Source organism: Bacteroides sp. B1-V-101 (assembly GCF_023656585.1).
In the GTDB taxonomy this organism is placed as follows: domain Bacteria; phylum Bacteroidota; class Bacteroidia; order Bacteroidales; family Bacteroidaceae; genus Bacteroides; species Bacteroides thetaiotaomicron.
The window spans coordinates 1-57,671 of record NZ_JAMOKH010000031.1 but is presented as its reverse complement, the minus strand read 5'-3'; the positions used below and the strand labels follow the sequence as shown (position 1 = coordinate 57,671).

The following is a 57,671-nucleotide window of genomic DNA, read 5'->3' as shown; positions in this document are numbered from 1 at the left end:
AGCTCTTCCCGGTTATGTTCGATCCGGCTATCCTGGCAAAGCGTGTAAATCAGGCGGACGGTGAAGACTTGGTGCTGACTTCTGCCTGCAATTATTACGACGGAGTCACTCAGCAGGAAGCGGAAAGCTTCTACGGAGCAATGAAAGACCCGAAAGATGAAACTCCGGTTTCTTACGGACTCAACAGCCGATTGGTGAAAGAAGATGGAAAAATACAGGAAAAAGTCTGGAAGGTAGGCGGACTTTATACTCAGGCGATTGAAAAGATTGTGTACTGGTTGAAGAAAGCGGAAACGGTTGCCGAAAATGATGCACAGAAAGCTGTGATCAGCAAACTGATTCAATTCTACGAAACAGGCAGCCTGAAAGACTTCGATGAATATGCTATCCTTTGGGTGAAAGACCTTGATTCAAGAATTGACTTTGTGAATGGCTTTACAGAAAGCTACGGCGACCCGCTGGGAGTGAAAGCCAGCTGGGAATCACTGGTCAACTTCAAAGACTTGGATGCTACACACCGTACAGAGATTATCAGCAGCAATGCGCAATGGTTCGAAGATCATTCGCCGGTTGATAAATCTTTCAAAAAGGAAAAGGTAAAAGGGGTATCTGCCAAGGTGATCACTGCCGCTATTCTTGCCGGTGACTTGTATCCTGCAACTGCCATCGGTATCAATCTTCCGAACGCTAACTGGATTCGTGCCCATCACGGCTCCAAGTCAGTTACTATCGGCAATATCACAGATGCTTATAATAAAGCTGCCCACGGTAACGGGTTCAATGAAGAGTTTGTCTGCAATAACGAAGAGAGACAGCGGATCGACCAATATGGCGACTTGACAGGTGAACTTCATACAGACTTGCACGAATGTCTGGGACATGGTTCTGGTAAATTGCTTCCGGGAGTAGACCCTGACGCTTTGAAAGCGTATGGTTCTACTATTGAAGAAGCACGTGCCGACTTGTTCGGATTGTACTACGTGGCTGACCCGAAACTGGTAGAACTGAAACTTGTTCCGGATGCAGAGGCTTATAAAGCTGAATATTATACTTTCCTGATGAATGGTCTGATGACACAACTTGTACGTATCGAACCGGGAAATAATATCGAAGAAGCTCATATGCGCAACCGTCAGTTGATTGCCCGCTGGGTATTTGAAAAAGGAGCTCCCGACAAAGTGGTCGAAATGGTGAAGAAGGACGGAAAGACCTATGTCGTAGTCAATGATTATGAGAAAGTCCGTCAGTTGTTCGGTGAACTGCTGGCTGAAATTCAGCGAATCAAATCGACCGGTGATTTTGAAGGTGCCCGTACATTGGTTGAAAATTATGCCGTGAAGGTTGATCCTGCTTTGCATGCCGAAGTGTTGGCACGCTATAAGAAGCTGAATCTGGCTCCTTACAAAGGTTTTGTAAATCCGGTCTATGAACTGGTGACTGACAAGGATGGAAATATCACGGATGTTACCGTGTCTTATGACGAAGACTATGTAGAACAAATGTTGCGTTACAGCAAAGATTATTCTCCGTTGCCTTCCGTAAATAATTAATATTGAAAATGGATATAAAAGAACAACTGAAAGATATCAAAACACAGCTCCGTCTCTCTATGAACGGGGCTGTGTCCCAAAGTATGCGTGAGAAGGGATTGGTATACAAACTCAATTTCGGAGTCGAAATCCCCCGCATAAAGATGATTGTCGAAGGGTATGAAAAGAACCATGACCTGGCGCAGGCATTGTGGAAAGAAGACATTCGCGAATGCAAAATCATGGCAGCCATGTTGCAGCCTGTAGATACCTTTTATCCCGAGATAGCTGATATCTGGGTAGAAAGTATCCGTAACATAGAGATTGCGGAACTGACCTGTATGAATCTTTTCCAGCATTTGCCATATGCTCCTGCTAAATCTTTTCATTGGATGGCTGATGAACAGGAATATGTGCAGACATGCGGTTTCCTGACGGCTGCCCGTCTTTTGATGAAAAAGGGAGATATGACAGAAAGAGCCTCCGGCGAATTGCTCGACCAGGCACTTTGCGCTGTTCATTCAGAAAGCTATCATGTGCGGAATGCAGCTCTTCTGGCTATCCGTAAGTATATGCAGCATAACGAAGAACATGCTTTCCGTGTATGCCGGATGGTTGAAGGAATGGCAGATTCCACAGTGGAAGCGGAGCAGATGCTCTATAATATGGTAAAAGAAGAAGCTAGTGATAAGTATTAAGTAATAAGTATTAAGTATTACCATGCGGATATCCGCCGCATGGAATCTAAGTAGCTACGGTTAATACCTAATACTTATTACTTAATACTTATTACTTATTCTCAGAAATTCTTTTGCTTTCCACAAAAAAGGCTTAACTTTGTTCGCGCTAATTTTGTGCTGATGATGGAAACTCAAAATGTGAAAGATACAGTAAGGCAGATATTCACAGAATATCTCACGGCGAACGGGCATCGTAAGACTCCCGAACGTTACGCCATACTCGAAACTATCTATTCCATCGACGGACATTTCGATATCGATATGCTCTATTCCAGAATGATGGATCAGGAGAATTTCCGGGTGAGCCGGGCAACTCTTTATAATACTATTATTCTGCTTATCAATGCGCGGCTGATCATCAAGCATCAGTTCGGCACTTCCTCCCAATACGAAAAATCATACAATCGCGAGACACATCATCATCAGATATGTACTCAATGCGGCAAAGTGACCGAGTTTCAGAACGAGGAATTGCAGCATGCCATCGAAAATACAAAATTAAGCCGCTTTCAACTTTCGCATTACTCCTTATATATATATGGATTGTGCAGCAAGTGCGACAGAGCTAATAAACGGAAAAAAGTCAGTAACAACAATAAAAAAGAAAAATGAAAGTAGATGTTCTATTAGGATTACAATGGGGCGACGAAGGTAAAGGTAAAGTAGTCGACGTATTAACACCTAAGTACGATGTGGTCGCTCGTTTCCAGGGCGGTCCGAATGCCGGTCATACACTTGAGTTCGAAGGACAGAAGTATGTACTTCGTTCTATTCCTTCCGGTATTTTTCAGGGAGATAAGGTAAATATTATCGGTAACGGTGTAGTGCTCGATCCGGCATTGTTCAAAGCGGAAGCCGAGGCACTCGAAGCATCGGGACACCCATTGAAAGAGCGTTTGCATATTTCTAAGAAAGCTCATCTCATCCTTCCGACACACCGCATACTGGACGCCGCTTACGAAGCAGCCAAGGGAGATGCGAAAGTAGGAACAACCGGTAAAGGCATTGGCCCTACTTATACGGATAAAGTTAGCCGTAACGGTGTTCGTGTAGGTGATATCCTTCATAACTTCGAACAGAAATACGGTGCGGCGAAAGCTCGTCACGAACAAATCCTGAAAAGTCTGAACTACGAATATGACCTCACAGAACTGGAAAAAGCATGGATGGAAGGTATCGAATATCTGAAACAGTTCCATTTTGTAGACAGTGAGCATGAGGTTAACAACTATCTGAAAGACGGCAAGAGCGTTCTTTGCGAAGGTGCTCAGGGAACGATGCTTGATATCGATTTCGGTTCGTATCCGTTTGTTACATCTTCCAATACGGTTTGTGCAGGTGCCTGCACCGGTCTGGGAGTAGCTCCGAACCGTATCGGCGAGGTGTTCGGTATCTTCAAGGCATACTGTACTCGTGTAGGTGCCGGTCCGTTCCCGACAGAACTGTTCGACGAGACTGGTGACAAGATGTGCACACTGGGACATGAATTCGGTTCTGTAACAGGACGTAAACGTCGTTGCGGATGGATTGACCTGGTAGCTCTGAAATATTCCGTTATGATAAACGGTGTTACCAAACTGATCATGATGAAGAGCGACGTGCTCGATACATTCGATACCATCAAGGCTTGTGTTGCTTATAAGGTAGATGGCGAGGAAATTGATTATTTCCCATATGACATCACTGAAGGTGTGGAACCTGTATATGCAGAACTGCCGGGCTGGAAGACAGATATGACAAAGATGCAGAGCGAAGATGAATTCCCGGAAGAATTCAATGCTTATCTGACTTTCCTGGAAGAACAACTTGGTGTGGAAATTAAGATTGTATCTGTCGGACCGGACAGAGCGCAGACAATCGAACGTTATACTGAAGAATAAGAAATGGGGCTGACTAAAAAGTCCGGTAGTATCTTAAGTCTCCTCCTGGAAGGAGGGGAATTGATGATACTATTGCTTTTGGTCTCCTTTGTTCTATAACTTAATGAGAGGCGGAGAAATGGAAATTACTCCGCCTTTTTGTTTTTTCTTTACCCCCAATATTAACTATAACGCATTATGAAAACACATTTCATTACTTTCCTATTTTTAATAGGTATGAGTCTGGGAATCTCCTCCCGGCTCCACGCACAGTCTTCTTACCAGCCTGGTGAAGAAAACCTCAAAGCCCGTGAAGAATTTCAGGATAATAAATTCGGTATTTTCCTTCATTGGGGACTGTATGCCATGCTTGCCACCGGTGAGTGGACTATGACAAATAATAATCTGAATTATAAAGAGTATGCCAAACTGGCAGGCGGCTTCTATCCCTCCAAGTTTGATGCGGATAAGTGGGTGGCTGCCATCAAAGCGTCGGGAGCTAAATATATCTGCCTGACTTCCCGCCATCATGACGGCTTCTCCATGTTCGATACCCAATATTCGGACTTCAATATCGTGAAGGCAACTCCCTTTAAGCGGGATATCATCAAGGAGCTGGCAGCAGCCTGCAGCAAACAGGGAATCAAACTCCATTTCTACTACTCTCATCTTGACTGGACGCGGGAAGATTATCCTTGGGGTCGTACAGGACGGGGTACAGGACGTCCGAATCCGAAAGGAGACTGGAAAAGCTATTATCAGTTCATGAACAATCAGCTGACGGAACTGCTGACTAATTATGGTCCGGTAGGAGCCATTTGGTTCGACGGATGGTGGGATCAGGATGGAAATCCCGGCTTTAACTGGGAGTTGCCGGAACAATATGCCATGATCCATAAACTACAGCCGGGCTGCCTGATAGGAAATAATCATCATCAGACTCCTTTTGCCGGTGAAGATATTCAGATATTCGAACGTGACCTGCCCGGAGAAAATACCGCAGGACTTTCCGGACAAAGTGTAAGTCACCTGCCTTTGGAAACCTGCGAAACGATGAATGGTATGTGGGGATATAAGATTACGGATCAAAATTATAAATCAACGAAGACGCTGATTCATTATCTGGTAAAGGCAGCCGGAAAGAATGCAAACCTGTTGATGAATATCGGCCCTCAGCCCGACGGAGAGCTTCCGGAAGTAGCCGTACAGCGGTTGAAAGAAATGGGAGAGTGGATGAATCAATATGGTGAAACGATTTATGGAACCCGTGGCGGTGCGGTTGCTCCGCATGACTGGGGAGTGACGACGCAGAAAGGAAACAAGCTGTATGTGCACATTCTGAATTTGCAGGATAAAGCCCTGTTCCTGCCTTTGGCAGATAAGAAGGTGAAGAAAGCAGTACTGTTTAAGAACGGCACACCTGTCCGCTTCAATAAAAATAAAGAAGGCGTGTTGCTGGAGCTTGCAGAGATACCAAAAGATATTGATTACGTTGTAGAACTTACAATTGACTAATTTTTAGCTAATTCTTCATAAAAGCATAGGGAAACTATCGTTACATACGTAGTTTCCCTTTATTTTTGGCAAACAATTTGTTTATAGAAATATAGAGTAATAATTAAAATGAAAAGTATATGATGTCTTATTGGGTATTATTTATTGGTATTGCCGTAGCAAGTTGGTTGGTACAGATGAATTTGCAGAACAAATTCAAGAAGTATTCCAAAATTCCGACAGGAAACGGTATGACAGGACGCGACGTAGCTCTGAAGATGCTGCACGACAATGGAATTTACGATGTACAAGTAACTCATACACCCGGTCAGCTGACCGACCACTACAATCCTGCTAACAAAACAGTGAATCTGAGTGAAGGTGTATATGAAAGTAATAGTATCATGGCGGCTGCCGTAGCGGCACACGAATGTGGACACGCTGTTCAGCACGCACGTATGTATGCTCCGTTGAAAATGCGCAGCGCCTTGGTGCCGGTAGTGAATTTTTCGTCCTCTATCATGACTTGGGTATTGCTGGGCGGTATTCTGCTGTTCAACTCATTCCCGCAATTGTTGTGGATTGGTATCATTCTGTTTGCTACCACCACTTTGTTCAGCTTTATCACCTTGCCGGTGGAAATCAATGCAAGTAAGCGTGCGCTTGTGTGGCTGAGTTCATCCGGCATTACTAATTCATACAATCATACGCAAGCCGAAGACGCTCTTCGCTCTGCTGCATACACCTATGTAGTTGCTGCACTGGGTTCATTGGCTACGCTGATCTATTACATTATGATTGCTATGGGCAGAAGAGACTAAGAGAAAAGATTAATCGTTTTGACGCCTCCATCGTTTTCAAAGACTATGGAGGCGTTCTTTTTTTATTGATGTTTTTTTTAGATATATGCAAGCGTTGCTCGGAAATTTGCAGTAAATTTGCGCAATTAAAATACTAAACAGTAATTATATCATGGCAGCAAAACCAAGTATTCCTAAAGGAACTCGTGACTTTTCGCCGGTAGAAATGGCGAAGCGTAATTATATATTCAATACGATTCGTGACGTATATCATCTGTATGGTTTCCAGCAGATAGAAACTCCGTCGATGGAGATGCTTTCTACACTGATGGGGAAATATGGCGATGAGGGTGACAAACTTCTATTTAAGATTCAGAACTCCGGAGATTATTTTTCCGGCATCACGGATGAAGAGTTATTGAATCGTAATGCTGTTAAGCTGGCAAGCAAATTCTGTGAGAAAGGTTTGCGCTATGACTTGACAGTGCCTTTTGCCCGTTACGTGGTGATGCACCGCGATGAAATAACTTTTCCGTTCAAGCGTTATCAGATACAGCCGGTATGGCGTGCAGACCGTCCGCAGAAAGGACGTTACCGTGAGTTCTATCAATGCGACGCTGATGTTGTCGGCAGCGATTCACTGCTGAATGAAGTAGAACTGATGCAGATTGTCGATACAGTATTCAGCCGTTTCAACATCCGTGTGTGCATTAAGATCAATAACCGCAAGATTCTTTCCGGTATCGCTGAGATTATCGGTGAAGCGGATAAGATTGTAGATATCACAGTGGCTATTGATAAGCTGGATAAGATTGGTCTGGAGAACGTCAATGCGGAACTGAAAGAGAAAGGGATCAGTGATGAGGCGATTGCCAAATTGCAGCCGATCATTCTGCTGAGCGGAACCAATACTGAAAAGCTGGCTACACTAAAGAGCGTGCTGGCAGCCAGTGAAACAGGCATGAAAGGAGTGGAAGAAAGCGAATTTATTCTGGGCACACTGGAAACAATGGGCTTGAAAAATGAGATCGAACTTGACTTGACGCTGGCTCGCGGATTGAATTATTATACCGGTGCTATCTTCGAAGTGAAAGCGCTGGACGTGCAGATCGGCAGTATCACCGGTGGTGGTCGCTATGACAACCTGACAGGAGTATTCGGTATGGCCGGTGTGTCGGGAGTCGGCATTTCTTTTGGTGCAGACCGTATCTTCGATGTATTGAATCAACTGGAACTTTATCCGAAGGAAGCAGTGAACGGTACGGAATTGATGTTCGTAAACTTTGGTGATAAAGAAGCTGCTTTCTCTATGAGTATGCTGGCAAAAGTTCGTGCGGCAGGTATCCGTGCGGAAATCTTCCCGGATGCGGCAAAGATGAAGAAGCAGATGAGCTATGCCAATGCCAAGAGTATTCCGTTCGTAGCTATCGTAGGAGAGAACGAAATGAATGAAGGCAAAGCAATGCTGAAGAATATGGAAACCGGCGAACAGAATCTTGTTTCGGTGGAAGAACTGATAGCTGCTTTGCGCAACTAAAAGCGGGGTATAGAGTAAGAATATCCGCTTTTCCGGTGAAGTACTTGACAAATGATTTTTTATGTTGTATCTTTGGGAAAAGAAAAGGCATAAATAAAATGAATATAATAAGAAAAATAGATACATAGATATCACCTTTATACTGTTACTTATAAGTATCAGAAGAATTTGGAATGGGGCAATGATCAGATGATTATTGCCCCATTTTGTCGTTAATTATGCCTGCTACATTTCGTCTCGTACTTAAAAAGGGACGAATATCGTTTTTAATAAACTTGGATACCGTTTATAATAAACGTGCAATAAGTTTATTATAAACAGAATCCGTGTTTAATAAAGGCTGTTTTAATTTTTGTAAAGATAAAAAAAATGTGGCTTCGAATGAAAATAGACTATCGGAAAATATATAGAATGAAATGGTAATTTCATATAACAATTGCTTCTTGGACTCATATTTTCGGAAGGCTTAATTCCATTTCTTAATTAAAAACTTTAGATCTTTGTTTTATATTAGACTGAAAAAATAAGGAGAGCCGGACAGTAATTTCTATCTTTGTGCATACATTGAATTGATAGCAAATATATGAAAAACAACAACCCCCAAAGTAATATGAAAACAATAAGAAACACACTTTTTCTAGGCATAATCTGTGCTGCCAGTATTGCTTCCTCGACTGCTCATGAACTCGAAACCAATGAGAACTCCCTGAAGAAGTCGGTGAAGGCACAGACAAGAAAAGAGATTGTTACGTTCTTTTCTGAATCTCTTTCCGGTAAGACAACCTCTTTTGACGCAGGAAAACCGTTGAAACTGTCAGAGGTAGAACACTATCGTGATGTCGTATGGCAGTTGTGGAAAGAGGTAAATGATGGTTTTAAAGAAGAAAAATTAATAGCTTTGGATACACTCTCATCCGCTTCTTCCGGCTACTGGAAACTTCCTGATAGTTTGGAACCAAATGCAGTGATGCCCTATTACTGGGGAATGAAAGGGACAGATGGAACAGGAAATGAACTTCCATTATTTCTCTATCTGCATGGCTCGGGACCCAAAGAGCGGGAATGGAGTACCGGGTTGAAAATTTGCCGGAATTTTGATGATGCTCCTTCTGTTTACTTTATTCCACAGATTCCGAACGAAGGAGAGTACTATCGTTGGTGGCAGAAAGCTAAACAGTTTGCCTGGGAGAAATTGCTCCGACAGTCCTTGCTCTTGGGAAAGATTGATCCCAACAGAGTGTATGTTTTCGGAATCTCGGAAGGCGGATATGGCAGTCAGCGTCTGGCCTCATTTTATGCTGATTATTGGGCTGCTGCGGGACCGATGGCAGGAGGTGAACCTTTAAAGAATGCTCCTGCGGAGAATTGTAGTAATATTGCTTTTTCTTTGCGGACAGGAGATAAGGATACCGGATTTTACCGGAATACACTGACCGGATATGTACGGGAAGCATTCGATAGTTTGGCGCATCAGCATCCCGGCTATTTCACTCACAAGATAGAACTGATTCCCGGAATGGGGCATAGTATTGATTATCGTCCGACGACTCCCTGGCTGAAGCAATATGTCCGTAATCCTTATCCCAAATATGTAAGCTGGGAGAATTTTGAAATGGACGGACTCTACCGGAAAGGATTTTATAATCTGTATGTGAAGGAAAGATCCAGTGAAGAGGGGAAGTCGCGTACTTATTATGAAATGAGTATTTCGGGAAATCATATTTCATTGAAGGTCGATGATGTTGTTTATGAAGCCACGGAGAAGGATCAACGATGGGGAATAGAGATGAAGTTTGCGAAGAAATATGCGCAGGCGCATAAAGGGAAAGTGGTCATTTATCTCTGCGACGAGCTGGTCGATTTAACTGAAAAGGTGACTCTGACGGTGAATGGCAAAAAGGTTTTCGAAGGAAAAGTAAAAGCTGATTTGAAGAATATGGTTAATAGTTGTGCGGTGTTCTTCGATCCGCAACGGCTTTATCCGGCAGCTATCGAGGTAGAATTAAAATAGATGAGATTGCAAAGTAGAAGTATCCCCGGTCGTATATTCAAGAATTACTCTTGTGTACGACCGGGGATACGTATTTATCATGAATTATAAATGGCGTTCCGGATACATTTCCTTCCACCATTCCGGCTGATCCTGTAGCCAACGGGCAAACCATGCCATGATGGAATTATGCCATTTGATTCGCTTGTCATAATCGGAGATGAAATGGTTTTCTCCGTCTACGGTCACGAACTCTACAGTCTTGCCAAGTATCTTCAACGCGTTGAAAAGCTGGATACTTTCACCGATAGGCACATTGGTATCTACCGTACCGTGTAGCAGCAATAACGGAGTGTTTATCTTGTCGGCGTTGAACAGGGAGCCTTGTTTGGTGAACAAGTCCGGGTCCTTCCACGGGTAACTGTCGGCTGCGGCGATGGCATTGTAGGAATATCCCCAGTAACCTTCCCCCCAGTAGCTGGTCACGTCACTGATTCCGGCGTGCGACACGGCAGCGGCGAAAATATCCGTCTGCGTCTGTAAATACTGCGTCATGAATCCGCCATAAGAAGCACCGAGGCAACCGATTTTCTTTTCATCCACAAACGGATGCTCTTTGCAGAACTGCTTCGTACCTTCGATGATGTCATCTGCCGTACGTTTGCCCCACGCATTGACGTGGCGGGCGGAGAATTCCTGTCCGAAGCCAATCGTTCCGCTAGGCTGGATGACGTAGACCACATAGTCACGTGAAGCGAATAATTGTGCGCAATACGGATTACTGATTCCGCGGGTAGTCGGAGTCGTACCGCCATAGTAATATACGATCATCGGATATTTCTTGTTCGGATCGAAATTCGGAGGCAGGCACATCTTGCCAGTGATGACAGTTCCGTCGGAAGCGGTAAAGTTCCACGGCTCTGTTTTGCCTAATTCTATTTTCTCCAGAATCGGTTTCATCGGATCGGCAAGCAGGCTGGAAGTTTTTTTCTTCATGTCATAGAGATAGGCTACTCCGGCATTGTAGTCCGATTGACCGATGTAAGCTGCGATGCCCGGATTGTATTCGGACAGAGCGAAAGCGCTGGTAACATCCGTTTCAAGGTTCAGCTTCTCAAATTTTCCATCCTTCGGAGAATAACGATAGATGTTTTTGCAATCGCCATCGTCCGTATTGAAATAGATGCACCCATCGCCATGATTCCATTGCAGAGGGCTGACTGTCGGATTAAAGTCTTTGGTAATCGGTTGTATCTTGCGGGTACTCAGATCCATAATAAAGGCCTGAGTATCGAAATCATTGGCAATAGGGTGATTGCCACAATTCTTTCCGATGCCACCGAACGCTTCGGGGCTGCCGGTCAGCAATAGCTGCTTGCCGTCAGGAGAGTAGCCCGCACCTCCGATAAAGCGGTCTTCATAGAAAAGGGTATCCACTTTCAACGTTTCCAAATTTACCTGATAAAGTGAGGACAGAGAGAACGGACGTTGAGTGATGTTTTCTTTGGATGTACTGTATAACATGTATTTTCCGTCCGGAGAAATATCTTGCAGATATGTGCTGTGGTTGCCATAAGTCAGGCGCTCGGAGACACCGTCGGCTAGGTTGTATTTCGCAAGGAAACTCCGTCCGCGGGAATTGGGAATACGGTCTGCAGGACTTACGATGCGGCGGAGAGGACCATTTTCTTTGACTCCTTCTTCGCGGGGATAGTAAATCAGAAAATCTTCGTTGGGCGACCATCTGAAACTCTGTTCGGGAATACTTTGCAAAATCGTTTCTTCGCGGAGTGTGGCAGGGTCGAGGGTGATTACATCATTTCCTGTCAGGGCGGTTACCGTGTAGTATAACTTATCACTTTTGGGCATCCAGCTCATGCCGTCTCTGAGATTGGTCAGGAGTACTTTTCCGCTCTTTAGTTCCGTCAGTTCGCAATAAGTGCGTGAGCGTTTGGCGGCGTGGTTATCCCAATAACGGGTCAGCAGATACTTTCCGCTGGGAGAGATGGAAACAGCGATGGCACGGTTGCCATAAACTGTATTGTCTAGAGAAAAACGCTTCTTTGCTTCCGGATCTAGATTGCAGGCGGTATCCTTGAATTTCTCGTCTTTGATCAGTTCGCATTTCAGTGTTGGTGCCGCTTTGTCGTCGGAAGCAGAAAGCAGTTTGATGATTATCTCGTAATCCCGCTCCGGTTCAAGGCTGAGAGCGATGTCACGTGATGAGCCGGAGGTGATGCTGTCTTCTGCCGCATCCTTTACTTGCTTGGAGGCTCCGTCAATGAAGACTTCCCAGCGGACGGGGGAGGTGATTTTCAACTTCCCTTTCAGGAAACGTTCTGCACGAATCTGAGTCTTAACCAGATAAAGTTTATTGTCTTTATCTGCTTTCTCGAAGCTGAGATACCCCGCTGTGTCCGCAGTGAGCGACTGCATCGGTGCATCCGGCAAATGTAGTACGACCGGGGTTTGGAGTAACATCTTTTTGGTGTGTTTTTCTCCTTTAGGATTGATGCTGTCGTTCATAATGGGGGTACGAACGCTGATGGCATTCCGGACTTTGTACTGTGTCAGTCGGTCTTGTGCTTGCATAGTAACACCGGTTGCCAGAAAGATGGCCAAAGCCATAGTTCTCTTTTTCATTTGTTTATGTCTAAAGTTAATAAATATTTGATTGCGTGACTAATATAAGACAAATGCTTGAAGTCTGCAAGGTTCTGTTCTTTTTATTTTAATATTCTATTTGATTAAGTATCCCGTTAAGGAAAGCGATAGCTACTCCGTAATTTGTCATCGGTACATTTTGTAACCTTGCTCTTTCGATGCGGTTCAGCACATATTTGCGGTTGAACATACAAGCGCCGCAATGGATTACCAAAGAATAAGGAGTGAGGTCCTGCGGGAAATCAGTTCCCGCCACGATATCTATCGATAACTTTTCTCCAATCCGCTTTCTTAACAGATGCGGAAGTTTTACTCTCCCGATGTCTTCGGATAGAGGGGCGTGTGTGCAGGCTTCGGCTATCAGTACACGGGAAGATTCTGTCAGGCTTCCGATGGCTGAGGCACTTTTCACATAGTACCGGATATCTCCTTTATAACCTGCAAAAAGAACAGAAAAAGAGGTCAGTCTGCTTTCTTCAGGCTTTTGCTCGTAGACTGTTTTAAAGACTTGTGAGTCCGTAATAATCAGTTTAGGAGGGCGGGAGAGGGCTTGCAACGTTTCCCGTAACTTATCTGTGGTGCAGCTCATGATCAGACATTTCTTGTCGAGCAATTCCCGCATTGTCTGCACTTGTGGCAAAATAAGCCTCCCTTTGGGGGCTTGAATATCTTGTGGCATGACCAGTAGGACAAGATCTCCTTCCGTTACCAGGTTGCCAGCAATACTTTGCTGATCGAAATCTTCCGGCAACTTTTCCAGAATGGCTTGTCGTATCAGTTCGATGCCTGTCTTCTCTTTGGCACTGACAGGAATCGGCTGGCTTCCAAAAGTCTCCTTTATCCGGATGGCAAGGGATGCGGTGTTCTTCCGTATATCTGCCTTGTTGATAAGCAGAATGGTCGGGATGTTTTTTGCCTTGAGTTGTTCCAGCCAATGAAGTTCTTCGGTAAAGTCCGGTTCTCCGGTTTCCTCTGCAGAGCTACCACCTGCGCAAAGCAGAAGGGCGATATCGGTTTTCTCTACGGCTTTCCATGTGCGTTCGATACGCCTGTTTCCTAACTCACCTTCATCGTCAAATCCCGGAGTATCAATGAACAGACAAGGACCGATACCGTGAATTTCCATTGCTTTTTGCACGGGGTCGGTCGTTGTTCCGGGAGTATCGGAAACAAGAGCGGTATCCTGTCCGGTCAGTGCATTGATCAGGGAGGATTTTCCACTGTTACGCTTTCCGAAGAGGGCGATGTGGAGCCGGTTGGCATTGGGGGTGTGGACTAAATTCATAAATCAAGCAATTGTTGTAACGTTAATTATCCGCATGGAAACTTGGCAGGGGCACCTTGCCCCTTAAAATCTGAAATCTCTTTTTCCTTCCGAAATATCTTTTAAGTTCCGGATGGCTATTTCTCTGATTTTGGGATTCGGAATCCGGTCGGTCTCTTTGGCTATCAGCTTCATACCTTTGATTCGGGTGTCTTCCGATGCATAATCTTCGAGGTATTCTTTCAGAGTCATTAATGCATTGGGGCCGCAGCAGTTGGCTATCTGTCCTGATTTGACTAAGGACATAAATCGGTCCCCGGTGCGTCCTTCCCGATAGCAAGCGGTGCAGAAGCTGGGGATATATCCTGATTCGAGCAGCCAGTTGACCACTTCGTCCAGTGTCCGGGTGTCGCTTACATCAAATTGTGCGGAGTTATCTTCCGGAAGTTCCGTTTCCGCATAGCCGCCTACGCTGGTGCGGGAGCCGCCGCTGATTTGTGAGATACCGAGTTCAAGCACTTTTTCGCGGGACTCCTGTGATTCACGTGTGGATATAATCATGCCGGTGTAAGGAACCGCTATCCGGATGACAGCAACAATCTTGCTGAATATATCATCGGAAATCGCATTGGGAAAATCTCCCGCATCGATATCGTCCGCCGAACAGATGCGCGGTACGCTGATAGTGTGCGGACCCACACCGAAACGGGCTTCCAGATGTTCTGCATGCATCAATAATCCTACGAAGTCATAGCGATAGGTATTCAGTCCGAAAAGTACTCCCATTCCTACATCGTCTATGCCGCCTTCCATGGCGCGGTCCATTGCTTCGGTATGATACGCATAGTTACTTTTCGGTCCGGTGGGGTGGAGAGCTTCGTAGTTCTCTTTGTGATAAGTTTCCTGAAATAGGATATACGTGCCGATGCCGGCATCTTTCAATCGGCGATAGTTCTCGACGGTAGTGGCGGCGATATTTACGTTTACACGGCGGATAGCCCCATTCTTGTGTCTGATACTATAAATGGTCCGGATGGATTCCAGTATATATTCCAGTGAGTTGAGAGTCGGATGTTCGCCGGCTTCAAGTGCCAGACGTTTATGCCCCATATCCTGCAAAGCGATTACTTCCTTGCGTATTTCTTCCTGCGTCAGTTTCTTGCGGGCGATTGTTTTGTTCTTGGCGTGATAAGGGCAATATACGCATCCGTTTACGCAATAGTTCGACAGATAAAGCGGTGCGAACATAACGATACGGTTGCCGTAAAACTTCTGTTTGATTTCTTTGGCGAGATGGAAGATTCGTTCTATCAGGTCAGGTTGGTCACATTCCAGCAGGGTAGCTGCTTCGCGGTGCGTCAGTCCCTTGCAAAGAGCGGCTTTCTCGATCAGCTGTTCTATGAATGTGCGGTTGTCTTTGTGACTCCGTGCATATTCAAGAGTTTCCAGAATCTCTTCATGATGAATGAATTCTTCTGCTTGGGGTGAATCTACTTTATACATTTCTTTATTGTTTGTAATCGCCTCTGGAGAAGGAGATTTGATAACCGATCTTTTCCAGCTGCTGTTGCAATATGTTAAGTCCTTCCGCAGATTCTGCTCCGAGGGAGGCTTTGTTATTATACAGATTGTACTTTTTTCGTTCTTCCTGTGGCGACAAATTGGGCATGACTACATTGGCGCCTGCCAGTATTCCCTGTTCCCGTCCATCGGGAGTGAGAGTAGCCAGTGCCGTAGTTGCCGGAATCAGCGCTGACGGATGCATCAGACGGAAGATGGATAATAAAAGGAGCGTCTGTTCCACGGTTCCGCTGGGAGACTGGGCAAAAGGCGTTTCGCGATGAGGCAGGAAGGGACCGATACCAATCATTTCGGGACGAAGCTGTTCGATAAACAGAATATCCTGAATCAAGTGTTCTATGGTCTGTCCCGGACTGCCGACCATGATTCCGGTGCCTGTCTGATAGCCGATCTCCTTTAAATCCCGTAAGCATTGCAGACGATGCTCGCATGACATACCGGCAGGGTGCAGTTGTTGATAATGTTCTTTGTCATAAGTCTCATGACGCAGCAGATAGCGGTTGGCACCTGCCTGAAAGAAACGCTCGTATGCTTCCCGCGACTTTTCACCGAGTGACAGTGTTATGGCGCAATCGGGATAACTCCGGCGAATCGTTGAGACTATATCCTCTATCCGTTCCTCTGTCAGTGCGGGGTCTTCTCCTCCTTGCAGCACAAAGGTACGGAAGCCGAGTCCATACCCTTGTTTGCAGCAATTCAGTATATTTTCTGTGGATAACCGATAACGTTCCAGATTCGGATTCCCTTTCCGGATACCGCAGTAATGGCAGTTATTTCGGCAACAGTTACTGACTTCAATCAGTCCGCGAATAAAAATCCGGTTTCCGAAATGACGGAGACTGACTTCTTGCGCCTGTTTATTGATATAGCGCAATGATTCTCCGTCACATTCGGTCAGCAGTTGCCGGAATTCTTCCGGTCGGAGTGTCCTTTCTTCTCGCAGTTTATCTATCCATTGTCTCATAGCTTTCTTTCCGCTTGAGCAGCTCTTGTGCTAATTGACGACGTCCTGAAACAATGTCGTTGTGCGTACTCGGTCCGGTGATACAGCCACCTTCGCAAGCCATCACTTCGATAAACTGTCCCGCTGCTTTTCCTGTTTTGGCACAGGCACGCAGCAAGGCTATATTTTTTTTGTTGATATCCGACACTTGGATAGCATTGATCTTGTCCGCTTCTTCTCTCAGATATGCTTTTACGGCTCCCATCACACCACCGGCTTGTGCAAAACCATGTGCTTCGCGGACGGAAGTATGCAGTATAGAGAAAGAATTCACCTGTTCCAGCTGAATGTCCATTCCATCCAAGATAGAACCTACTTCCTCGAATGTCAGGATATAGTCTACAGCATCGTCACGGCGTACCTCTTTTCGTTTGGCTACGCATGGACCGACAAATACGATCTTCGCATCCGGATGTTTCTCTTTGGCGATTCGTGCCGCATAATACATCGGTGATCCTGTGGTAGAAACATACGGTTTCATTTCCGTCATGTGCTTTTCTACCAGTTCAATGTAAGAAGGACAGCAGGAAGTAGTCATGAATTTCTGACCTTCTTCCAGTTTTTCCAGCAGTTCGTGTGCCTCATTGCTGGTGGTCATCATGGCTCCTTCGGCTACTTCGATAATGTCGGTGAATCCTATTTCTTTAAAGGCGCCGTATACCTGTTCGATAGAAGTCTTGAACTGTCCGAGGATGGACGGAGCGATGATGGCTACCAATTTTTCTCCTTTCTTGATGTGTTGCAGTACATCAAAGGTTTGTGAAATCTCAAAGATAGCACCGAACGGGCAGGCATTCATACATTTTCCACAGTAGATGCACTTGCTTTCGTCAATATGTTCCACGCCATGCTCATCTTTGCTGATAGCTTTCACCGGACAGGATTCTTCGCAAGGAACGGGGATATATACAATCGCGTGATAAGGACAACTCTTATGGCAGATACCGCAACTGACGCAAGTATCATGATCAATCATTGCCTGACCGTTTTTCTTGAAACGTATTGCATCCTTAGGGCAATTCATATAGCAGCTGCGTGCCACACATCCCCGGCAAAGATTGGTGATTTCATAATTAATCTGTACGCAGGAAGAACAGGCTTCGTCAATGACACACATGATATTTTCCTTACTTGGTTCCGGGCGGTTCAATGCCATCCGTGCATATTCGGAGAGAGGAGTTACTTCGTCGTGTTCGTCCGTCATATCCAGTCCCATCAGCGGGAAGGTCTTGTATCTCCATACAGCACGTTCTTTATGTACGCAGCAACGCCCCAGCGGTTTTGATTTGCGCGGACTCAACTCAATAGGGAGACGGTCAATTTTTTCTACTAACTGGTCGTTTTTCCAGAGTCTGACGAGATCAGCCAGCAATTTATGCCGGACAATCATAATATTATTAGTAAAAGCCATATAGTAATTAAAAGGGTTGTTAGTGGGTGCAAAGATAGTAACTAGTTTGCGGATAAACTAATAATCGTTAAATTGAATGTAGCAGATTGTTACATTAATATTTCCGGAAGGATAAAACAGCCTGTATGCAGGAGAGTATTTCCCTCCGGTTGGTTAAATAAATTCAATATTTAAGGTTTTTGAAACATTCTTGTCAATTTTTTGTAGCATTTCGGTGTTATCTTTGTGAAACATAAAATAAGAGAGGAGAAGAGATATGAGTAGCAGTATGTTGGAACAAAGAAGTCGTTTTGCGATGATCGGTGCATTGATGATCATCATCAGCCTGATGTTTTGGTATTATATGGGGAGTTCGCTGGTTAGTGCTACAAAGAAGTACCTCGAGCAGGTACAGACAATAGAGATCACTTGCGAGTAAAAAACAGATATTTGTTTGTATAGAGCGATAGTTATCCGGCTAAAATCATTACTTTTGCCGCAAGCAAACCAAATAATGATGGAAGAGAAAGAGAAGGCCTGGAAAACAGTAAGTAGCAAATATCTGTTTCGCCGCCCGTGGTTGACAGTACGCTGCGAAGATATGCTATTGCCTAATGGAAACCACATCCCTGAATATTATATTCTTGAATATCCCGATTGGGTAAACACGATAGCAATAACCAAAGACGGCAAATTTGTATTTGTCCGTCAGTATCGTCCTGGATTGGGACGTACCTCTTACGAACTCTGTGCCGGAGTTTGTGATAAAGAGGATGCTTCCCCATTAGTTTCCGCTCAGCGCGAACTGTGGGAAGAGACCGGATATGGAAAAGGAAACTGGCAGGAATACATGGTGATATCTGCCAATCCGAGTACGCATACCAACCTGACCCATTGCTTCCTTGCTACGGATGTCGAACCGATAGATCATCAACATCTGGAAGATACCGAAGATTTGTCTGTACATCTGCTGACTTTTGAAGAAGTGAAACAACTGCTGGAAAACAATGAGATCATGCAGTCACTCAACGCCGCCCCCTTATGGAAATATGTGGCTGAACATGCGGCAGACTTTGAACAGGAATCTGTCGAGAAGGTGGAACATGAAAAAACGGAAACCATCTCACACCGTATCAACGATTTGCTTTATTATCAGAACTCAATTTCACGGTCTTTGTCCCGTTTTCTGAAAGATGAAGAAGTCGAGACAGGAATTTATGAGATATTAAAAGATATTCTGGCTTTTTATCGGGCGGGACGTGCCTATATTTTCGAGACGGACGAAGAAAATCATTTTTATAACTGTACCTATGAAGTTGTAGCGGAAGGAGTAAAAGCGGAAATAAATAAATTGCAGGAAATTCCGGTAGACTTCATGCCGTGGTGGACATCACAGATATTGGGCAAGAAGCCTATTTTATTTGAAACATTAAAGCCGATGCCTGGAATGGGGCAGGGTGAATATGAGGTGCTGTCCCGTCAGGGAATCAAGGCTTTGATGGCGACTCCATTGGTAGTCAATGATCATGTCTACGGATTTATGGGAGTAGATTTGGTAGATGGTTCCGCTTCATGGTCGGACGAAGATTATCGCTGGCTGTCTTCTTTGGCCAATGTAATCAGTATTTGCCTTGAACTACGCAGAGCGAAAGAGAAAGTAATCTTCGAACAAGCAGCTTTGGCACGCAGTGAAAGACTCTTCAAAAACATCTTTGCCAATATTCCTGCTGGGGTGGAGATTTACGATAAAGAGGGGAATCTGGTGGATTTGAACGAGAGGGATATGGATATTCTGGGAATTTCAGATAAGTCAGAGGTGATCGGACTCAATTTCTTTGAAAACCCGAATGTGGATGCCCAGATACTTGAGAGTATACGCAAGAGCAGTATTACGGATTTTCGTGCCCGTTATTCGTTCGAATGTGCCCGCCACACGGGGTATTATCGTCCATTGAAAGCCGGTGTCATCGAACTTTATACAAAAGTCCGCAAATTATATGATAATCATGGTAACCTTACCGGATATATCCTTATTAATATGGATAATACGGAGCGTATTGATGCCTTGAAGCGTATTTCTGATTTTGAGAATCTGTTTCTTCTTATATCTGATTATGCCAAGGTGGGATATGCCAAACTCAATCTGCTGAATCGTCAGGGCTATGCCATCAAGCAATGGTTCAAGAATATGGGAGAGGATGAGAATACACCTCTTTCCGATGTAGTCGGTGTTTACTCCAAAATGCATCCGGATGACCGTTCCCGTATGCTTGCTTTTTTTGAAGAAGCAAAGAAAGGGAAAGCAAAAGCCTTCAAAGGTGAGATGCGTATTTTGCGTCCCGGTACGAAGAATGAATGGAACTGGGTGCGTACCAATGTAGTGCTGAATCTCTATGAGCCGGAAAAAGGCCAAGTGGAATTGATTGGAGTCAACTACGATATCACTGCCTTGAAAGAAACGGAAGCCAAACTGATAGAGGCAAAAGAGAAAGCCGAAGAATCCGACCGGTTGAAGTCTGCTTTCCTTGCCAATATGAGTCATGAGATACGCACTCCGCTGAATGCCATAGTTGGTTTTTCCAGCCTGATGGTGGATACGGAGGACATGGAGGAAAGACGGCAGTACATGGATATTGTGGAAGAAAACAATGACCTGTTATTACAATTGATTTCAGATATTCTTGACTTATCGAAGATTGAGGCGGGAACGTTCGATTTCACCGAACGTGAAGTGGACGTAAATCTGCTTTGTGAAGATATTGTTCTCGCTATGAGAATGAAGGCCAGACCGAACGTGGAAATCCTTTTTGACCGCCATCTGCCGGAATGAATGTCGCATCATGAGTGACCGCAATCGTTTACATCAGGTTATTTCCAACTTTGTAAACAATGCGCTTAAATTCACGGAAGAAGGAAATATACGGGTAGGCTATGATCAGCTTGATGAGGCTCATCTGTGTTTCTACGTTGCCGATACAGGCATAGGTATTGAGCCGGAAATGCAGAACGAGATTTTTGAGCGTTTCGTCAAACTGAATTCCTTTGTACATGGCACAGGACTCGGGCTTTCCATTTGCCGCAGCATTGTGGAACAACTGGGTGGCGAGATTGGCGTAGATAGTGAACCGGAGAAAGGTTCTTGTTTCTGGTTTACCCTGCCGATAAAGTAAAGTTGTTCTTCCTTTGTGCGGTTAGTCCGTGCAGCTCTTTCTGATAAAGACTGTTTAGAGTGCCGGCATGGGGGCACTGACATTTTTTAAGATGTCGCTTTGAGCAAGATAGCTGCTATTATTGGCATAGATAAACATAACACTGCCATCTTTAATTGTATTAATGATGGGCTTGGCTAGTTTTGTCGGGAGGGCAGGACATCCCAGACTTCTCCCCAAACGTCCCGAGGCGGCTACTGTCGGATTGGCGTATGAAGCCCCGTGCACGACGATGGAACGTTCTTTAGCTTTGTCATTGATTCCTTTTTCGAGTCCGTTTAGGATGAGTGAATAGCCGTTTCCGCCTTGGTAAGTGTTTTCAGTGAGATAAAATCCCAATGAACTTTTATAAGAGCCGTTTTGGTTGGAGAAAGAAGTGGCATAATTCTCTCCGCTGTTTCGTCCGTGTGAGACTACTGATGAATACAGCAGTTGTTTCTTCTCCATATCGAAGACAAAAAAACGTTTTTCGGTAGACGGCTTTGAGAAGTCAATCAGCGTCAGAATCGGTTTACTCTTCTCCTTGATGCGGTTGTAACCGGCGACAGCCTGACGGAATGCAATGAAATTGACAATTCCACCCAACTCCATTTCTTCAAAGAGCTGTTCGCCGGCAGCTAATTCGGACACAGGAGTCGGAAAGTCAGATGCAGGAACGGCCATTGTGTCGACTGAAACATGGCTGAATGGAATGAAAAGGAATGATAAAAATAATATAACTTTCTGAAGCATAGGGTTTAAGCTTGAAATAAAATCGCGGTAAAGATAGGGATTTTTATTCCAAAACAAAAATAATCGTCTCATTAACAGGTGCCCAGTCGAAAATAAATTTGGCATGGGAAGTTGCGTTCCGTACACACATATGTGATCGGGGAGTGGTTCCCAGTGACCAGCTATATTCTATCTGTGTCTTTCGGGGCTCATTGACAGGTACTCCGTGAATGTAGGCCCCGTCCGTGAAGCGGCTGGCGTAAGGCGCATAACCTCCTGTCTCTTTCGAGCCGTCTTTCAGAAATATCATTTTCACCTTCTTTTCCTGCAGTACGAACATTCCTAAAGGGGTTTCCTGCGCATACGGCGGTCGGTGAAGTCCGGTAGTAGAAGGGTTCATACTGCGTACTACCCATTTCCCTTTTTCCGTGCGTTCCAGTGCGGTAATATTCTGATTATGGCGGTCCACAAAGATGGCTTTATTGAAAACCACCGTATCTCCGATCACTTTGACATACTTTTTAGGAATCATCCATTCGCCTTCTGTAAATATCGGTTCTGCTTTGACAAAGTTTTCTCCGTCTTCGATGAAACGCGTCAGTTCACCATCCTGCCCGTAGCGTTCGGGGGTTACCGTATCCGTCAGCAGATAAAGCGGGACAGACTGGTATCGTTCTACCCCAAGCGTGTCCGCTACCCGTCCGTAGGCATTTCTTTTGAAGTTTTTCACCAATGGAGCTTCACCGTTTCTGTTCTTGTAATTCTGGAGGATAGCCCATTGAGACGGCTGTATTTGTATATTTTCGAGCAAAGCAAGCTGTTCCTTTATTTTCTCCCATTGGAAACTGCGGGTCGTATCTTTATAAGGATATGTATCTTCCAGCGTGTACTTATCATACAGCAGCTCTTTGGTGATTTGAATTTCTTCCGGAGTAATCTTTTTGACGACGGGTTCTGCCACAGTTTTCGCAATTGTATCCTGTGCCAGCGAATCGACCTGCAAAGTTTTATCAGAAGATTTTTGTCCTGTACGTGAAGTGCAGGAACAGAGTACGCAAAAAGCGATGGATATGCCAAAACTTATTTTATTCATATAATCTATACAGTTCATCTTGGGGTTCGTTTACGAATATACGTTATTATAAGGAATAATCCGCTTCTATTGTTTAAAAAGTGTGGAACAAATATGCTTTTTTGCCATTAATAACCTGTTGTCAGTCATTTTGTCAGTCAATTTCTGCCAAACAATCATTATTTTGCTTTGGCATACTTTTCGCAACTGATTTAGCGTCTTCTTCAAGAAGAGGACAAATCATGAATATAATGTATAACAAATAAAATCAAAAAAAAGAACTATGAACATTAAACCATTAGCAGACAGAGTGCTTATCCTCCCTGCACCTGCAGAAGAAAAAACAATTGGTGGTATCATTATTCCTGATACAGCAAAAGAAAAACCTTTGAAGGGTGAAGTTGTGGCAGTTGGTCACGGAACGAAAGACGAAGAAATGGTATTGAAAGTAGGCGATACAGTTCTTTATGGCAAGTATGCCGGAACAGAACTTGAAGTAGAAGGCACTAAATACCTTATCATGCGTCAGAGCGATGTTCTCGCTATCCTGGGTTAATTCAAAATTCTAAATTTATCATATTAAAATAAATAAGATATCATTATGGCAAAAGAAATATTATTCAATATCGATGCCCGCGACCAATTGAAAAAAGGTGTCGATGCATTGGCAAATGCAGTAAAAGTAACTCTTGGCCCGAAAGGACGTAACGTTATCATCGAAAAGAAATTCGGTGCTCCGCACATCACAAAAGACGGTGTGACAGTAGCAAAGGAGATCGAATTGGCAGACGCTTACCAAAATACCGGTGCGCAACTGGTGAAAGAAGTCGCTTCTAAGACTGGTGACGATGCAGGTGACGGTACAACTACTGCAACTGTTTTGGCTCAGGCTATCGTAGCTGAAGGTTTGAAGAATGTGACTGCCGGTGCAAGCCCGATGGATATCAAACGTGGTATTGACAAGGCTGTTGCCAAAGTGGTAGAATCAATCAAGGCACAAGCTGAAACTGTAGGTGACAACTACGACAAGATCGAACAGGTTGCTACTGTATCTGCTAACAATGATCCGGTAATCGGTAAATTGATTGCTGACGCTATGCGCAAAGTTTCTAAGGACGGTGTAATCACTATCGAAGAAGCTAAAGGTACTGACACTACTATCGGTGTAGTAGAAGGTATGCAGTTCGACCGCGGTTATCTGTCTGCTTATTTCGTTACTAATACGGAAAAGATGGAATGTGAGATGGAGAAACCTTACATTCTGATCTACGACAAGAAGATTTCTAATCTGAAAGATTTCTTGCCTATCCTCGAACCGGCTGTTCAGACAGGTCGTCCTCTGTTGGTTATCGCAGAAGATGTGGATAGCGAAGCGTTGACTACATTGGTAGTAAACCGTCTGCGTTCTCAGCTGAAGATTTGTGCTGTGAAGGCTCCGGGCTTCGGCGACCGTCGTAAAGAAATGCTGGAAGATATCGCTATCCTGACAGGTGGTGTGGTAATCAGCGAGGAAAAAGGTCTGAAACTGGAACAGGCTACAATCGAAATGCTCGGTACTGCTGACAAGGTAACAGTATCTAAAGATTATACAACAATCGTAAACGGTGCCGGTGTGAAAGAAAACATCAAGGAACGTTGCGATCAGATCAAGGCTCAGATCGTTGCTACTAAATCAGATTACGACCGTGAGAAATTGCAGGAACGTCTGGCTAAATTGTCAGGTGGTGTAGCAGTTCTCTATGTAGGTGCTGCTTCTGAAGTAGAAATGAAAGAAAAGAAAGACCGTGTAGACGATGCATTGCGTGCAACTCGTGCTGCTATCGAAGAAGGTATCATTCCGGGTGGTGGCGTTGCTTACATCCGTGCTATCGATTCTCTTGAAGGCATGAAGGGGGACAATGCGGATGAAACAACAGGTATCGGTATCATCAAACGTGCTATCGAAGAACCGCTTCGCGAAATTGTTGCCAATGCAGGCAAGGAAGGTGCGGTAGTTGTTCAGAAAGTACGTGAAGGTAAAGGTGACTTCGGTTATAATGCCCGTACGGATGTTTACGAAAATCTGCATGCTGCCGGTGTAGTAGATCCTGCTAAAGTAGCTCGTGTGGCTCTTGAAAATGCAGCTTCTATCGCAGGTATGTTCCTGACTACAGAATGTGTGATCGTGGAAAAGAAAGAAGATAAACCAGAAATGCCGATGGGCGCTCCGGGAATGGGCGGCATGGGCGGAATGATGTAATTCTTCCTTTCCGGACATAAAAATAAGGTATGGAACCGCTTTCCCTGTGGGGGAGGCGGTTCTTTTTTTGCGCAGCTTTGTGATAGAAACTTTTGTGTGTAACTTGGCGTTATTTGTTTGGAAAGAAGTATCTTTGTGTATTGCAAATCAAAAATCCCTGAGAATATGAGTAGTAAAATTTATCCTATCGGTATACAGAACTTTGAAAAGATTCGAAAAGATGGTTACTTTTACATTGATAAAACTGCGTTGATTTATAAATTGGTAAAGACTGGCAGTTATTATTTTCTAAGTCGTCCCCGTCGTTTTGGAAAAAGTTTGCTGTTATCTACTCTTGAAGCTTATTTTAAAGGAAGAAAAGAACTTTTCGAAGGATTGGCGATGGAGAGTCTGGAGAAGGACTGGATTGAATATCCGGTTATTCATCTGGATCTGAATGCTAAAAAGTTTGATACTGAAAATGACCTTATCCGTCTGATAGATCGACAACTTCTTGTTTACGAAGCTCAATACGGTTCATGTTCCAGTGATGAAACGATCGATGACCGTTTGGTTACTTTAATTAGACTGGCTGCAGAAAAAACAGGGCAGCGGGTGGTGATTCTTGTCGACGAGTATGACAAACCAATGTTGCAAGCCATTGGTAGAGATGAGTTGCAGGAAGAATACCGGAGTACATTGAAAGCCTTTTACGGCGTGATGAAGTCTATGGATGGTTATATTAAATTTGCTATGCTGACAGGTGTGACGAAGTTTGGTAAGGTTAGTGTATTCAGCGATTTGAATAATCTCAACGATATCTCCATGTGGAATCAATATATAGATATATGTGGAGTCAGTGATCAAGAATTGCATGATAATCTGGAGGTTGAACTTTCTGAATTTGCAGATGCTCGTGGAATGACATATAATGAAATATGTGTTGCATTGCGTGAATACTATGATGGTTACCATTTTACTCATAATTCCATCGGTATGTATAATCCGTTTAGTCTTCTCAATGCATTCTTACGTAATGAATTTGGCAGCTATTGGTTCGAAACCGGTACACCTACCTATCTGGTAGAATTATTAAAAAAACATCATTATGATCTTCAGAGAATGGCGCACGAAGAAACGAGTGCTGAAGTCTTGAATAGTGTTGATTCTACTTCCGACAATCCGATACCTGTCATTTATCAGAGTGGTTATCTCACTATAAAAGGATATGATGAAGAATTTGGTATCTATCGTTTAGGATTTCCTAATCGTGAAGTGGAAGAAGGATTTATCAAGTTCCTGCTTCCTTTTTATGCGAATACCAATGCGGTAGAATCGGCATTTGAGATTCAGAAGTTTGTTCGTGAAGTACGGGCCGGAGATTATGATTCTTTCTTTCGACGTTTACAAAGTTTCTTTGCTGATACACCTTATGAGTTGATTCGTGATTTGGAATTACATTATCAAAATGTTCTTTTTATTGTTTTCAAGTTAATAGGATTCTATGTTAAAGCAGAATATCATACTAGTGAAGGACGTATTGATCTTGTTCTCCAGACAGATAATTTCGTTTATATCATGGAGTTTAAATTGGATGGTACAGCGGAGGAAGCATTGCTACAGATAAATGAGAAACATTACGCTCAGCCTTTCGAATCCAATGATCGGGAGTTGTTCAAAATTGGAGTGAATTTCAGTGCCAAGACACGAAATATAGAGAAGTGGGTTGTAGAAAAAGGAGGAAACTAAGTATTTAAAATTAGTTGGTAAAGTCTTTCTGCCATTTAGCTTCGTTTATAATATTCTTCGCTTTCATAAAGCAATGCTTTGGATATCCAAAAGCTATGCTTTATGGTTGCTAAAGCATAGCTTTAAGTTGCCATACAGGAGATGTTATAAATATTATCTTCACCTTCACTTTACCTTCGAAATCCTTTATTTATCGACGATATCGGGTGAAGGCCTAGTTATTCACCCTTTGAACTGAAAATGACATTCGTTCATGAAAGCATCATTCGTTTTGCTATAAGCTAATTTGTTTTTGCTATAATGATATTTGCATTAACTATAACCTAATGGAAAGATGCTAATAGATTATTTTTTTCTTCTCAATGTTTGTTTTAAACATCCTATTGATTGTATGTAAACGAGCGGTCGATTGTATACAAATAAGCGGTCGATTTACCTTGGTTGACTGCTCGATTAGAGTAAAATGAGCGGTTGATTGTATCTGACTTGTCTGAAGAAAGAGGTGAAGGTACCTCCCTTCACCCACTATCACTGATGAATAAAGCTCTTCAAAGAAAAGGTGAAGGGTGAAACCCTTGTTTGAAAACTTATGGTATAATGCGTAAAAGCAACAGAAATCAACAAAATACGTGTTTTTGATGCTGATCCAATTAAAATTCGTTTCTTTGCCTCCAAACTTTTGTCGAGAGGTCTTTGTTTTTTGACCGTTCACTCCTATTATAAGAGTAGGAAGTGTATCTATTTAATAGTGTATATCTAATAGTTTATGCAATGGGGAATTTAATTTCATTTTTTAAGAAAGTAGCCGATGGGCTACGGGCAGAGGGAAACTTTGGGACTGCCCATGTGTATCGAAGTACTTTGAACATTGTGACAACCTTTCATGGGAGTAAATATCTTGATTTTCATCAGGTAAATTCCGAATGGTTGAAAGATTTTGAAGTCTATCTTCGCAGTCGTGGTTCCAGTTGGAATACAGTTTCCACTTACCTTCGTGTGTTGCGTGCGGTTTATAATCGTGCAGTTGATCTTCGTAAAGCGGAATATATTCCGTATTTATTCCGTTCTGTTTACACAGGAACACGTGCAGATAGGAAACGTGCGCTGGAAGATGAAGATATGCGAAAAGTTTTTAGTCGTTTGTCGAAATCATCCACAATTCCTTCAGATTTACGTCGTACGAAGGAACTGTTTATTCTGATGTTTCTGCTTCGTGGTTTACCTTTTGTTGATTTGGCTTATTTGCGTAAAAGCGATTTAAGAGGAAACGTGATAACGTATCGTCGGCGTAAGACCGGTCGTTCCTTATCAGTGACTTTGACACCGGAAGCTATGCTTTTATTAGAAAAGCACATAAGCCGGGATCTTAGTTCTCCTTATTTGTTTCCAATTCTTCATAGTATTGAAGGAAGTCAGGAAGCATATCGGGAATATCAGTTAGCCTTGCGGAGTTTCAATCAGCATTTAGAATTGTTAGGTCAGTGGCTGGGACTGGAAAGCAAACTTAGCTCGTATACAGCACGTCATACTTGGGCTACGACAGCTTATTATTGTGAAATTCATCCGGGTATCATTTCTGAGGCGATGGGACATTCTTCCATTACGGTGACCGAAACTTATCTGAAGCCATTCCGTAGTAGGAAAATTGATGAAGCAAATAATAGGATCGTTGATTTTGTGAAACGCTCTATTGGTGGAGTAATGGTCTGATTAATACCCTGTTACTTGGTAGGTAACGGGACTGAATAGCGCTGCAAATATGGACATATTTTGGAAAACATGCAAACAAAAATGAAAAATTCTCTGATAAACTACTAAAAAAAGAACACATAAACGACAAATACTGCGGATTCTTTGTTTTAAGACTATATTAACCTTAAATTTTGGCAAAAGATTTTCCTCCCCTCTGCCGCTATTTCGAAGCAGGGGTAAAAGGTTTAGATTCTTTTAGAATCTGTTTTCTACAAAAACTACTTTATAAAGGTTACCACAAAGGTTTCCCCGTTACCTACCAAGTAACGGGACAGGCATTATTGAAACTTAGTGTTTAATAATATATTATTAATGTAATTTTTAAGTAGTTATGAAAAGAAAATTTGTAAAAGTGATGTTCTTCGGGGCGTTAGCACTTTCTACTGTCACCTACGTAGGCTGTAAGGACTACGATGATGACATCAATGCGATTAATGAGCGCATTGATGCGAATGACGCTAAACTGGCTGAGATTCAGAAGGTGCTGGATAGTGGACAGTGGGTCAAAGATGTTAAACCAATTGCTAATGGTATTCAAGTAGTTTTGGGAAATGAGAAGACTTATGACATTACTAATGGTAAAGATGGTGTAAATGGTAATGACGGCATTGTTTACACTATCGGTGATGATGGCTATTGGTACAAAGGTACTGAGAAAACTCAGTGGAAGGCTGCCGGAGATACTCCTTATATTAAAGACGGTAACTGGTGGATTGGAAATACCGATTTGAAAGTACAGGCTGAAGGTAAGGATGGCAATAGCACTAATGGTACTGACGGTTTGACTCCTTACATCAAAGATGGCAATTGGTGGATTGGTGAAGGTGATGCAGCAAAAGATCTTGGCGTACAAGCTGCTGCCGATATTTATACTCCTGATGCTAGCGGTATATGGTATGTGAACGGAAAGCCGACTGATCCTGCACAATCTTGGAAGGCAGAAGGAACGATTACTGCTGCAGTTAACGAAGATGGTAACATCGTGATTAGTGGTATGAAAGAATATCCGGAGGGATTTGTATTGAAAACGAATATTGCAGTTTTAAGTAGCCTTGTTTTCGAACCACAGTCTTATTTGGGCGGTATTCAAGCAATGAAGGCTATCAGCCTTAATTACAATGAATGGACAGTGAAGACATCCGATGCTACTCCTACAAAAACTGGTGAAGTTTGGCAGCGGAATACAACGAAAGTTAATGTGCTCACTCCGAAAATTGTAGCTTACTATCATGTTAATCCTCAAAATATAAGTGAATCACAGATTGTAGAAAAATCTGTTCATTATGTAGCTGACAATAAGGAGGTCGTTACTCGTTCTCAGAAGTTTAATCCTACAGTAACTTCTTATAAATTGGTAGATAAAGAAATAGATGGCAAGAATTGTCGTATGCTGAAAGTAACATTCAGTGCGACTTCAGAAGAAATCAAAGCTTTGGATGCTAAAGAAGTTTCAACACTTGCATTACAGGTGTCTGTTCAGTTGAAAGACGAGAAAGAACCTAGAGTGATTACTTCTGACTATGCTGCCATTTATAAGACTAACTGGTCTGACTTTGTTCTTGCATTTAAAGATAAAGTTAATAATAATGCAGCGAATGATGGACATTTATATGGTGCAGATGATAAAGGTTCTAAGATAGGCCAAGCTTTGGAAGCTATTGAAGCAGAGGCTAACTTTGCTCTTACAGCTACTGTAGACGCTAGTGATCCTAAAAAACTGGTGCTAAAAGATAAATTCACATTCCATTATAAAGAAACAGCTGATAAAAGTGGAGCTACAGCTTCTGAAGAGAAAGTTTTTGAAGGTGATTTGGCTGATTTAGATTTGGAAATTGCGTTTGCGCAGTCCAACTATATCAGTGGAGATAATAAAACTCCTCAGAATGCATTCTTGAAATTAGAAGATGGTGAGGCTATTTCTACTGTATACGGAGAACCGGGTGTTGCTGCTGCTGATCGTCAGCCAATGGTACGTGTTATGTTGAGAGAGATTACTACAAAGAAAGTCTTGAATGCTGGTTGGGTGAAAATCAACATAGTAAAAGATGATGTAGATGGTAAAGAAGTAACTTATCCGAAACATGAGGATATTTATGTAGGTTGCGATGATGCAGCGGTTACAACAGATGTTCAATTTATGAATGTAGATGTTTATAATGCGCTTGGTCTGAAGAAAGATGAATTCTATGCTATTTACAAATTGAATGATGCTAAGACTAACCCTGCTACTGGTGACAATAGTGTTGGTAAGGTAGTAGAACTTCAGGATCCTGAAGGTACACAGACAATTCTTGTAGAGTGGACTATTGATAATGCAGACTTGTTAGCTGCTAAAGAAGGTGATACATTCACTAAGAAGGTATACTACTCTGCAACAGGACGCAAGGATGTAGTAATCATTTTGACTACAGGCAAGGTACACAAAGCTTCAGGTACAATCGGTGCTAAGAATACAAATCTTTGGAGTGGAAACTCTATTGAAATAGATGCTAAAGAACCGATTGCCAATAATAAGGCTACCTTGGCAGACTTTGATTTCTATTCTGTATTTATGGGTAATAAGATTGTAACTACAGTAGACAGCAAGTTTACAGACTTCCAGCCTACTCAGTTGAATGATCCGAAGTTTGTATTTGCAGAAGCAAACGGAGTCGTAACAACTAAGCAAAAAATAACGGTTGATGGAGTTGATTACTATGTATATAGAAACGCTGACGGAGATAAGTTGATGGGTACGAAAGGAACTACTGGTTCAGCAGAGGAAGTAGCAGTTATCGCTGGTAGCAAGGTTACTTATAATAAGACAGATGTTGCTAAAGCGTTGCTGAACAAATCGGCTTACAATGAGAATCCGTTTACTGCAACGATTGAAGTAGTGATTACCAATAAGGGTTGCGATACTAAACTTCAGTTGACTAATGGTACATTTGATGCTAAATTCTTACGTCCAGTTAATATTATAGCAGGTCCGGTTAGTACCATTCAGGATGCTGAAACTGGAGGTGCTAAGGTGGCTTTGAATCAGTTGATTTCATTGACCGATTGGCGAGGACATGATTTTGAAATGGGTACGAATAATTTCTATACTTATTATGAAATTTCAGCATTTGCTATCGCTACTGATGACATTAAGACCAATATGGGACAAACAGATCCAAACAAATTTGTGTTGTGGTCGGAAGTTGCATCTTTGTATCCTAATGTAGTGACTTATGCTGCAGGTACAGATACAAGCAATAACTTGACTGCAATTGAAAATGGTGACTTCGGTATGGTTACATACGATAATAAGGGTATGACTGTGAAGACTTCATTTAAACTTCAGATTCCTGTAACAGTCAGCTATCCGTATGGTGATGTGACGAAGGTTATAACAGTAACTGTATTACCTACGCACGGATAATGTGAACAGTAATTTGTAAGAATCACTATAATCCTTTTTAGGTGGAAGGGTATCTTCTTAAAAATGAGAGGATACCCTTCTCTAACTATATATTTAGCGTATGAAAAGAAGCGTATTAATAGTTTTTGCTATTCTATGCACTACAATAGCATTTGCACAGAGCGGAGAACAGCGTATAAAAGAACCTGGTAAGACTGTTTTTCATCCTCATTGGTTTATTCAGACCCAAATAGGTGCTGCTCATACTGTTGGTGAGGCCAAATTCGCCGATCTGATTTCTCCGGCAGTTGCTCTTAACGTAGGCTATAAGTTTGCTCCTGCTTTTGGTGCACGTATTAGTGTAAGTGGTTGGCAGGCAAAAGGTGGATGGATTAATCCTGAACAGGTGTATCAATACAAATACCTTCAAGGGAATGTTGATATTATAGCCGATCTTAGTACTTTATTCTGCGGTTTTAATCCGAAACGTATTTTCAATGGTTATCTCTTTGCCGGAGCAGGACTTAATCGTGGATTTGATAATGATGAAGCGAATGCATTGGATACACGTACTTATGAAATGGAATATCTTTGGCAAGAAGGTAAGTTCCTTGTAACTGGGCGTTTTGGTTTAGGTTGTGATCTCCGTCTGAATGACCGTTTATCCATCAATATCGAAGCCAACGCCAATGCTTTATCAGACAAATTCAACTCAAAGAAAGCTGGAAACTGTGATTGGCAATTGAATGCTTTGGTGGGTTTGAGTATCAAACTTGGCAAGAGTTATACAAAAATAGCACCGATATATTATGAACCAGAACCGATAGTGGTTGAACAGCCAAAGCCTGCTCCTGTAGTGGAACAACCGCAACCTAAAAAAGAGGTGGTAGCTGAGCCTATGAAGCAGAATATCTTCTTTGCATTGAATTCCGCAAAGATTCAGGATGATCAACAAGCCAAACTTGTTTCTCTGGTTGAGTATCTTGAGAAGCATCCGACAGCTAAAATAAGTATAACAGGCTATGCAGATATCAATACGGGTAATCCTAAAATCAATAGCAAACTATCGGAAAAGCGTGCTGTCAATGTGGCTGAGGTATTGAAGGTAAAAGGCATTGCTGCAGATAGAATTAAAATTGATTTTAAGGGAGATACCGTACAACCTTACGCAATCCCGGAAGAGAACCGTGTAAGTATCTGCATTGCAGAATAATATTTTCTAATTCTCGTGTGGTATGATTTCCCCACTTCCTCTATTCATACGAGGAGCCACATTGAGAATATCCAGAAGTCTCCTGCTTGTGAAAGTTCGGACTTCTACGATGAACCCTTCTTCACTTAAAATGTGGAGATAACCGGGAGTAGATAGAAAGACGATACTTGTGAAAGTCTCTCTTTTCAAAATCTACCCTTGGCAGAGAATGCATCCCTTATTTCCCTAGGGCATTCTCTTTATGATCTTATTCATCTGTCTTATTTTCCCGAGATTACTACTTTTAATGTAATCCCCTTATTCCCCACTAATAAGAAGATGCTTAAGAATGCAAAAGTCTGGGCTTTCGTATATTACTGTTTGCCTCTGTACGGCTTAATCTGCCGGAAATCCTTGTCATACAGCCCTACCAGTAAACTCTGTCCTTTATTATCTACTCTCAATCCACCATAGGCGGCACGATTATAGACAGAATCCTGTCCTTCTTCAAAAAAGAAGGATTCGGCACCGAGGAATAACCTGCCATTTATTGTTTTATATTTCAGGACGATTTCATTTTCATTTACTGGTTCAAGGGATTCCTGAAGACGTATTATTTCTCCGACGTGATTCTTGTCAAGCTTGAGCACAGCATAACCGCGTTTAGCTTTCTGTCTGTTTATCAACTCGGAATTTGCTTCTTTATAGTTAAGCCTCATATAATCTCCTTGCATCAGCGAACGGGGATCGACAGGAGCCAGTTGCAATAATACGAGTTGTCCCTCTTTCAGCGTCTGTTCTTTCTGATAAACAGACCAGTTAAAATATCCCAGAAGAAGAATTAAATTAGCGATAATCAGTATTCGGCTATATTTTTTCATGTCTTGTCTTTTTTTGAGTGAAAATATACCAGGCTATGAGCAATACGATTCCCGTGAAGAACAGGGTGATTGATTTCGTCAGCAAGGTGATATCCAGATCATAGTAATATTTGGATATGGAATAGATGAAGAGGAGGAGCGCAACTGCGGACTCAGCTTTATAACCGTACTGAAAACATATCAGTATCAGCAGGATACTGCCCGATAGATAAGGGGCATGCAGACTGGGAAAGCAGATCAGGATACAAAGAAGATAGATGCACACCTGATGTACCGGACTCTTAACCTGCATCACCTGCACGATTTTATAAACCATCAGAAGGATACCCACCAACATGAAAACAGATATGATCCAGTCATTTGTGCTTTTTGTCAAGTAATTGACAGACAACCCGGCCAATGAAAGGACACAAGATACGAACAGACCGGAATGAATAGGTTTATATTTAGACAAATCCCCGTTCGTATAGCTAAGTATTTTTGTCTCATATAGATTGACGAATAAGAAAATTGCTATAATAGGCACGGCAGCCACATTCAGCGGATTCAGTGAAGAGAATAAATTCGTTATCTCTCCGAACAGTGCCATATAGAATGAGATTACCGAAAGGAAGGTCAGGATGAACCCTTTGGATAACAGCATCGTTACTACACTGATCCCTATCAGTACAATAAAGAGGACATCCATGTTTCTATTCATTCCATAACCGGCTAATATACATCCGGCTATGTAGCATGTAATATTCATCGCATCCAGAAAAGGTTTGGTCAGGAGGCGATTGACAAATAAAGTAGTAATGATCAGGATACTTCCTGCAATCAGGCAGGATGTTTCGGACCGGAGAATGGAGGAAAGTACAAGAAATCCCAGAAAGAAGATAGCGGTCAGCACTCCTCCGATAATTGAAAGGACTTCGATTGTCAGGTTACTCTTCTGTGCCATACCATTGTTTTTTTAGGTGAAGGATTGCATAAATCAATAAAGTGGTACCGGTGATAACAATAATTCCTGAGAGGAGAAATATGTTGACATCCCTAAGGTTACTGTGACAGATAAACAGGGATAGTAAAATCATCAGTATGGCAAAAGGAATGGCGGAAAGATAGAATAAATTCCTTTGTCTCCATCCGAACCATAACCCTGCCGAGAACAGCAGAACGGTACTTGTGAGCGGAATGGATACGATTGCATCCTTTTCGCAGATTACTGCCATCATAAGATAAGTCACATGCACGATGGTCGCCAGAGAAAGCAGGCTGACAAACCAACGGTTCTGTCGGCTGAGGGTACCTTTGATACTCATCCATTCTGTGACGACCGTTGCCGAAGCGCAAATCCAGGTTACTGCACTGGTCAGTAAAGTGACTGCCCATTGGTTATCCGGCACTATTTGCATAGCATACAGCCATATGGTAGTACAGAGCAGTCCGATAAACGTCAGCCAGAGCGGAGTGAAACGGATGGCGACTGCCCAGAGGATGGTGAACAGTGTCCAGCCCAGAAACAGGTCATACGCATCAGCGCCTGTCTGATAGATTTGTCCGAATACGGCAAAGAGTGTACCCACAAGGAATGTGGCTCCGGTGAGGATTATCTGTTTGATAAGTATATTCCATCGGGTGAATACTGTCAGCAGGACAGATGCAACAAGCAATGTTTGTACGATTCCCAGCTTGGCTAATTTGGGAAGATCTTCCCAGTTATAGGCGAAGAAAAAGATAATTCCTGCCACCGTAAAACCAACGCCTGCGGCTAACAGAAAAATAGAAAGAAATTGTTTCCATTGTCTTTTATCGGCATACATCGGTTGTCTGAATAGGAGTGAAGAGTCCGGTTTTTCCATGTGCTTCTCTTTTTTGATGATTACAAACATAAGAAAATAAAATGATTATCCTTCAGTTGGATATATAAAAAAGGTAGAACCTGACTCATTGTTGGTCTGTAATGAGATCAGGTTATACCTTTCTGAAGATAATCATCTTGTCTGTGTGCAAGGATAAATATCGTTGAAGAAGGAACTGTCAGAAGACTTCCCGTATATGTTTATAATTCGAATTAATAGTATCGATCACTTCCTGTGAGCGTCCGTTAATCAACAGTTTATACATAGACTGGGCGAAGCCCACCATCTGTCCCAACTCTATTTTAGGAGGCATGGCAAGAGCGTTCGGATCGGTCATGATATTTACCAGTACCGGACCATCCAGTTCGAATGCATTTAATAAAGTAGTCAGTACTTCTTCCGGATTGCTGACATTGAAGCCTGTCATTCCCATTGCTTCGGCTACTTGCGCAAAGTCCGGATTCAGCATATTTGTCTGCCAGTCCGGCAGCCCGTCTACTTCCATTTCCAGTTTTACCATTCCCAAGGAGCGGTTATTGAAGACAATGATCTTAATCGGTAACTTGTATTGGACAACGGTCTCCAGATCTCCTAAAGTCATCGACAGCCCTCCGTCACCACAGAGCGCTACTACCTGACGGTCGGAGTAGGCAAGTGCTGCCCCGATGGCCTGTGGCAAAGCATTTGCCATAGAACCATGATTGAAAGACCCCAGCATATGCCGCTTCCCCGTAGCTTGCAGATAACGTGCACCCCATACACAAGTCATTCCGGTATCTACGGTGAATATTGCATCATCCGATGCCAGTTTATCAATCTCGGACATCACATATTCCGGATGGATTTTGTTTATATCTCCTTTATCTTCCGTATAGGCTGCCAGGTCTTTCTTTACTCCTTCATATCTTTTCAGTTGTTTCAGCAGGAAAGTATCATCAGTCTTGGGGTTCAGCATACGCAATAATGCCTGAATAGTCATTCTTACATCTCCGCAAAGTCCGATATCCACTTTGGCACGGCGTCCGAGCCGTTCGGGTTTGATATCTATCTGTGCTATCTTGATGTCATCGGGCAGGAAAGCGGAATAAGGAAAGTCTGTGCCGAGCATAAGAAGTACTTCGGCTTCGTGCATGCTGTAATAGCCGGAAGGCATTCCCAACAGTCCGGTCATTCCGACTTCATAAGGATTTTCATATTGTACTTCCATTTTTCCTTTGAAAGTATATACCACAGGAGCATTCAGCTTCTCCGAAAGCGCGATCACTTCCTCGTGTGCTCCCCGACAGCCGATGCCGCAGAAAAGAGTAATGCGTTTATGGTTGTTCAGCAACTCTGCCAATTGTATCAAGTCTTCTTCTGCCGGACAGACTTCTGGCGGAGCCGGATAATTCTTTACCGAAGAATCGACGGAAACGGAAGATGCCTTGGCCAGGTCTCCCGGTAAGCCTACAACGGCTACTCCTTTTCGGGTGATGGCTGTCTGAATGGCTGATTGAAGCATACGCGGGAATTGTCCCGGAGTGGTTGCCACTTCATTATAGTAGCTGCAATCGTTAAAGAGTTTTATAGTATTGGTCTCCTGAAAATATTCAGTTCCGAATTCTCCGCTGGGGATGGTGGAAGCGATGGCGATGACCGGTGCGCCTGAGCGTTGTGCATCATATAGCCCATTGATGAGGTGAACATGCCCCGGTCCGCTACTGCCTGCGCAGCATCCTATCCGTCCGGTCAGTTGAGCTTCGGCTGCTGCGGCATAGGCTCCGGTTTCTTCATGCCGTACATGTATCCATTGTATCTTATTGCTCTTTCTGACAGCTTCGTTTACTTCATTTAAACTATCGCCCGTCACGGCATAGATGCGCTCTACGCCCGATTCAACTAATGTTTCGATCAGTTGTTCTGCTATTTTTTTTGCCATATTTCTAATAGGTTTAGGATTGATTCTTAATGTAATAACAGATGTATGCCAAGAAAAGTTCTGTTTTAACATATGCTAATAAGTCCGTTGTGTCGTACACATCGCAGGTTTTATGTTAAAAATAATTTTGTAACAACTTTTTAGTGTTGGGGAGGGAACAATTGTGATATCCATTTGTTATCTTTATAGGCGAAATCTTAACCTAATGTTTATAACCTCTTAATAGCTGTAGAAAATGGATAGAAAGCAAATCGGTGTGTATGCTGGTAAAGTCTGGCAACTGCTGAGCAACAATGAGAAATGGGGCTATGGTACCTTAAAGAGAAAGTCCGGGTTGAAGGATAAAGAATTGGGTGCCGCTCTGGGCTGGTTATCGAAAGAGAATAAGATAGAGTTCGATCAGTGTGATGAGGAACTTTATGTATATCTCTGCGTAAATGTTTATATTGGATGAAAGAATGTCTGATGTTTTAATGAGAACAGATTAAATCCCCGAAGTTACATCTTTGTAGATGAGGCTTCGGGGATTTTGGTTTTTTATTCCTTCTCTTTCTTCTGTATTTTCATCTCGATGAGGAAAGCTGCCAGCAGCCCTGCGCCACCGAAAAGAAGTACACATGCGCCATACACGACACTTGCCTGACGTTCCACGTCCCAGTTTCTGGAAGCGGTGTATCCCGGAAATGAGTTGATGCAGATAAAGAAGGCGACCAGTAGACCTAATCCTATTCCAAGCATCAGCAGACCGCTTTTTAAAGAACCGAAGGTAAACCGGGAGCGGGAGTAATTAAGGTTGAGGGATAAGTTACTGTTGATTTCTCCCGTGTTGACTCTGTCAGCCAGCTTTTCAATCATGGCTATCCGCTCTTTCCTGCATACAAAAAGTTCAAATAATTTGTAGATTCCTAATGTAATAGTACCTACTACCAAGGGAATGGTGATAAAATCCATCATAATTATACTGTTTTTAAGTGAATATTTTCGTTCTTTGTATCGTTTGACGCAGTGGACGGAAAAAGGTTACACTGAAAAGCAGATAATTTATAATCCTGTATTTTTTCTTTTCCGGATTGTAACCTTTTGTATCGGGCAGCGTCTAAAGAGTCAAGATGGAACAGAAAGACGAATCATACTATATCGAACGCATACTGGATGGAGAGACGGAATACTTTTCCGTATTTCTTGACCGCTACAGTCGTCCGTTGTATACGTTGGTGGTGCAGATCGTCGGTTGTCCCGAAGATGCGGAGGAGTTGCTTCAGGATATTTTTCTGAAAGCTTTCCGCAACTTGAATCGTTATAAAGGCGAGTGCCGGTTTTCTACATGGATTTATCGCATCGCTTACAATGCCGCTATCTCGGCTACCCGGAAAAAGAAACAGGAGTTTCTTTATATAGAAGAGAATACGATTAATAATGTACCCGATGAGATGGCGGACAATGTGCTTGCTCCGGCAGAAACCGAAGAACAGCTGGATCGTTTGAGTCAGGCGATAGATCAGTTGAGCGGAGAAGAGAAAGCATTGATTACTTTGTTTTATTATGAAGAAAAGTCAATGGAAGAGATCGGTGAGGTGCTGAAACTTTCGATCAGTAATGTGAAAGTACGGCTTCATCGTACCCGGAAAAAGATTTGTGTATTGATGAATAATAAATAGAAGAGAGGATATGGAAGAGGAAAGAAAGATAAACGAGAATACGGGCAATATGCTGAAACAAGCATTGGAACGGAGGCAAACGGAACGACTGTCTTCCAATTTTTCGTATCGGATGATGGAGCGTGTTCATCAGGAGGCTGAGAAGCAGACGAAGCGGAAAACGAGAATCGGTTGGGCAGCTTTGCTGATATCGGCTTTGGCGTTGGTAGGGCTGGGTGTCTATGTGCTGACTTTCTATCTGGAATTTAACTTTGCCGATGTGATGCCGCAAATGAATGTCCGGCAGGATTCTTCTTTGTTTGCATTTTATGTCTATATCGCACTTCTTGCATTGGTCTTGCTCGGATTAGATTATTGGCTGCGCAAGAAGTATATCTGGAAATAATTCTGTTACTTTGCATGACAATTAAAACAATGCGAAGAAACAAGAAGAAACAATGAGAAGTTTTGCCTCTGATAATAATTCCGGTGTGCATCCGTTGGTGATGGAAGCATTGAGCCGGGCAAACGCAGATCATGCGTTGGGTTATGGTGATGATCGATGGACGGAAGAAGCCGTAGCCAAGATAAAAGAAACCTTTACACAGGACTGTGTCCCTTTGTTTGTATTCAATGGCACGGGCAGCAATGTGGTGGCTTTGCAAGTAATGACGCGTCCGTATCATTCAATCTTCTGTGCAGAAACTGCCCATATTTATGTAGACGAGTGCGGCTCTCCCGTGAAAATGACAGGTTGTCAGATTCGGCCGATTACCACAACCGATGGTAAGTTGACTCCCGAACTGATGCAGCCTTATCTGCACGGTTTCGGCGACCAGCATCATTCGCAACCCCGTGCGCTTTACATCTCTCAATGCACCGAACTCGGAACGATTTATACACCCGAAGAACTGAAACGTCTGACTGACTTTGCCCATCTGAACGGTATGTATGTCCACATGGACGGAGCAAGGATTGCCAATGCCTGTGCCGCTCTTCATCTTTCGCTCAAAGAACTGACTGTAGACTGTGGAATTGACATCCTTAGTTTCGGCGGAACAAAAAACGGACTGATGATGGGGGAATGTGTGATTATATTTAATAAGGACCTGCAACGGGAAGCCCGTTTTGTCCGGAAACAATCTGCCCAACTGGCTTCCAAGATGCGTTACCTTTCCTGTCAGTTTACTACCTACTTGACGGATGACCTGTGGCTGAAGAATGCCGCTCATGCCAATGCGATGGCAGGCAAGCTCTATCGGGCACTTAAGGAACTGCCCGAAGTCACCTTTACCCAAAAGCCGGAGAGCAACCAGTTATTTCTGACCATGCCCCGTCCGACTATCGACCGGATGCTGGAATCTTATTTCTTTTATTTCTGGAATGAGGCGAATCACGAAATCCGCCTGGTGACTTCTTTTGACACAACGGAAGAGGATGTAAATCAATTTATTCGACTTTTGAGACGTTAAAAGAGAAGAATGGAACAACAAAAGCGTCTATAATACTGTTGTAATAGGAAGTTTGGGGCTAACTTTGTCCCCGTAATATTGCTTCTTGTTATGATGGATGCTAGACGAAACGGACTTGTATTATTGGCGCTATTGTTGTTGACACAAACCACTATAAGTGCGCAGACTGATTCTATGGGCAAAGATGTGCCGGTAGATTCTGTCTCTGTGGCAACCCCGGACTCACTTCAGGCAAAGCGCGGTTTCTTCAAGAAGTTTCTTGATTATTTTAATGACGCCAATAAGGAGAAGAAAAATAAAAAGTTTGATTTCAGTGTGATTGGCGGTCCTCATTATTCCAGTGATACCAAATTCGGTCTTGGATTGGTGGCGGCGGGGCTGTATCGTACAGACCGCAATGATTCGATCCTTCCCCCTTCGAATGTTTCTCTTTATGGAGATGTCTCTACTGTTGGTTTTTATCTGTTGGGAGTAAGAGGCAATCATCTGTTCCCGCAAGAGAAATACCGGTTGAATTATAATCTTTATTTTTATTCTTTCCCCAGTCTTTATTGGGGAAGGGGATATGATAATGGGGCGAACTCTGATAATGAAAGCGACTACAAACGCTTTCAGGCACAAGTGAAAGTCGACTTCATGTTCCGTGTAGCGAAAAGTTTCTATATCGGACCGATGGCTGTATTCGATTATATAGACGGGCGTGACTTTGAGAAACCGGAACTTTGGGAAGGAATGTCGGCACGGACCACTAATACGAGTCTCGGCCTTTCCCTTCTTTATGACTCCCGTGATTTTCTGACCAATGCCTATCAGGGATATTATTTGCGGATAGACCAACGGTTTAGTCCGGCTTTTCTCGGTAATAAATATGCGTTTAGCAGTACGGAACTGACAACCAGCTATTACCATCCGGTATGGAAAGGCGGAATCCTTGCAGGACAGTTTCACACTTTACTGAACTATGGCAATCCTCCGTGGGGATTGGTGGCAACACTTGGAAGTTCTTACTCGATGCGTGGCTATTATGAAGGACGTTATCGTGATAAGTGTGCGATGGATGCACAGATAGAACTCCGTCAGCATATATGGAAACGAAACGGAGTGGCAGTATGGGCAGGAGCGGGAACCGTATTTCCGCGTTTATCCGATTTTACACCCAAGCATATCCTTCCCAATTACGGTTTCGGCTATCGCTGGGAATTTAAGAAGAGAGTAAATGTACGTTTGGATTTAGGGTTTGGCAAGCACCAGACCGGATTTATATTTAATATCAATGAAGCTTTTTAAGAACATAAAGAAATGGTTTGATAATCAGGAACACTTATTTTACCTGTTCCTGATCATCCTGATAATGCCCAACATCGTTCTGTGTTTCACAGAACCCTTACCGTTGATGGCGAAGGTAAGCAATGTCTTGTTGCCTTTATCCTGTTACTATCTGCTGATGACTTTGTCCCGCAACTGCGGCAAGATGCTCTGGATTTTGTTCGTGTTCCTGTTTTTCGGCGCCTTTCAGATTGTGCTGCTTTATCTGTTCGGACAGTCCATCATCGCTGTAGATATGTTTCTGAATCTGGTAACCACCAATTCGAGTGAAGCGATGGAGTTGCTGGACAACTTATTGCCGGCCATAGCCACCGTGGTCATACTTTACATTCCTGCCCTGATATTGGGCATGATTTCGATTATCCGCAAGCGCCGGCTTTCTGTGGCATTTATTCGCAGAGAACGGAAGAGAGCCTTCATCCTGCTTGGAATCTCTCTTCTCACTCTGGGCGGAGCTTACTGGGAAGACTCCCGCTATGAACTGAAATCCGATCTTTACCCCCTCAATGTATGCTATAATGTGGGACTCGCTTTTCAACGCACGGCATTGACGCAAAATTATCATCACACCTCAAAAGATTTTACTTTCCATGCCTATGCCACTCATCCGGCAGACAAGCGTGAAGTGTATGTAATGGTAGTGGGAGAGACTTCCCGCGCATTGAACTGGCAACTCTACGGATATGAGCGGGAGACGAATCCGCTTCTGTCCCGTCAACCGGGGATTGTTGCGTTCTCCAAAGTCCTGACGGAGTCGAATACCACCCATAAAAGCGTACCCATGCTGATGTCGGATATTACAGCCTGTAACTTCGACTCCATTTACCATCAAAAAGGAATCATCACGGCCTTTAAGGAGGCAGGTTATCAGACAGCCTTTTTCTCCAACCAGCGCTATAATCATTCCTTTATCGATTTCTTCGGAAAGGAAGCCGATACATTCGATTTTATAAAAGAAGATTCGCTGGATTCCGCCTACAATCCTTCTGATGATGAACTGCTGGCATTAGTAGCGAAAGAATTATCCAAGGGAAATCAGAAACAGTTTATCGTACTTCATACATACGGTTCACATTTCAATTATCGTGAACGTTATCCGTCAGAAGACGCTTTCTTTCTGCCCGATTATCCGGTAGAAGCGGAAGTGAAGTACCGTGATAACCTGGTGAATGCCTACGATAACACCATCCGCTATACAGATAGCTTTCTGTCACGTCTGATTCATATGCTCGAAGAACAGCACGTGGATGCTGCAATGCTCTACACTTCCGATCATGGAGAGGATATTTTTGACGATTCCCGTCATCTGTTCCTTCATGCTTCTCCGGTTCCTTCTTACTATCAGCTTCATGTTCCGTTTCTGATATGGATGTCCGACACCTATCGGGAAGCTTATCCCGAACATTGGCAAACCGTGACCGGGAATAAGGATAAAGACGTATCTTCCAGCTGTTCATTCTTTCCTACCATGCTGGAACTGGGCGGAGTGCAAACTTCTTACCGCAACGATTCCTCATCTGTAGTCAGCCCTCTTTACACCATGAAGCCGAGAGTATATCTGAATGACCATAACGAACCACGCCCCTTGGATGATCTGGGAATGAAACAGCCTGACTTCCAGAAATGTCAAGTATTAGGTATTAAGTATTAGGTAATAGGTAATAAGTAATAGGTAATAAGTAATACACCGTAGCCGTACAGGCAAGGCTATACGAAGCTACGATTATTACCTATTACTTATTACCTATTACTTATTCATTAATCCTTGTTAATTCTTATATCCAAAAGCATGATTGGCGTGTTATTTGCGATATAAAAGTATGAACGATTAAATTCATAAAACATGGCTTATATAGATTATTATAAGATTCTTGGAGTTGACAAAAGTGCTTCTCAGGATGATATAAAGAAGGCTTTTCGTAAGTTGGCCCGGAAGTATCATCCTGACCTGAACCCTAATGACCCAAGTGCGAAGGACAAGTTTCAGGAAATCAATGAAGCCAATGAAGTACTGAGTGACCCTGAGAAGCGTAAGAAGTATGACGAGTATGGGGAGCATTGGAAGCATGCCGATGAGTTTGAAGCTCAGAAAAAAGCGCGGCAGCAAGCCGGTGGCTTTGGAGGTGCCGGAGGTTTTGGCGGATTCGGTGGTGGCGGTCAGGGATTCTCTGATGGTGACGGAACGTATTGGTATTCGTCCGACGGTGGCGGTGGATTCTCCGGAGGTAATGCCGGTGGTTTCTCCGATTTCTTCGAATCGATGTTCGGACATCAGGGCAGGGGACAAAGTTCTGCCGGATTCCGTGGACAGGACTTTAATGCGGAGCTTCATCTTTCACTTCGTGATGCTGCTCAGACGCATAAACAGATATTGACTGTCAATGGTAAACAAGTACGTATTACCATTCCCGCAGGTGTGGCCGACGGGCAGGTGATTAAACTGAAAGGTTACGGAGCTGAAGGTGTGAACGGAGGTCCGGCCGGGGACTTGTATATCACTTTCGTCATTGCCGAAGACCCTGTATTCAAGCGTTTGGGCGATGACTTGTACGTAGACGTGGAAGTAGACCTTTATACTGCTGTATTGGGTGGTGATAAAGTCGTTGATACGCTGGACGGTAAAGTGAAACTGAAGATCAAACCGGAGACTCAGAATGGAACGAAAGTGCGTCTGAAAGGCAAGGGATTCCCGGTCTATAAGAAAGAAGGACAATTCGGTGACTTGATTGTTACCTATTCCGTCAAGATTCCGACGAATCTGACAGAAGCGCAGAAGGAGTTGTTCCGTCAATTACAGAGTATGAACTAAAATGAATGAGCACTATGCAGACCGAATTAATTATTGTCAGTGAATACTGTCAAAAGTGTCATATTGAACCTTCATTCATTGAGATGTTGGAAGAAGGTGGTTTGATTAATGTACGTACCGAAGCCGGCAAGCATTATCTGCTTGTTTCTGAACTTCCGAACGTGGAACGTTATAGTCGGATGTACTATGACTTATCCATCAATATGGAAGGCATTGACGCCATTCATCATATGCTGGAAAGAATGGACGATATGAGGCGTGAAATTACTTCCCTCCGCAAGCAACTTCTGTTGTTTCGGGAAAGGGAAATAGAGGAAGCGGACTGGTAAAAAAACGAAGCCTCTGTTTGATGCAAACGAAGGCTCTATTTATAGCAAACAGAGGCTCTGTTCACGTAGATCAGAGCCTCTGTTTTATTCGGACCGTTACAGTACAAAGAAAACTATCTGATGTACGTGCAGATTTCTTCCAGATAGCGTGCATCCGTTTCATCAAAGCTGTCCGTTGTATCACTGTCTATATCCAGCACTCCGATGACGTTTCCTTCTTTTATAATAGGTACTACTATCTCTGACCTGGAATCGGAACTGCAGGCTATGTGACCGGGAAACAGCTCTACATCAGGAACAATCAGCGTCTGCGCTTCCTTCCATGCCGTGCCGCAAACTCCTCTGCCGAAACGAATGCGTGTACAGGCGATGGGACCTTGAAACGGTGCTAATACGAGTTCGTTGCCTTCCACCATATAAAAGCCGACCCAGAAAAAGTGGAAAGTCTGCTTCAGTGCGGCGGCAATATTTGCCAGATTGGCGATACGATTCGTTTCCGAGCTTACCAATGCTTGTAGCTGTGGAAGCAGTTCACGATATTTCTCTTCTTTATTACCTGTGTGAATCAGTAAATTTTCTGCCATCTCTTTTCTATTTGATTTGGTTTAGAATACTCGGGTCTTTTATTTTATCATCCTCTGCGAAGAAAATGATTTTCGTCAGTATCTCCGCTGTTTTCGGGTCTTCATCCACAAAAGGCAGGAACAGTCGTCCGCGACTTTGCGAGTGTACCGGAAGAACGGCTATTTGTGCACCGCCTGCTTTATGGATAACACCACTGCCCAAATGAATGTTGTATTTGCCCAGCTTGCCTTCGATGTATGCAAAGTTCCCTTTCACCCTGACGTTGCTGAAGTGAAACAGGGGTAGGGTAAGTTCTACCAATGCACGGCGCATCTCGATGGTGGAATGGCTGGTTTCCGGATCGACACTTCCGGCGTGAGCCACACTGACGGCGAGGTCTACATCCCTCATCACTTCGGAGAAGACAACAGGTGGAATCTCCGAAATCTTCATCGGTTTATAATCCTTGCGGTTATGGAAGCAGACAAATTCCAGCGTGGGAGCTTCGATGTCGGCAGGAGAGAACCAGTCCGCCATCGCATAGATCGTGGCAATAATATTCTCTTTATAGTATATTTTCTGAAGTCCGTCCTCGTAATCGGCTACCCAGCGCCGTCCTTTCAGTACGGCAACCGTTTTCTGCGGTTGAATCTGATTTCCGGCATAACGGCGGGATTGCGTAGCGCTTTCCTCTTCCGTTGTCGGGATGTACAATTCGCGGAATACCTGCTTGAAAGGCTGGCGGATAGCTTTGTCAAACAAGAACTTCTGATAAGCATGCCAGTTGCCACTCGCATACAGGTCTGTGGGATGGGCGATGCGCAGTTCCTCTTTCGGAGTGAGCGGAAGACAGATGCCGTCAGCCGTTATCAATAGGCCGTCGGTGTAGAAGCCTGTTCTGCCGTTGCTGGTGAAGACCAGATTTCTAAGTAGCGGCCAGATAACCGGATTCTTCATCAGTTTGCGCAGTTCGTTTTCCTCAAAACGGGTACAGTCTTCCATTGCCTGTTCGAGCATGATGCGGGAACGGGCGTGCTGTTCCTTCAGTTTTTTGTGTACCGCTTTCAGTTCTTCCACGTATGGATGCTTTTTCAGTTTGGGAGGCAGGCTGTTCAGCTCTTTTCCGGCTCTTACTTGTTTGATTTCCGGTTTGCCCTCATTGTTGACTTGCACATAGACTTCCACGCCTTCTATTTCTTTGGGGGTCAGGTAAGGAGTGATCTCCTTGATCAGTTCCGTTTCCATGCTCCATGTCAGACGGGTGACGTCTCCGTAACCGGAGTTGCGTGCCAGGTTTTGCAGGGCGATGGCAACGGCTTTCTTTTCACTTTCCTGTCTCTGTGCACCAAATTCCTTGCTCTCTTTCAGGAACTTTTGCAGGAACTGATAGCGTTCGAGCAATTCCTTGTCGGCCTTCCGGCCCAGCGGGATAAGGCCGTAGCTCATCAGTAAGTCTTTATTTCGCTTCGCTATGATTTCTTTCTTCGCGTCTGCCGCTTTGGTCTTGCCGTTGACGGCATCGGCAAATTTACGGGCGCGGGTATGCGTGTTGCTTAATGAAATGTATTTGGCTGCATTGTACACTACTTCAAAGCGTTCCTTGCCGATGGCTTTGTAGGCTTCCTTGAACCAGTCGATGTCAAAAGCACCTTCCTGAAGGTCTTCTATGGCAATCGGGGTATATCGGGCGATGATCGCTTTCTTCTTGTCGTCGAAACACTCGCTGGTATGGGCGTGGAAGTAGTAAGCGGCGCTTTCCAGTCCTTTCCATCCGGTCGCTTTTTCGGTGAGTTCCAGCCATTGCGGGGCGAACATGGCAGCTTCCACCAGTCGTATATGGCTGATGTCGGCCTGACTGGCGAGGCTTTTGAGTGTATCGCTGTCGTCGTCCGGAGACGGGTAGCAGGCATGGAGCAGGCTGCTCAATACTCCCCGTTTGGTATTGCGCCAGTTGTAACTGTCACGTATGAAGGTGTCTTTGCCGAACGCTTGCAGGATACGGATCAGTGTTTCCGCTCCGTAGACGCGGTGAAGCTCTTCCGCCAGACGGGTGACCTGAGTCTCGGAATCTCCCCGCTGCAATTCTATTTCCAGAATTCGGTTCACTACTTTCTGGGTCAGTGAATGGAAGAGGGAGTGGTTGCGCTCGTCCAGTACCGAAGTGATATCTTTGATGCGTGTGGGCGAGTTGACACGTCCCATCAGTTCCCGGTATATTTCTTCGGTAGGAATCAGTCCCAGCATCCATGCGTGGGCAAAGTCCATGCTTTGCAGGTAGACATCCGTTTCTTCCAGTTCGGGAGTATGCTCCATATAGTTGGTGAGCTTGTAGAGCTGGTACCGTACGGTGAAATAACGGGTGAAGAGAGCGTCATTGATGGGATGCTGAGGCGCATCGAGCCAGAACCGTACAAACTTGTTGTTGTGTATCGGGTAAACGATCTCCCTTGCTCCATATTCCTGCTTGTCTCTGAGCCATGTATGCTTATTGGTGTATTGACGGAAGATATTCTTCGTATTGAGCAGAGGAAGCAACTGCAAAAGCATATTGACGGAGAACTGCTGATAAGTTGCCTCGTTTCTGTATTCATGTGCCAGTCCGTCGATGATATCTTCTATCTGCCGGTAATAGGTCAGCTTGCGGAGCGACTTTTGCAGCCCGCGGTAAGTGAAGCCTGCATACATCTTATTGATAAGCGGTTCGAACGTGTTGAGCGATTGGATGGCGGCTTCCTTGTCTTCCTGTTCTTCTTCGTCAAATTCATCGTCTTCGTCCTCTTCTATTTCGTTGGGTGCTCCGGTAGAGGCCAGCATGAACTTCATCATCAGCAATTTGTCGTAACTGCCGATTTCCTGTTGATAGAAATTCAGCCAGAGTTCCGGAAGTCCGAGTTCGCTCAGTCCGTCGTAGTGCTTGTACCAGTTCAGTAAGACACTGTTGCCCACCAGACGTACTTCACCGTATTTATCCGTGAACTCGTCTTCTTTATGCTTTTCGATGTATTTGTTCAGCTTGTCGAAGATCGCTTTGGCTTTTCCTAAACGAATAAACTCAAATGCTTTCTTCACATTGAATCCGGCATCGGGAGTAATCGGAGGCAGGCTGACTTCAAGCGCCGGATCGTATAGCCCGAAGCCATTCTCTCGGGTATAGTTACTTGTCGGGCTTTGTTCCGTACCGTCTCCGATCAGCGATTCGATCAGAATCTTTTCTTTGGCGTTCGGCTTCTGAATCTCTCTGACGGTGGACAGGAGTTTCTGATAACTGTCTTTCAGGAAATCGACGTTGCGGATGCTCTTCATCATATCCAGTCCGGCAAGGCGGCGCTCGGCATTCTTGTCGCTCAGCAATCGGCGGATACTGGCTGCCAGCTGTGCTTCCGGCTGTTTCATCAGCAGATTGATGGCATTGATACGCATCTCGCTATATTTGAAACGGAGCAATTCTTCTATATGCTGATACTGTTCGGGGGACAGGGACATTTCGGACAATACTTTGTACGCTTCATCCCGTATGTCTGCCGAACGGTCTCCGAGTGATTGCAGCACATATTCCTGCTCCACCTTGCTTTCGGTACGGGCCAGGACGATTCCGATATAGCTGGCGCGGTTGTAAGATTCGAGCGCGGGAAGATACGTGCAAAGTTCCTCTCTCAGCCGGATATCGTTGGTCATCCATGCGATGTACGCCATTTTGAGGACTACATCCGAACGGGTGAGCACCACACAATCCCACGGGAATACATAAGGCGAATAGACTTCCTTGGCGGAAATAGACTGGTAGACTTGTTTCAGATATCCGTAGTGACGGACCGCCTCTTCCGGTGTTTCAAAATAATCGCTGAGTGTGGGAGCTTCCTTGTTATCGCTGTATCGGCTCAGATAAAGCCCGTCCATATAAAGAGGAAGGATAGCCGCCACCACTTTCGGGTCGTCGTGCCATACCTTGAATGCGTCTTTGCTGATCAGATGATTCATCTGAGAGAATTGCGTGCAGCGCAGGAAGTACAGTAACGTCTGTATCTGATGCTTGGCTCCCTTTCGGATGATGTCCGGTACGATGGCTCTGATCTCGTCCGTATCATAGAATCCGATGCTCCACAAAGCCAGATAAAGTTCGACTGTATCCTTGCTTTGCAGGGTATTGCGGGCTGTTTCGGGATGATTCAGGAAATTCCAGATCAGTTCGACATACTTGTTGGTAATCCGTTCGTTGCTGTCCTGTTCGCCGATTCCGGTGCATACGGCGATGCTTCGCTTGACGGAGGCAAAACGTTGCAGTCCGTTGTTGTAGATGATGGAGAACAGGTAGAGGTAACTTTCGGGACATCCTTCGTCCATCGTTTCCACGATGGCTTGGCGCAGTCCTTCTTGTAGCTTGGCTGCCAGCAGCAGTTTGCCTTCCAGTTCCAACAGCGGGCGGTGTCCGCTGATGGCGATGGCGTGGAGATACCAGCGTTGCAGGCGGTGGACATTGTTTTCGCTGGTCAGTACCTGATTCAGGTATTCGATTACTTTTTCGTTACCTTGCGCTATTTGTGCGGCCAGCCAGTAGGAAGAGTTCATATAGCCGCTGAATTCTTCTGTATCTTCGGGTGTATTTCCTCCTCTTAAGATTGCTTCCACTGAAAATCCGGTAGCGCGTAACTTCAGAAACTGTAGCCATGCGTCTCTGGCATGGTCCAGATGATTGGACGGATTGGCGGAACGCTGGGCGCGCCGGTCGTATCCGATGGTATGCGGACAGCGTGCTTCGAGTTGCAGATAAGTATGGAACAGTCCGGCGAATTCATCGCCCAACATATAGCGGAACAGCGTGTTAAGTCTGCCATCCATCAGATTGGCAATGCTTTCGATGTTTTCTTCCCGGATGATCTCCTCCAGACGAGGTTCCAGTATCTCACTGAATATACCATACCGTCCTCCCATGTCCAAATCCTCCATGAACAGGTCGAACAGGGTAAGCGTTTCCGGCTCCAGGCTTGATTTTTCCTTTAGTAAACTCTCCAAATAGGGGTTTAGCAGCTTGTTCAATTTGTCGTTGTAAGTAATTCTCATGACTTTAAGCTTTTAGAGTTTATATTGCAGTTACCAAAGTCTTCCTGACAGCATTGCCAGCCGGATAAAGGTAAGTGTAGATTCTTCTTTCAGTTGGACGGAGGAGGATAATTCTCCGAGTTCCGCATCGTCCAGAAAGATGCGGAAGATTCCGTCTTCATACGATTGCAAAGCATTGATGATGGCTTCGGTTTCCACAGCCGGTCTGCCGTTATAGTTTGCTTCGAAGCCTACTTTGCCGGCGGCGGCCTTGTCCTCCATCTCTTCACAGGTGAGGTATTTCAGCATTTCACTTTGTTGCAGCCGTTCGTTGTACTCCTTTACTTGCCAGCAGACGACCGCTTCAATCAGTTCCTGCACACTGGCAGGAGGAGTGGGGAAATCGATCGGCATCTTTTCGATGCTGCATTTCCTTTTTCCTACTTGCTTGACTTGGATATATGCTTTCATACTTACTTTTATTTTTCGATTTGAATACTGGACGTGATTGCGTCCAGATCAGCCTGAGCCTTTTCGTCCGCAACCAGCATGACGATGGCAAAGACTCTTCTCTTATTCTCCTGAAAGTACAATAATACGGTTTGTTGCATTTCTTCTCCTTCTTCGTCGGGGTGGCCGATCCGCAAAGGATTGGTCGTCTTCGTCATAGGCAGGCCGTTGATGTTGACTTTGCTCTGCTTGTAATCCTCCGAGGGCTTTCCTTCCTCATTTCGGGGGAGGGTGAGGAGCAGCTTCTTCATACGCTCGAACTCATCCTGCGTATCATAGCTGTTGCTGGTCACGGTCAGCTGACTGCCGCCATTGACGAGTTTCAGCAGGGGAGGCTCCGAATTGGGAGTCGGTGCTTTCGTGCCGGTTATCTTGTACCAGTTGGTAGGATACTGGCAACTGAACTTTGATACAGCGTCATAGCATGAAAGCCACGTATCCTCATTCGACATGGGAGTATACGGGAACTGTTCGGAAGTGGAAGATTTCCGGGGACTGCCGGTCACCGGGCGGCTGGCGCTTTTTTTCTGTTCTTCTTCCTGTTCCTTATAATAGGCTTCTACAAGTCCGCTTTTCCATTCGTTACGTATTTCCTGATACGTCGAGGGGATATTGCGGCAGAGTGAAAGGAAGCTGAACAGGAAGACACTGAAGATGATCAGTTCTCCGATGATGGAAACCGTTCTTCCGGCTTCGGGCTTCTTCATCCGTTCGCCGAATACATAGATGAATCCCAAAAGGAATCCGCTGAGTAAACCGCCGATGTGTGCGGCATTGTCTACTCCGGCCCGTATGCCGTAGATGAGATTGTAGCCTACGAAGATAAGAATGCTGGTCAGCAAAGCCTTCCGCTGCGACCTCTCGATGCGGTGGAACAGCAGGAAAGCCAGAAAGATACCGTAGAGTCCGAAGATCGATCCGGAAGCTCCGGCACTGATCGTTTCCGCATGCATATAGAGGCTGAAGACAGCCGAACAGAGTCCCGTCAGCAGATAAGAGACGAACATACGACGCGTACCTATCAGATGTTCCAGCCAGATACCTATATATATAAAGGCGTACATATTCATCAGCAGATGGAAAGCGCCGATATGCACAAAGTTGCAGGTCACGGCACGCCACCAGTCACCGGTCAGGGTGAGCGGACCGAAGTCGGCGCCCCAGTTCAGCAAGGCCAGTGTGGAAGGTTCCAGAATTCCCGCTCCGGTAGCTGCCATCAGTATGAAGACAAGGATATTGATGTCTATCAGAACCGGTGTCGCGATGAATCCCTTCCGGGGGATAAAGAAATGGATGAAAGACGACTCTTTTTCGCTTTCTGCCTGAAGCCTCCGTTCTTCTTCCGTCAGCGGGCGGGTGAGTTCTTCTTCCAGTTCGTTGGCTTTTTGTGCCAGTTCTTCCGGTGTCAGAGTTGATTTGATCTCTTCCATCGTTTCCTGTAATTTTTGGATATTCTTGCGATTTTTGCCATAATCTACCAGTTGTACGGAGGCGCATTGACTGCGGACGGATATTTCACCGCTGTTTCCTTCTTCGATGGTGAAAGTCACTTCTTCTCCTTGGGAACGCATACCCATTGGAACATAAAATATGACTTCACGAAGAGCGATTCCTTCGATATTCCATTCAAGTTTCTGAGACGCTTCGAGTGCCAGTATCAGAATTTGTGTATTTGATAAATCTGCAAAATGTAGCTTATCCTCGTGTAAAGGTCTGAGTCTAAACGCCATATTTCTCTCTTTTATTAAGTCGTAGATTGATATTACTCTCTTTTTGTACAAAAGTACAGAATAATAATGAAATAGAGGGTAAATGGGAGGGGGATATTTATGCGGACAACGAGAATACTAATACTTTGAGATTTAGTAAGTTCCTTTTGGAAAGAAGAGGACAAAAAAAGCATCCGCTTCGTTGGAAGGGATGCTTTTATCGTTAGTCACCCTTTTAGGGTTACTTTTTGTAGAAAGCAAGGTCTTCTTTATCCATATTTTTGATAAAGTTGGTATGCTTCGTAACTTCCGCTTCAGCAAAGTTCAGATATACATGTGCAGATTTGGAGAACAGGTCGGCAGCCTTGCTTGCGTCCTGAATCAGCAGGTGGCACATGATGATATCGGCAGCCATTTCCATCAGTCTGCGGGCTGTGAAGTCGAGCAGTTCCTGATCCTGTGCTTCTTTAACGGCGTTGGTGCTGGCTTCGAACAGGTCTGCCATCTTCTTCAGACGTGACATCAGCGGTTCCATTTCCGGTGAACAAGGTACTGTTTCGAATTCGCGGATCGTAGCAAGGTAAGAACCGTTGGTTACATAGCGGATAGCGGCTACAGTCTGCAACTGGGTGGTACCTTCGTAGATGCTGGTGATACGTGCGTCGCGGTAGATGCGCTGGCAGGCATATTCCATCATGAAGCCCGAGCCTCCGTGAATCTGTATACAGTCGTAAGCGTTCTGATTCGCATATTCGGAGTTCATACCTTTGGCAAGCGGAGTGAAACTGTCGGCTAACTTTGCGTATTTCTTCTGTTCCAGACGTTCTTCCGGAGTCAGCTTGCGTTCGCGTGAGATATCGTCCAGTGCTTTGTAGATGTCTACGTAGCGGGCTGTCTGATAAAGCAGCGCACGGCCGGCATCCAGCTTACCTTTCATAATGGCGAGCATGTCATACACGGCAGGGAAGTCGATGATTGCTTTTCCAAACTGCTTGCGGTCTTTGGCATAAGCCAGTCCTTCATTGTAAGCAGCCTGGCTCAATCCTACAGATTGTGCGGCGATACCCAGACGGGCACCGTTCATCAATGCCATCACATATTTGATCAGACCGAGTTTGCGGTCACCGCAAAGTTCGGCTTTGGCATTCTTGTAAACCAATTCGCAAGTAGGCGAACCGTGGATACCCAGCTTGTGTTCGATACGGCGTACATCCACACCACCCTGACGCTTGTCATAGATGAACATGGACAGACCGCGACCGTCTCTCGTTCCTTCTTCCGAACGGGCAAGTACCAGATGGATATCTGCATCGCCGTTGGTGATGAAACGTTTCACACCGTTCAGCAGCCAACAACCGTCTTTTTCGCTGTAAGTAGCTTTCAGCATCACTGCCTGAAGGTCGGAACCTGCATCCGGTTCGGTCAGGTCCATAGACATGGTTTCACCCTGACATACGCGGGGGATAAAACGGCTGTGCTGGTCGGCATTACCGAATTCATACAGTGTTTCGATACAGTCCTGCAAAGACCAGATATTTCCGAAACCTGCATCGGCGGCAGCAACGATCTCGGCACACATGGTGTACGGAGTGATCGGGAAGTTCAGTCCGCCGAAACGGCGTGGCATTGTCATTCCGTTCAGACCGGCTTTGACCATCGCATCCAGATTTTCTTTAGTGCCGGAAGCGTATTCCACCCGTCCGTTGGCGCAGTGTGGACCTTCTTCGTCAACACCTTCAGCGTTTGCATTGATAATTTCGCCTGTTATTTCTCCGGTGATCTCCAATACTTTATCGTAAGAGTCCAGTGCGTCCTCAAAATCCAGAGGAGCGTAGTCGAATTCATCTTTATCTCTGTAGTTGCGTTCTTTGAGTTCGCAAATACGTTTCATCATCGGATTGTTCAAGTGATACTTGAGTTCCGGTATTTCTGTGTAAAAATTAGCCATCTTTCTTTACTTGCTATTCTGTTTATAATACTTAATCATCTTCGGCACAACTTCTTCGATGGTTCCGTTGATTACATAGTCTGCAATCGTGTTGATCGGAGCATCCGGATCGTTGTTGATAGAGATGATAATACCACTTTCCTGCATACCGGCGATATGCTGGATTTGTCCTGAGATACCACAAGCAATGTAGAGTTTCGGACGAACCGTTACACCTGTCTGACCAATCTGGCGGTCGTGTTCAGCAAAACCTGCGTCAACAGCGGCACGGCTTGCACCTACTTCGGCGTGAAGTTCCTTTGCCAGGCTGAACAGCAGGTCGAAGTTTTCTTTCGAGCCTACTCCATAACCACCGGCGATGATGATCGGAGAGCCTTTCAGGTTGTTCTTCGCTTTTTCTACGTGGCGTTCGATTACTTTGACCACATAGTCTGTGTCGGCTACGTACTTCTTCACGTCGTGGCGGATCACTTCTCCCTGATAAGCCGGAGAAACGATTTCTTTCTTCATCACGCCTTCGCGAACGGTTGCCATCTGTGGGCGGTGTTCGGGGTTGACGATGGTTGCAACGATGTTACCGCCGAATGCCGGACGGATTTGGTACAACAGGTTCTTATAAACTTTTCCTTCTTTCTTATCTTCGTGGTCACCGATTTCAAGGGATGTACAGTCGGCAGTCAAACCGCTGGTCAAAGCCGAAGAAACACGCGGGCCGAGGTCACGGCCGATAACGGTAGCGCCCATCAGACAGATTTGCGGCTGTTCTTCTTTGAAGAGGTTTACGAGGATGGAAGTGTGAGGAAGTGAAGTATAAGGATAAAGTCCTTCAGCGTCGAAAACGTGGAGTTTGTCTACTCCATAAGGAAGGATTTGCTTTTCAATTTCTTTGAGGCCGGTGCCGGCAACTACTGCTTCGAGTTGGCAGTTGAGTTCGTTAGCCAACGAACGACCTTTTGTCAGAAGTTCCAGGCTGACGTCTGCGACGATGCCTTCTTCTATTTCGCAATATACAAATAAGTTATTCATGATTATCCGATGGTATGGTTAGCTAACAGTTCAACAATCAGTTCTTCCACATCACGGTCGCTGCCGCTGATGGTTTTGCTCTCTTTGGCCTGGAACACGATGTTCTGGATGGCTTTTACTTTCGTAGGCGAACCGGACAGACCGCATTGGGCGAGGTCGCCGTTAACGTCGGCTACGCTCCATTCGGGCAGGTTGAGGTAATCGCGCTTGTCATACAGATCGGTATAGTCGAGGTTACCTTGTTGTTTTTCCGTAACGGTTTTGGCGTGTTTGTACTTCTGTACCAGCTTGGCGTTACGCGGACGGCAGGGAGCAGCCGAGCCGTTGACTGTGATAACGATGGGCAGCGGACCTTCTACCGTTTCAACGCCACCGTCGATGTGACGTTTCACTTTGATTTTGCCGTCACCTACTTCCAGAATCTCTTCAGCGTATGTGATTTGCGTCAAACCAAGTTTTTCTGCCACCTGCGGACCTACCTGTGCCGTATCACCGTCGATAGCCTGACGACCGCCGATTATAATGTCGCACTCACCGATTTTGCGGATAGCAGTTGCCAGAGCGTAGCTTGTAGCCAGCGTATCTGCACCGGCAAAAGCGCGGTCAGTCAGCAAATAACCATTATCGGCACCACGGAAAAGTCCTTCACGAATAATATCAGCAGCGCGTCCCGGTCCCATTGTCAGAATGGTTACGGTAGAGCCTGGGTGAGCATCTTTCAGACGAAGAGCTTGCTCAAGGGCATTCAGGTCTTCGGGGTTGAAGATGGCAGGGAGTGCCGCACGGTTAATAGTTCCGTCGGCTTTCATGGCATCTTTCCCAACGTTACGTGTGTCGGGAACTTGTTTTGCCAATACAACAATTTTCAAACTCATGCTATTAATTTTAGTATTAGTATTTCTACACATTAGCAGCCAGTAGTCAAGTAGTAATAATCTTGCTATCCAAACTATCCGGTTAACTATCAGCGTGCAAATTTACTCAAACACTTGGTTCTGACAAGAAAACCGAGTAAAAAATGCACATTATTAAGTTTTTTGAGCAAATAAGGGCAAGTTTATGAGGTTAGCCATAGTCCTATGGCGGTTTGGGGGAGAAGGGGGATGGGAATGGGGAAAAGAGACACTACCATAGGAATTGTTTTTTATAAAAACATCTGTCACCGTCACCGTTCGAAGGATAACTATCTGAGTATAAATGATTCATCTGGTGACAGCAAGTGGTGACAGCAGCGTGACAGAAGATGTTGCCGTCACAACGTGATAGGAGGGACAACGGATAAAAAGCAGGTAAAGTAACAAGGGATGGCGGCTCTTGTTTTTATTCTATATACAGGCGATTTCAGGAATGCCTTAGTATAGTTGGTTTCCATGCGATGAAACTATAGTTCCAAAGCCTTGAAATGTCTTACCCTGGATTTGGTTGACTACTATAAGTATCAACTAAAATGAATAAAAGATGAAAAAGAGTGACATGACCTTTAGTCCTTATCAGCTTGAACTTCTTGGCGATTTCTATCGTTCGA

At 44.4% G+C, this 57,671-nt stretch carries 42 protein-coding genes and 1 pseudogene (1 of these 43 running past the window's edge); 24 read left to right on the top strand and 19 right to left on the bottom strand.

What is annotated here, in order from left to right; translation table 11 throughout:
• The 8 genes from NBH01_RS19445 to NBH01_RS19410 form a co-directional block, all read left to right on the top strand.
• Window positions 1-1,550: the 3' portion of a dipeptidyl-peptidase 3 family protein gene (locus NBH01_RS19445; RefSeq protein ID WP_182426946.1), read on the top strand. 499 nt of this gene lie to the left of the window's left edge; the window shows 1,550 of its 2,049 coding nt (coding positions 500-2,049); its start codon lies off the left edge, out of view; it ends in the stop codon at window positions 1,548-1,550.
• Between the two features lie 8 nt (window positions 1,551-1,558).
• Window positions 1,559-2,227 carry a DNA alkylation repair protein gene (locus tag NBH01_RS19440; protein WP_113748890.1) on the top strand — a complete coding sequence of 223 codons (669 nt, stop codon included), beginning with the start codon at window positions 1,559-1,561 and terminating at the stop codon, window positions 2,225-2,227.
• Between the two features lie 165 nt (window positions 2,228-2,392).
• Window positions 2,393-2,881, top strand: coding sequence for a Fur family transcriptional regulator (locus tag NBH01_RS19435; protein WP_008767710.1), 489 nt, complete (start codon window positions 2,393-2,395; stop codon window positions 2,879-2,881).
• A complete protein-coding gene (locus NBH01_RS19430; protein WP_008763215.1) occupies window positions 2,878-4,149 on the top strand; it encodes an adenylosuccinate synthase in 1,272 nt (423 codons plus the stop codon). Before NBH01_RS19435 ends, NBH01_RS19430 begins: the two co-directional genes overlap by 4 nt.
• 177 nt (window positions 4,150-4,326) lie before the next feature.
• Window positions 4,327-5,643 carry an alpha-L-fucosidase gene (locus NBH01_RS19425; protein ID WP_118337500.1) on the top strand — a complete coding sequence of 439 codons (1,317 nt, stop codon included), beginning with the start codon at window positions 4,327-4,329 and terminating at the stop codon, window positions 5,641-5,643.
• A gap of 119 nt (window positions 5,644-5,762) precedes the next feature.
• Entirely contained in the window at window positions 5,763-6,443 is a 681-nt protein-coding gene (locus NBH01_RS19420; protein WP_008763217.1) for a zinc metallopeptidase, read from the top strand.
• Between the two features lie 151 nt (window positions 6,444-6,594).
• Window positions 6,595-7,959 carry a histidine--tRNA ligase gene (gene hisS / locus NBH01_RS19415; protein WP_225658546.1) on the top strand — a complete coding sequence of 455 codons (1,365 nt, stop codon included), beginning with the start codon at window positions 6,595-6,597 and terminating at the stop codon, window positions 7,957-7,959.
• A gap of 610 nt (window positions 7,960-8,569) precedes the next feature.
• Complete coding sequence (locus NBH01_RS19410; RefSeq protein ID WP_225679040.1) at window positions 8,570-9,970, top strand: carboxylesterase family protein; 1,401 nt, start codon at window positions 8,570-8,572, stop codon at window positions 9,968-9,970.
• 84 nt (window positions 9,971-10,054) lie between these two features.
• Here the strand turns inward: NBH01_RS19410 and NBH01_RS19405 are convergent, their stop codons facing one another.
• The 5 genes from NBH01_RS19405 to NBH01_RS19385 form a co-directional block, all read right to left on the bottom strand.
• Window positions 10,055-12,592: a S9 family peptidase gene (locus NBH01_RS19405; RefSeq protein ID WP_225658544.1), complete on the bottom strand. Its 2,538-nt coding sequence runs from the start codon at window positions 12,590-12,592 to the stop codon at window positions 10,055-10,057.
• A gap of 88 nt (window positions 12,593-12,680) precedes the next feature.
• The gene (hydF, locus tag NBH01_RS19400) at window positions 12,681-13,898 is read right to left on the bottom strand and encodes a [FeFe] hydrogenase H-cluster maturation GTPase HydF (RefSeq protein ID WP_118337496.1); all 1,218 of its coding nucleotides are present in this window, start codon (window positions 13,896-13,898) and stop codon (window positions 12,681-12,683) included.
• Between the two features lie 63 nt (window positions 13,899-13,961).
• Window positions 13,962-15,380: a [FeFe] hydrogenase H-cluster radical SAM maturase HydG gene (hydG, locus tag NBH01_RS19395; protein WP_118337495.1), complete on the bottom strand. Its 1,419-nt coding sequence runs from the start codon at window positions 15,378-15,380 to the stop codon at window positions 13,962-13,964.
• 4 nt (window positions 15,381-15,384) lie between these two features.
• A complete protein-coding gene (gene hydE / locus NBH01_RS19390; RefSeq protein WP_118337494.1) occupies window positions 15,385-16,422 on the bottom strand; it encodes a [FeFe] hydrogenase H-cluster radical SAM maturase HydE in 1,038 nt (345 codons plus the stop codon).
• Window positions 16,403-17,872 (bottom strand): 4Fe-4S dicluster domain-containing protein, encoded by a 1,470-nt coding sequence (locus NBH01_RS19385; RefSeq protein ID WP_022470310.1) that lies wholly within the window; start codon window positions 17,870-17,872, stop codon window positions 16,403-16,405. The genes hydE and NBH01_RS19385 overlap by 20 nt, the downstream gene beginning before the upstream one ends.
• A gap of 256 nt (window positions 17,873-18,128) precedes the next feature.
• Here NBH01_RS19385 and NBH01_RS19380 point away from each other — a divergent pair, with 256 nt between their 5' ends.
• The gene (locus NBH01_RS19380; RefSeq protein ID WP_008763224.1) at window positions 18,129-18,290 is read left to right on the top strand and encodes a hypothetical protein; all 162 of its coding nucleotides are present in this window, start codon (window positions 18,129-18,131) and stop codon (window positions 18,288-18,290) included.
• A gap of 75 nt (window positions 18,291-18,365) precedes the next feature.
• Window positions 18,366-21,021 (top strand): annotated as a pseudogene (locus tag NBH01_RS19375) (ATP-binding protein).
• 54 nt (window positions 21,022-21,075) lie between these two features.
• Here the strand turns inward: NBH01_RS19375 and NBH01_RS19370 are convergent.
• Both NBH01_RS19370 and NBH01_RS19365 read right to left on the bottom strand, forming a co-directional pair.
• Window positions 21,076-21,792, bottom strand: coding sequence for a murein L,D-transpeptidase catalytic domain family protein (locus NBH01_RS19370; protein WP_016266914.1), 717 nt, complete (start codon window positions 21,790-21,792; stop codon window positions 21,076-21,078).
• A 43-nt stretch (window positions 21,793-21,835) separates the two neighbouring features.
• The gene (locus NBH01_RS19365) at window positions 21,836-22,882 is read right to left on the bottom strand and encodes a L,D-transpeptidase (RefSeq protein WP_074858975.1); all 1,047 of its coding nucleotides are present in this window, start codon (window positions 22,880-22,882) and stop codon (window positions 21,836-21,838) included.
• Window positions 22,883-23,126: 244 nt separating this feature from the next.
• Here NBH01_RS19365 and NBH01_RS19360 point away from each other — a divergent pair, with 244 nt between their 5' ends.
• The 6 genes from NBH01_RS19360 (at window position 23,127) to NBH01_RS19335 (ending at window position 33,157) form a co-directional block, all read left to right on the top strand.
• Complete coding sequence (locus NBH01_RS19360; RefSeq protein ID WP_010539043.1) at window positions 23,127-23,399, top strand: co-chaperone GroES; 273 nt, start codon at window positions 23,127-23,129, stop codon at window positions 23,397-23,399.
• A 45-nt stretch (window positions 23,400-23,444) separates the two neighbouring features.
• Window positions 23,445-25,082: a chaperonin GroEL gene (gene groL, locus NBH01_RS19355; protein ID WP_008763228.1), complete on the top strand. Its 1,638-nt coding sequence runs from the start codon at window positions 23,445-23,447 to the stop codon at window positions 25,080-25,082.
• A gap of 165 nt (window positions 25,083-25,247) precedes the next feature.
• A complete protein-coding gene (locus NBH01_RS19350; RefSeq protein WP_118337491.1) occupies window positions 25,248-26,810 on the top strand; it encodes a PD-(D/E)XK nuclease domain-containing ATP-binding protein in 1,563 nt (520 codons plus the stop codon).
• A 771-nt stretch (window positions 26,811-27,581) separates the two neighbouring features.
• On the top strand, window positions 27,582-28,520 hold the full coding sequence (locus tag NBH01_RS19345) for a tyrosine-type recombinase/integrase (protein WP_090615957.1): 939 nt from the start codon (window positions 27,582-27,584) through the stop codon (window positions 28,518-28,520).
• 373 nt (window positions 28,521-28,893) lie between these two features.
• Window positions 28,894-31,965: a DUF4988 domain-containing protein gene (locus NBH01_RS19340; RefSeq protein WP_225679038.1), complete on the top strand. Its 3,072-nt coding sequence runs from the start codon at window positions 28,894-28,896 to the stop codon at window positions 31,963-31,965.
• A 100-nt stretch (window positions 31,966-32,065) separates the two neighbouring features.
• Window positions 32,066-33,157: an OmpA family protein gene (locus tag NBH01_RS19335; RefSeq protein ID WP_129655311.1), complete on the top strand. Its 1,092-nt coding sequence runs from the start codon at window positions 32,066-32,068 to the stop codon at window positions 33,155-33,157.
• Window positions 33,158-33,510: 353 nt separating this feature from the next.
• Here the strand turns inward: NBH01_RS19335 and NBH01_RS19330 are convergent, their stop codons facing one another.
• The 4 genes from NBH01_RS19330 to NBH01_RS19315 form a co-directional block, all read right to left on the bottom strand.
• A complete protein-coding gene (locus NBH01_RS19330; protein ID WP_008763232.1) occupies window positions 33,511-34,017 on the bottom strand; it encodes a GDYXXLXY domain-containing protein in 507 nt (168 codons plus the stop codon).
• Window positions 34,004-34,960 carry a DUF4401 domain-containing protein gene (locus NBH01_RS19325; RefSeq protein WP_225679033.1) on the bottom strand — a complete coding sequence of 319 codons (957 nt, stop codon included), beginning with the start codon at window positions 34,958-34,960 and terminating at the stop codon, window positions 34,004-34,006. The genes NBH01_RS19330 and NBH01_RS19325 overlap by 14 nt, the downstream gene beginning before the upstream one ends.
• Window positions 34,944-35,861: a DUF2157 domain-containing protein gene (locus NBH01_RS19320; protein WP_151209124.1), complete on the bottom strand. Its 918-nt coding sequence runs from the start codon at window positions 35,859-35,861 to the stop codon at window positions 34,944-34,946. The genes NBH01_RS19325 and NBH01_RS19320 overlap by 17 nt, the downstream gene beginning before the upstream one ends.
• Window positions 35,862-36,039: 178 nt before the next feature.
• The gene (locus NBH01_RS19315) at window positions 36,040-37,779 is read right to left on the bottom strand and encodes a thiamine pyrophosphate-dependent enzyme (RefSeq protein WP_225679031.1); all 1,740 of its coding nucleotides are present in this window, start codon (window positions 37,777-37,779) and stop codon (window positions 36,040-36,042) included.
• A gap of 235 nt (window positions 37,780-38,014) precedes the next feature.
• On the opposite strand from NBH01_RS19315, the gene NBH01_RS19310 reads away from it, so the two are divergent.
• Window positions 38,015-38,233, top strand: coding sequence for a winged helix-turn-helix domain-containing protein (locus tag NBH01_RS19310; RefSeq protein ID WP_011108003.1), 219 nt, complete (start codon window positions 38,015-38,017; stop codon window positions 38,231-38,233).
• A gap of 83 nt (window positions 38,234-38,316) precedes the next feature.
• Here NBH01_RS19310 and NBH01_RS19305 read toward each other — a convergent pair whose 3' ends face one another.
• The gene (locus NBH01_RS19305) at window positions 38,317-38,733 is read right to left on the bottom strand and encodes a DUF6249 domain-containing protein (protein ID WP_074858966.1); all 417 of its coding nucleotides are present in this window, start codon (window positions 38,731-38,733) and stop codon (window positions 38,317-38,319) included.
• Between the two features lie 155 nt (window positions 38,734-38,888).
• Between NBH01_RS19305 and NBH01_RS19300 the strand changes: the two genes are divergently transcribed.
• From NBH01_RS19300 to NBH01_RS19270, 7 genes are all read left to right on the top strand, one after another.
• Window positions 38,889-39,437 carry an RNA polymerase sigma factor gene (locus tag NBH01_RS19300; protein WP_048693042.1) on the top strand — a complete coding sequence of 183 codons (549 nt, stop codon included), beginning with the start codon at window positions 38,889-38,891 and terminating at the stop codon, window positions 39,435-39,437.
• Between the two features lie 10 nt (window positions 39,438-39,447).
• Entirely contained in the window at window positions 39,448-39,822 is a 375-nt protein-coding gene (locus NBH01_RS19295) for a hypothetical protein (protein WP_008767734.1), read from the top strand.
• A gap of 52 nt (window positions 39,823-39,874) precedes the next feature.
• Entirely contained in the window at window positions 39,875-40,888 is a 1,014-nt protein-coding gene (locus NBH01_RS19290; protein ID WP_234141190.1) for a threonine aldolase family protein, read from the top strand.
• A 90-nt stretch (window positions 40,889-40,978) separates the two neighbouring features.
• Window positions 40,979-42,175 (top strand): BamA/TamA family outer membrane protein, encoded by a 1,197-nt coding sequence (locus NBH01_RS19285; RefSeq protein WP_151209126.1) that lies wholly within the window; start codon window positions 40,979-40,981, stop codon window positions 42,173-42,175.
• Window positions 42,162-43,865 carry a phosphoethanolamine transferase family protein gene (locus NBH01_RS19280; RefSeq protein WP_151209127.1) on the top strand — a complete coding sequence of 568 codons (1,704 nt, stop codon included), beginning with the start codon at window positions 42,162-42,164 and terminating at the stop codon, window positions 43,863-43,865. The genes NBH01_RS19285 and NBH01_RS19280 overlap by 14 nt, the downstream gene beginning before the upstream one ends.
• A 192-nt stretch (window positions 43,866-44,057) precedes the next feature.
• Window positions 44,058-45,023, top strand: a complete 966-nt coding sequence (locus NBH01_RS19275) for a DnaJ C-terminal domain-containing protein (protein WP_055300324.1) — start codon at window positions 44,058-44,060, stop codon at window positions 45,021-45,023.
• A gap of 14 nt (window positions 45,024-45,037) precedes the next feature.
• On the top strand, window positions 45,038-45,352 hold the full coding sequence (locus tag NBH01_RS19270; RefSeq protein WP_008767738.1) for a chaperone modulator CbpM: 315 nt from the start codon (window positions 45,038-45,040) through the stop codon (window positions 45,350-45,352).
• A gap of 113 nt (window positions 45,353-45,465) precedes the next feature.
• On the opposite strand, the gene msrC is transcribed toward NBH01_RS19270, so the two are convergent.
• The 7 genes from msrC to NBH01_RS19235 form a co-directional block, all read right to left on the bottom strand.
• The gene (msrC, locus tag NBH01_RS19265; RefSeq protein WP_008767739.1) at window positions 45,466-45,936 is read right to left on the bottom strand and encodes a free L-methionine (R)-S-oxide reductase MsrC; all 471 of its coding nucleotides are present in this window, start codon (window positions 45,934-45,936) and stop codon (window positions 45,466-45,468) included.
• 7 nt (window positions 45,937-45,943) lie between these two features.
• A complete protein-coding gene (locus tag NBH01_RS19260) occupies window positions 45,944-50,974 on the bottom strand; it encodes a DUF4132 domain-containing protein (protein ID WP_234141189.1) in 5,031 nt (1,676 codons plus the stop codon).
• A 30-nt stretch (window positions 50,975-51,004) separates the two neighbouring features.
• Entirely contained in the window at window positions 51,005-51,424 is a 420-nt protein-coding gene (locus NBH01_RS19255) for a hypothetical protein (RefSeq protein WP_011107995.1), read from the bottom strand.
• A gap of 8 nt (window positions 51,425-51,432) precedes the next feature.
• Window positions 51,433-53,193: a rhomboid family intramembrane serine protease gene (locus NBH01_RS19250; protein WP_250700227.1), complete on the bottom strand. Its 1,761-nt coding sequence runs from the start codon at window positions 53,191-53,193 to the stop codon at window positions 51,433-51,435.
• 220 nt (window positions 53,194-53,413) lie between these two features.
• Complete coding sequence (locus NBH01_RS19245) at window positions 53,414-55,120, bottom strand: acyl-CoA dehydrogenase family protein (protein ID WP_008763249.1); 1,707 nt, start codon at window positions 55,118-55,120, stop codon at window positions 53,414-53,416.
• A 6-nt stretch (window positions 55,121-55,126) separates the two neighbouring features.
• Entirely contained in the window at window positions 55,127-56,146 is a 1,020-nt protein-coding gene (locus NBH01_RS19240; RefSeq protein WP_008763251.1) for an electron transfer flavoprotein subunit alpha/FixB family protein, read from the bottom strand.
• Between the two features lie 2 nt (window positions 56,147-56,148).
• Window positions 56,149-57,021: an electron transfer flavoprotein subunit beta/FixA family protein gene (locus NBH01_RS19235; protein WP_008763252.1), complete on the bottom strand. Its 873-nt coding sequence runs from the start codon at window positions 57,019-57,021 to the stop codon at window positions 56,149-56,151.
• Between the last annotated feature and the right edge of the window lie 650 nt (window positions 57,022-57,671).

Excerpts from the sequence above, each read along its gene's own strand:
- NBH01_RS19325 (WP_225679033.1), bottom strand. The coding sequence starts at position 34,960 with ATGGCACAGAAGAGTAACCTGACAATCGAAGTCCTTTCAATTATCGGA.
- NBH01_RS19315 (WP_225679031.1), bottom strand. The coding sequence starts at position 37,779 with ATGGCAAAAAAAATAGCAGAACAACTGATCGAAACATTAGTTGAATCG.
- NBH01_RS19350 (WP_118337491.1), top strand. The coding sequence starts at position 25,248 with ATGAGTAGTAAAATTTATCCTATCGGTATACAGAACTTTGAAAAGATT.
- NBH01_RS19385 (WP_022470310.1), bottom strand. The coding sequence starts at position 17,872 with ATGGCTTTTACTAATAATATTATGATTGTCCGGCATAAATTGCTGGCT.
- NBH01_RS19405 (WP_225658544.1), bottom strand. The coding sequence starts at position 12,592 with ATGAAAAAGAGAACTATGGCTTTGGCCATCTTTCTGGCAACCGGTGTT.
- NBH01_RS19235 (WP_008763252.1), bottom strand. The coding sequence starts at position 57,021 with ATGAGTTTGAAAATTGTTGTATTGGCAAAACAAGTTCCCGACACACGT.
- NBH01_RS19340 (WP_225679038.1), top strand. The coding sequence starts at position 28,894 with ATGAAAAGAAAATTTGTAAAAGTGATGTTCTTCGGGGCGTTAGCACTT.
- NBH01_RS19370 (WP_016266914.1), bottom strand. The coding sequence starts at position 21,792 with ATGCTTCAGAAAGTTATATTATTTTTATCATTCCTTTTCATTCCATTC.
- NBH01_RS19365 (WP_074858975.1), bottom strand. The coding sequence starts at position 22,882 with ATGAACTGTATAGATTATATGAATAAAATAAGTTTTGGCATATCCATC.
- hisS (WP_225658546.1), top strand. The coding sequence starts at position 6,595 with ATGGCAGCAAAACCAAGTATTCCTAAAGGAACTCGTGACTTTTCGCCG.
- NBH01_RS19425 (WP_118337500.1), top strand. The coding sequence starts at position 4,327 with ATGAAAACACATTTCATTACTTTCCTATTTTTAATAGGTATGAGTCTG.
- NBH01_RS19335 (WP_129655311.1), top strand. The coding sequence starts at position 32,066 with ATGAAAAGAAGCGTATTAATAGTTTTTGCTATTCTATGCACTACAATA.
- NBH01_RS19310 (WP_011108003.1), top strand. The coding sequence starts at position 38,015 with ATGGATAGAAAGCAAATCGGTGTGTATGCTGGTAAAGTCTGGCAACTG.
- NBH01_RS19255 (WP_011107995.1), bottom strand. The coding sequence starts at position 51,424 with ATGAAAGCATATATCCAAGTCAAGCAAGTAGGAAAAAGGAAATGCAGC.
- msrC (WP_008767739.1), bottom strand. The coding sequence starts at position 45,936 with ATGGCAGAAAATTTACTGATTCACACAGGTAATAAAGAAGAGAAATAT.
- hydF (WP_118337496.1), bottom strand. The coding sequence starts at position 13,898 with ATGAATTTAGTCCACACCCCCAATGCCAACCGGCTCCACATCGCCCTC.
- groL (WP_008763228.1), top strand. The coding sequence starts at position 23,445 with ATGGCAAAAGAAATATTATTCAATATCGATGCCCGCGACCAATTGAAA.
- NBH01_RS19260 (WP_234141189.1), bottom strand. The coding sequence starts at position 50,974 with ATGAGAATTACTTACAACGACAAATTGAACAAGCTGCTAAACCCCTAT.
- NBH01_RS19320 (WP_151209124.1), bottom strand. The coding sequence starts at position 35,861 with ATGGAAAAACCGGACTCTTCACTCCTATTCAGACAACCGATGTATGCC.
- NBH01_RS19240 (WP_008763251.1), bottom strand. The coding sequence starts at position 56,146 with ATGAATAACTTATTTGTATATTGCGAAATAGAAGAAGGCATCGTCGCA.
- NBH01_RS19360 (WP_010539043.1), top strand. The coding sequence starts at position 23,127 with ATGAACATTAAACCATTAGCAGACAGAGTGCTTATCCTCCCTGCACCT.
- NBH01_RS19410 (WP_225679040.1), top strand. The coding sequence starts at position 8,570 with ATGAAAACAATAAGAAACACACTTTTTCTAGGCATAATCTGTGCTGCC.
- hydG (WP_118337495.1), bottom strand. The coding sequence starts at position 15,380 with ATGTATAAAGTAGATTCACCCCAAGCAGAAGAATTCATTCATCATGAA.
- NBH01_RS19245 (WP_008763249.1), bottom strand. The coding sequence starts at position 55,120 with ATGGCTAATTTTTACACAGAAATACCGGAACTCAAGTATCACTTGAAC.
- NBH01_RS19270 (WP_008767738.1), top strand. The coding sequence starts at position 45,038 with ATGCAGACCGAATTAATTATTGTCAGTGAATACTGTCAAAAGTGTCAT.
- NBH01_RS19300 (WP_048693042.1), top strand. The coding sequence starts at position 38,889 with ATGGAACAGAAAGACGAATCATACTATATCGAACGCATACTGGATGGA.
- NBH01_RS19280 (WP_151209127.1), top strand. The coding sequence starts at position 42,162 with ATGAAGCTTTTTAAGAACATAAAGAAATGGTTTGATAATCAGGAACAC.
- NBH01_RS19420 (WP_008763217.1), top strand. The coding sequence starts at position 5,763 with ATGATGTCTTATTGGGTATTATTTATTGGTATTGCCGTAGCAAGTTGG.
- NBH01_RS19290 (WP_234141190.1), top strand. The coding sequence starts at position 39,875 with ATGAGAAGTTTTGCCTCTGATAATAATTCCGGTGTGCATCCGTTGGTG.
- NBH01_RS19380 (WP_008763224.1), top strand. The coding sequence starts at position 18,129 with ATGAGTAGCAGTATGTTGGAACAAAGAAGTCGTTTTGCGATGATCGGT.
- NBH01_RS19250 (WP_250700227.1), bottom strand. The coding sequence starts at position 53,193 with ATGGCGTTTAGACTCAGACCTTTACACGAGGATAAGCTACATTTTGCA.
- NBH01_RS19295 (WP_008767734.1), top strand. The coding sequence starts at position 39,448 with ATGGAAGAGGAAAGAAAGATAAACGAGAATACGGGCAATATGCTGAAA.
- NBH01_RS19285 (WP_151209126.1), top strand. The coding sequence starts at position 40,979 with ATGATGGATGCTAGACGAAACGGACTTGTATTATTGGCGCTATTGTTG.
- NBH01_RS19275 (WP_055300324.1), top strand. The coding sequence starts at position 44,058 with ATGGCTTATATAGATTATTATAAGATTCTTGGAGTTGACAAAAGTGCT.
- hydE (WP_118337494.1), bottom strand. The coding sequence starts at position 16,422 with ATGAGACAATGGATAGATAAACTGCGAGAAGAAAGGACACTCCGACCG.
- NBH01_RS19345 (WP_090615957.1), top strand. The coding sequence starts at position 27,582 with ATGGGGAATTTAATTTCATTTTTTAAGAAAGTAGCCGATGGGCTACGG.
- NBH01_RS19430 (WP_008763215.1), top strand. The coding sequence starts at position 2,878 with ATGAAAGTAGATGTTCTATTAGGATTACAATGGGGCGACGAAGGTAAA.
- NBH01_RS19440 (WP_113748890.1), top strand. The coding sequence starts at position 1,559 with ATGGATATAAAAGAACAACTGAAAGATATCAAAACACAGCTCCGTCTC.
- NBH01_RS19330 (WP_008763232.1), bottom strand. The coding sequence starts at position 34,017 with ATGAAAAAATATAGCCGAATACTGATTATCGCTAATTTAATTCTTCTT.
- NBH01_RS19435 (WP_008767710.1), top strand. The coding sequence starts at position 2,393 with ATGGAAACTCAAAATGTGAAAGATACAGTAAGGCAGATATTCACAGAA.
- NBH01_RS19305 (WP_074858966.1), bottom strand. The coding sequence starts at position 38,733 with ATGATGGATTTTATCACCATTCCCTTGGTAGTAGGTACTATTACATTA.